Raw genomic sequence first — 56590 nt, 5'->3', positions numbered from 1 at the left:
CGAGGTCCGCGTACGGCCCCTTCCTCTCGCGCACTGTGCGTGCCGTCGTGCGCGGCGGCCACATCTACCTCGTGCCGCGTACGTCCGGGGAGCTGGTGATCGGCGCGACCAGCGAGGAGACGGGATGGGAGACCACCGTCACGGCGGGCGGCGTCTACGAACTGCTGCGTGACGCGCACGAACTGGTACCGGGCCTGACCGAACTGCCGCTGACCGAGACGTGTGCGGGGCTGCGCCCGGCCTCGCCCGACAACGCGCCGCTGCTGGGGCCCACCGCACTGCCGGGACTGCACCTGGCCACCGGTCACCACCGCAACGGCGTGCTGCTCACACCGGTCACCGGCGACGTGATGGGCGAAGTGCTCACGACCGGTGAACTCCCCGAACAGGCCCGCCCCTTCACCCCCTCACGGTTCACCCAGGGGCTTCCGCCGCAGGCGGCCCCCACCGGCAGCGAGCGACAGGAGCAGTCAGCATGATTCTCCCCTCCTCCCCCTCATCTTCCGGCTCCGCCACCGCCACCGTCACCGTCTCGGTGAACGGCGCGTCCCGCGACATCCCCTCCGGCTGCACGCTCGACCGGCTGGTGGCCACGCTCACCACTGCGCCCTCCGGGGTCGCAGCGGCGGTGAACGAGACCGTCGTCCCCCGGAGCGAGTGGACCGGTCAGCGGCTGGCCGAAGGCGACCGCGTCGAAGTCCTGACCGCCGTACAGGGAGGCTGACCCCCATGACCGACACCGCCGCCTTCCCCACCCCCGCTCCGTCCGCCTCCGGCGCCGCGACGGCGGAGGCGGACCCCCTCGTCATAGGCGACCGCACCTTCACCTCCCGCCTGATCATGGGTACGGGCGGAGCGCCCAGCCTCGAGATCATGGAACGCGCGCTGCTGGCGTCCGGCACCGAACTGACCACGGTCGCCATGCGCCGGCTGGACCCGGGCGTGCAGGGTTCGGTGCTCTCCGTGCTGCACAAGCACGGCATCAGCGTGCTGCCGAACACGGCGGGCTGCTACACGGCGGGCGACGCGGTGCTGACCGCCCGGCTGGCCCGCGAGGCGCTCGGCACCGACTGGGTCAAGCTCGAAGTCATCGCGGACGAGCGCACCCTGCTGCCCGACCCGGTCGAACTGCTCGACGCGGCCGAGACGTTGGTCGACGACGGGTTCACCGTGCTGCCGTACACCAACGACGATCCGGTGCTCGCCCGTAAGCTCCAGGACGCCGGCTGCGCCGCGATCATGCCGCTGGGCTCCCCGATCGGCTCCGGGCTCGGCATCCGCAACCCGCACAACTTCCAGCTCATCACCGAGCGCGCGGAGGTTCCCGTCATCCTCGACGCGGGGGCCGGCACGGCCTCGGACGCCGCCTTCGCGATGGAGCTGGGGTGCGCCGCGGTGATGCTGGCGTCGGCCGTCACCAGGGCCCGGGAGCCGGCCTCGATGGCGGAGGCGATGCGGCACGCCGTGACGGCGGGCCGGCTGGCGGGCAGGGCTGGCCGCATCCCGCGCCGCCACTTCGCCGAGGCGTCCTCGCCCACGCAGGGCGTGGCCGCCTTCGATCCCGAGCGCCCGGCGTTCGGCGGGTGACTCGCCGGCGCGGCGCCCCGGCGAGCGGGTGCCCGGGGGTCACGGGCCCCCGGCAGCGCGGATGCCCGCGGTGCGGGTGCCCGACGACGGGGGTGCCGGACGGTGGGGCGGCCGGCGGTGCGCCGCGACTCCAGGCCCGCGGTCCCGCCCACCACCACAGAACGGCGCACAAAACATAAAAGGGGCAATACGGACGAGTCCTGTCACCGTTCGGCTGCATTGCTCGTCCTGACACACACCACGGATTTTCGTACCGGCATCCGCTCGTAGACTCGACGGCGATGAATACGACCCTTCAGGATCCCTCCTCCGGTTCCTCCGGGGAGACACCGCCGGTCGGTCAGGTACTCGACGGCCGCTACCGCGTCGAGGCGCGCATCGCCGTCGGCGGCATGGCCACGGTCTACCGTGCCGTGGACACCCGCCTGGACCGCGAGCTCGCCCTGAAGGTCATGCACCCCTCGCTCGCCGGCGACAGCGCCTTCGTCGCCCGCTTCATCCGCGAGGCCAAGTCCGTCGCCAGCCTCGCGCACCCCAACGTGGTCGGCGTCTACGACCAGGGCACCGACGGCACCTACGTCTACCTGGCCATGGAGTACGTCTCCGGCTGCACTCTCCGCGACATCCTGCGCGACCGCGGTGCCCTGCGGCCCCGCGTCGCGCTGGACATCCTGGAGCCGATGCTGGCCGCCCTGGGCGCCGCCCACCACGCCGGCATGGTGCACCGCGACATGAAGCCGGAGAACGTGCTGATCGGCGACGACGGGCGCGTCAAGGTCGCCGACTTCGGCCTCGTAAGGGCAGTGGACAGCCAGACCTCCGTCGGGGACAGCATCCTGGGCACCGTCTCCTACCTCGCGCCCGAGCAGATCGAGGAGGGCACGGCGGACACCCGCACCGACCTCTACGCGTGCGGCGTGATGCTCTACGAGATGCTCACCGGCGGCAAGCCGCACCCGGGCGGCACCCCCGCCCAGGTGCTCTACCAGCATCTGCACGAGGCGATGCCCGCCCCCTCTGCCTCGGTGCCCGGCCTCGCACCCGGCCTGGACGCGCTGGTCGCGCGGGCCACCGCCCGCGAGCCGGACGGCCGTCCCGGCGACGCGGGCGCGATGCTCACCGAGACCCGGGCCATGCGCTCGGGCCTGAGCGACGCCCAGCTCGACGCCGTACCGCCGCAGGCGAAGGACCCCTCGGGAGGGCTCGCCGGCGTCCATGCGGGCGACGGCGGCGCGGGCCGGTCACCCGCCGCGTTCAGGGAGAGCAGCCCGTTCGCGGACGGCACGGCCGGGGCGGAGGACCGTACGAGCGTGCTCCCCCGCCCCGCGGGCCGGGAGCAGTACGGATACGGCCACGAGGACGAACTGAACCGCACCGCCCGGTATGCCGCACCGCCGCCCGAGCAGCCCCCGGGCCACCGCGGCGGGCACCGCGGCGACGGACGGGGCGGCGGACGCCGCGGCGGCGGCCGGGTCTTCCTGGCGGTGCTGGCCGCCCTGCTGCTGACGCTGGTGGGCACCGGCGTCTGGTACATCAACTCCGGCCAGTTCACCAGGACCCCCGCCGTGCTGGACAAGTCCGAGTCCGAGGCCAGGAAGATCCTGGACGGCTCGGGGCTCGATGTGAAGGTCACCCGCGACTACAGCGAACGCGTCGAGCGCGGCCGCGTGATCGGCACCGATCCCCGCCCCGGCGAGCGCATCCGCAGGACGGGCACGGTCACCCTCAACGTCTCCCGCGGACCGGAGGTCGTGAAGGTCCCGGACCTGGCCGGCACGCCGCTCGCCGAGGCACAGCGGGAGCTGAAGGAGGCGGGGCTGGAGCCCGGGACGGTTGAGCGGGAGTTCAGCGACGATACGGAGCGGGGCTCCGTGATCGGCACCGACCCGGGCAAGGGCGTCGAGCGGCGCCCCGGCTCCCCGGTCGCCCTCGCCGTCTCCAAGGGCGCGCCGATCGACATTCCCGACGTGGTCGGGGAGGACGAGGGCACCGCACAGCAGGAGCTGACCGAGGAAGGGCTGAAGGTCCGCGTGGAGGGCGAGCGGGTCTTCTCGGAGGAGGACGAGGGCAAGGTGGCCCGCCAGTCCCCCGGGGAGGGCACCACGGCCGCCGAGGGCGACACCGTCACGCTCACCATCTCCAAGGGCGAGGATCTGGTGGAGGTGCCGGACGTGGAGGAGCTCGACAGGAAGGAGGCCAGCAAGAAGCTCAAGGACGCGGGCTTCGAGGTCACCGTGCGCCGGCTCTTCCTCGGCGACACGGTCTTCAACCAGTCGCCGGACAGCGGCGAGGAGGCCCCCCGCGGCTCCCGTGTCACGCTCTGGCTGCGCTGAGCGGCACAGGCGGGAGGGCCGCGGCGAGCGGGCGGCGGGCGCCCCGGCGGACGGCGGAACACGCCCCGGGGATGCGCCGGGCGGAGAGCGGACGGGGAAGCGTCCGGCGCCCTGACAAGGCGCGCACATGCCCTCACACGTGGTGAACAAACGCCGTTGCGGTGTGACACCGGACATAGGGCCCATGTCACGTACGAACGCCTCTAGTGCTTCCGCGCACCTCCACCCGGCCCGTGAATCAAGGGAAATCAGCACCGGCCGATCACACTTCGGGCACCGCTCACACGACCGGGGATAGTACGTCACATTATTGACGTTTTCTTTTCCGAACCTCTATCAATTGCCATCGGTCGCACACGCCGGGATTCCGAACTCGGCGTACCCAGCCTTTCCGGCCTCTGCGACGCACGCAATTGAAAGGTTCGCTCGCAATGCCCAGCATTCCCGGCTACGTCCGAAACCCCAGGTTCACGCGTTACTCGGCCGCAGGCATATCGGCCGTGGGCGCGGCCGCACTCGCGCTGACCGTCATCCCCGGCTCGGCCGACGCGGGCGACCGCAGCCACTCCCCCGCCAAGAAGGTCAGCGCCTCCGCCGCCGGCTCCACCGGCAAGTCCCCCAAGGCCGAGCAGACCGCCGCCAAGCAGGGGACCCTGGACCCGGACATCCACCGCACCGACGAGGCGGTCGCCGCCCAGAAGGCCGGCCTGGCCAAGCAGAAGGCGCTCGCGGACGACCGTGCCGCCGCCGTCGCCGACCAGTCCGAGAAGAAGATCGCCGCCGCGAAGAAGGCCGAGAAGGAGCGCAAGGCCGAGGCCAAGGCCAAGGCCGCGCGTGACGCCGAACGCGCCGAGGTCGAGACCTACCCGGACAACCTCGACGGCTGGATCCGCGAGGCCATGAGCATCATGAAGAAGCACAACATCCCGGGCTCCTACGACGGGATCAAGCGCAACATCATCCGTGAGTCCGGCGGCGACCCGAACGCCGTCAACAACTGGGACATCAACGCCCAGAAGGGCACTCCCTCCAAGGGCCTGCTCCAGACCATCAAGCCGACCTTCGACGCGTACCACGTCGAGGGCACATCGACGGACATGACAGACCCGGTCGCGAACATCGTGGCCGCCTGCAACTACGCGGCGGACCGCTACGGTTCGATGGACAACGTCAACTCGGCATACTGATGGTGTGACGACCAAGCGAGACCGCAATCCCATTGGCGGCCACGTCCCCGTAGCAGGGGGACTGGCCGCCACTGGCATTTCCTATGCGGACGACATCGGAGCGGAGGCCGTGCAGGTATTCGTCGCCAATCCACGTGGCTGGGCGACGACTTCCGGTTCTCCGCGGCAGGACGAAGAATTCCGGGCGGCATGTGCGGAGCGCTCACTTCCCGCGTATGTGCACGCCCCCTATCTCATCAATTTCGGTTCCCATACCGCGGCCACGGCCGACAACTCCGTTTCCTCGCTGCGCCATTCACTCCGCCGCGGCCGCGAGATCGGCGCGCGCGGCGTCGTGGTGCACACCGGTTCGGCCACCGGGGGCCGGGAGCGGGAGACCGCTCTCGCACAGACGGGAAGACTGCTGCTGCCGCTGCTGGACGAACTCACCCACGAGGACGACCCGTGGCTGCTGCTGGAGCCCACCGCCGGGCAGGGCTTCTCCCTGTGCTCCCAAGTACGCGACCTGGAGGCGTACTTCGACATCCTCGGCCGCCATCCCCGGCTGGGTGTCTGCCTCGACACCTGTCACGTCTTCGCGGCGGGACACGACCTCGCCGCGCCGGGCGGAGTGAAGCGCACACTGGACGAACTGGAGTGTGTGACGGGCCCCGGACGGCTGAAACTCATCCACGCCAACGATTCCAAGGATGTCGTCGGCGCCCACAAGGACCGGCATGCGAACATCGGCTCCGGCCACATCGGCGCGGACCCGTTCGCCGGCCTGATGACCCATCCGGCCACGGAGGGCGTCCCCCTGGTGATCGAGACACCAGGCCGCAAGGAAGGCCATGCGGCTGACGTGGCGCGGCTGAGGCAACTGAGGGAAGGCGGACGCTGACCGTGCAGCAGCAGGCTCAGGCACCGGTCCCCTGGTCGACGGCCTCCCGTGCGACGCTGCACTGTCTGACCGGCTGCGCCTTCGGAGAGGTGACCGGACTCGCCATCGGCACCGCGCTCGGGTGGCACGACGTCCCGACCATGGCGACGGCCATCGCCCTGGCGTTCTTCTTCGGCTACAGCCTCACGATGTACGCGGTGCTGCGTGCGGGCCTGGGGGTGGGCGCGGCCGTGAAGGTCGCGCTCGCCGCCGACACCGTCTCCATCGTGGTGATGGAGATCACCGACAACGCGATCGTGATCCTGGTGCCCGGCGCTCTCCAGGCCCATCTCTCGGACCTGCTCTTCTGGGGTTCGCTCGCGTTCGCCTTCTTCGTGGCCTTCGTCGTCACGACGCCGGTGAACCGGTGGATGATCGGCCGGGGGAAGGGCCACGCGGTGCTGCACGCCTACCACTGAGGCGGACGCGGCGCCGCGGGGGCGGCCGGCGGTCTGCGCAGGCCGCCGGGCTACAGCTCGGGGCCGTCGCCGGGCTCCTCCTGGTAGGAGTAGCGCTGCTCCTTCCAGGGGTCGCCGAGATTGTGGTAGCCGCGCTCCTCCCAGAAGCCGCGGCGGTCGGCGGTCATGTACTCCACGCCGCGGACCCATTTGGGGCCCTTCCACGCGTAGAGGTGCGGCACGACCAGCCGGAGGGGGAAGCCGTGCTCGGCGGTGAGGAGTTCACCCGCCCGGTGGGTGGCGAAGAGGGAGTTGTCGGCGGCGAAGTCCGTCAGCCGCAGGTTGGAGCTGAAGCCGTACTCCGCCCACACCATCACGTGCGTCACGTCGCGGGAGGGCGGCGCCAGCTCCAGCACCGTACGGGAGGGCACACCGCCCCATTCGGCGCCGAGCATGCTGAATTTCGTCACACAGTGCAGGTCTCCGACGACCGTCTCGTACGGCAGCGCCGAGAACTCCTCGTGGCTCCAGGAGTGCTTGTCGCCGTCGGAGGTCGCACCGAAGACCTGGAAATCCCACCGGTCGGGCTTGAACTTGGGGACCGGCCCGTAGTGGGTGACCGGCCATCCACGCTGGAGTCTCTGCCCCGGCGGAAGCGGTTGCTGCTCCTCCTCGTGACTCTCCGGCCGACCCATCCCCCCATGGTGACAGACCCGTGTGCACCCGCTTACCGGCACCCCGCCGGGGCTGTGCGCTGCGCCGTCGCCCCCGGTACGGGCGATTTCGGTAAGCCTGCGCTTACTGGACCGCTTCGCGACGCGGTGCGAGGATGCGCGAGCGCGCACACCTGGCACTTTGTACGTTCCTGGAAGGAGCCCGCGGCCATGCAGGGCGATCCCGAGGTCATCGAATTTCTCAACGAGCAGCTGACCGCCGAGCTGACTGCCATCAACCAGTACTTCCTGCACGCCAAGATGCAGGAGCACAACGGATGGACGAAGCTCGCGCGCTACACCCGGGCCGAGTCCTTCGACGAGATGAAGCACGCCGAACGGCTCACCGACCGCATCCTCTTCCTGGAGGGCCTGCCCAACTACCAGCGGCTCTTCCATGTCACCGTCGGCCAGACGCTGGTGGAGATGTTCACGGCGGACCGGCAGATCGAGGTCGAGGCCATCGACCGGCTCCGGCGCGGGGTGGAGGTCATGCGCACCAAGGGCGACATCACCTCGGCCAACATCTTCGAGGACATCCTCGCGGACGAGGAGCACCACATCGACTACCTGGACACCCAGCTCGAACTGATCGAGAAGCTGGGCGAGCCGCTCTACATCGCGCAGATCATCGAGCAGGAGACCCCGCCCGAGGGCTGACGCCCGACGTCGGGCACGGAGGCGGCGCCGGCGGTGGGAGCTGCGGGAGCCGGCGAGGCCCGGGAGAACCGTTCCGGCAGGGCGCGGACGGCTCCTGCCGGAGCACGGTCAGGCCGCTTCGGCTACTCCGGCGGTCTCCTCACGCCCGGAGCGCAGCTCCCCGGCCAGAGCCGGTACGGCCACCGGCGCGCCGCGCCCGGCTGCCGCGTCGAGCGGCTGCCGGGTGCAGGCGCCCCGTCCGAGGAGGCCCTGGATGCGGCGGACGCATGAGCCGCAGTCGGTACCGGCCTTGCTGGCCGAGGCGATCTGCCGCGGGGTACAGGCTCCGGCCTCCGCGTGTTCGCGGACCTGCCGCTCCGTGATTCCGAAGCAGGAGCAGATGTACACGCGGCTCTCCTTGGTCCCGGGGTCGGCTCTCGGCAGCTCAACAGACACTTGAAGCTGATGAGGTTAACCTAACCTTACTTGGCGGCCGGTGTCCACCGCGCAGCAGTGGGGCCCGCATCACGGTGATGCGGGCCCCACTCGGTCCTCGGCCGTACCGTCCTCGTGCCCGGACGGTGGGCGTCCGGCCCGTGCCCGGGACCGGGGAGTTCACGCGCCGCGGCGCCTCACTGGTCCCGGTACATCTCCGCGACCAGGAAGGCCAGATCGAGGGACTGGCTGCGGTTCAGCCGGGGGTCGCAGGCCGTCTCGTAGCGCTGGTGCAGGTCGCCGACGAAGATCTCGTCGCCGCCGCCCACGCACTCCGTGACGTCGTCACCTGTCAACTCGACGTGGATACCGCCCGGATGGGTGCCCGATCCCTTGTGCACCTCGAAGAAGCCCTTGACCTCGTCCAGGACGTCGTCGAAGCGGCGGGTCTTGTGCCCGCTGTCCGCCTCGAAGGTGTTGCCGTGCATCGGGTCGCAGACCCAGGCCACCTGAGCACCCGAGGCGGTGACCTTCTCCACCAGGGTGGGCAGCTTCTCCCGCACGGTGTCGGCGCCCATCCGCGTGATGAACGTCAGCCGCCCCGGCTCCCGCTCCGGGTCCAGCCGGTCGATCAGCGTGAGCGCCTCCTCGGGCGTCGTGCCCGGACCGAGCTTGACCCCGACCGGGTTGCGCACGCGCGCGGCGAACTCGATGTGCGCCCCGTCCAGTTGCCGCGTGCGCTCACCGATCCAGACCATGTGCCCCGAGACGTCGTACAGCTCGCCGCTGCGCGAATCCGTACGGGTCATGGCCGACTCGTAGTCCAGCAGCAGCGCCTCGTGCGAGGCGAAGAACTCGACGGTCTTGAGCTCCTCGGGGTCCGTGCCACAGGCGTGCATGAACTTCAGCGCCTGGTCGATCTCGCGCGCCAGCGCCTCGTAGCGCTGCCCGGACGGGGAGCGCTTGACGAAGTCCTGGTTCCAGGCGTGCACCTGCCGCAGGTCGGCGTAGCCGCCGGTGGTGAAGGCACGCACCAGGTTCAGCGTGGAGGCGGACGCGTGGTACATCCGCTTCAGCCGCTCCGGGTCCGGCCTGCGGGCGGCCTCGGTGAACTCGAAGCCGTTGACCGAGTCGCCGCGGTAGGTGGGAAGGGTCACACCGTCCCTGGTCTCCGTCGGCTTGGAGCGGGGCTTGCTGTACTGACCCGCGATACGGCCGACCTTGACGACCGGGACGGACCCGGCGTACGTCAGCACGGCACCCATCTGCAGCAGCGTCTTGAGCTTGTTCCGGATGTGCTCGGCGCTGACCTGGTCGAAGGCCTCGGCGCAGTCACCGCCCTGGAGAAGGAACGCCTCGCCCCGTGCGACCGCACCCAGCCGGTCACGCAGCTGGTCGCACTCGCCGGCGAAGACGAGAGGCGGATAGGACTCGAGCTCGGCGACGGTCTCGTGCAGAGCCTCTCGGTCCGGCCATTCGGGCTGCTGCGCAGCGGGGAGGTCTCGCCAGGTGCGTGCACCGGCGTCGGGGTTGGCGTTCACATTCACGCGCTCCAGGTTACGGGGTCCTCCCGGCGGATTTCGCGGTGACCGAGTGCTGAGACGGCCACAACGCGGACGACCGCACGGCCGGCCGTGTGTAGGCTGACGGCCATGTTCGCGCAGACCAGCCACGGCAACCAGTGGTGGACCGCTCACCCGGCGGCCCCCTGACTGCGCGCACCACGACTCAGCGACAGACGCGAAGGCCGCCCGAGGGGCGGCCTTCGGCACGTTCGCGGCCGTTCCTCCCCCGTGTGACCTCGCGGCACCCAGGAAGGAACCGGCCCGATGCACCAGCCTCAGCCTCATCCTCGGGGCACCGCCCCGCCCCAGCCGTCCGCTTCCGCGCTCGTACGGCGGCTGACGCGTGACGGCGCCCCGCCCTTCGCGCTGCTGCGCAGACGCACCCCCGGCCGCGACGAGGAGACCGTCGAGGTCCTGACCGGCCCCGTCCGCGAGGCCGCGCAGCTCGCACAGATCCCGGACCGCGAGCTGGGGGCGCTCACCCTGGTGCCCTTCCGGCAGATCCGCGAGCGGGGTTTCCGCGTACGCGACGACGGGACACCGCTGTCCGTGCTCGTCCCGCGGGAGGTGCACGAGCTGCCGCTCCAGGAGGTCCTCGCAGCCCTGCCCCGCCACCGCGTACGGGTGGAGGACGGGGCCTTCGACGTCGGCGACGAGGCGTACGCGGAGACCGTGCGCCGTGTCGTCGAGGACGAGATCGGCACCGGCGAGGGCGCCAATTTCGTGGTGCGGCGCACCTTCGAAGGGCGGATTCCCGGATTCTCGCGCCGCGACGCCCTCGCCCTGTTCCGGCGGCTGCTGCTCGGGGAGTCCGGCGCGTACTGGACCTTCGCCGTCCACACCGGCGAGAGGGCGCTGATCGGGGCGAGCCCGGAGGCGCACGTACGGATGGCCGGCGGCACCGTCGTGATGAACCCCATCAGCGGCACCTACCGCTATCCGCCCGGAGGACCGGGCGTCGAGGGCCTGCTGGAGTTCCTCGCCGACCGCAAGGAGAGCGAGGAACTGTCCATGGTCGTCGACGAGGAGCTGAAGATGATGTGCAAGGTCGGCGACATGGGCGGGGTCGTGGTCGGGCCGCGGCTGAGGGAGATGGCGCACCTGGCCCACACCGAGTACGAGCTGCGCGGCCGCAGCACGCTCGACGTGCGCGAGGTCCTGCGGGAGACGATGTTCGCCGCGACGGTGACCGGCTCCCCCGTCGAGAACGCCTGCCGCGTCATCGAACGGCACGAGAGCGGCGGCCGGGGCTACTACGCCGGCGCGCTCGCCCTGACCGGGCGGGACGCCGCAGGGGCGCAGAGGCTGGACTCCCCGATCCTCATCAGGACCGCCGACATCGACGTGGCGAGCGGACGGCTGCGCGTCCCCGTGGGCGCCACTCTGGTACGCGCCTCCGACCCGGCGGGCGAGGTCGCCGAGACCCACGCGAAGGCGGCCGGGGTGCTGACCGCGCTCGGCGTGCTCGAAGCACCACCGCGCGGCGGTCAGACACGTCCCCGGCCGGCCGGGGACGACCGGGTACGGGCAGCGCTGGAGGCGCGGCGCGACGCCCTCGCCCCGTTCTGGCTGCGCATGCAGACCGCCGGGGAACGCGGGCCGCTGCGCGGCAGCGTGCTCGTGGTGGACGGAGAGGACACCTTCACCTCGATGCTCGCCCACCTGCTGCGCGCCACGGGAACACAGGTGCACGTGCGCCGGTTCGACGAGCCGGGGCTGAGCGAGGCGGCGCCGGCGCACCGGGGCCCGGTCGTGCTGGGGCCCGGCCCGGGTGATCCCCGCGAGGCGGCCGATCCGAAGATGCGTGTGCTGCGCGGCCTGGCGGCCGGTCTGCTGCGCGAGCACCGGCACGGGCTGCTGGGGGTGTGCCTGGGGCACGAACTGCTCGCCTTGGAGCTGGGGCTGGAGATCGTCCGCAAGGAGCGGCCGTACCAGGGCGCGCAGGAGCACATCGATCTGTTCGGACGGCCCGAGACCGTCGGCTTCTACAACTCCTACGCCGTGCGAAGCGGCCGCCGGGAGGGCGGGCCGGCCGGACCGGCACCGCACGGGACCGCGGGGATGGAGAGGACCTTCGGGACCGACGGGATGGAGAGGACCGCCGGGATCGAGGTCAGCCGCGACGCCCGGAGCGGCGACGTGCACGCGCTGCGCGGGCCGGGGTTCGCCGGCGTGCAGTTCCATCCGGAGTCGGTGCTGACACTCAACGGCCCGCGGATCGTGACGGAGCTGCTGGCGGCGGTGACGGTCGGCTGACGGGCCGGCGCCGCTGACGTGACGCCCGGCCGGCGGCGGCAGCCGCAGCCCGCGAACCTCCCGCCCTGCCTGACGGCGGGGAGGACGGCGCGCGGGCCGCGGCGCTCTCCGGCCGTGTCAGCCGAAGAAGACCCCCGCTTCCGCGTACAGCTCCGGGTCGACCGTCTTCAGCTTCGCCGTGGCCTCGGAGATGGGAACCCGGACGATGTTCGTACCCTGCAGGGAGACCATCTTGCCCCAGTCCCCGTCGCGCACCGCGTCGATCGCGTGCAGCCCGAAGCGGGTGGCCAGCCAGCGGTCGAAGGGGGTGGGGGTGCCGCCGCGCTGGATGTGCCCGAGCACGGTCGTACGGGCCTCCTTGCCGGTGCGCGCCTCGATCTCCTTGGCCAGCCACTCACCGACACCCGAGAGGCGCACGTGCCCGAAGGAGTCGTGGGAGCTGTCCTTGAGGATCATCTCGCCGTCCTTGGGCATGGCGCCCTCGGCGATGACGACGATCGGCGCGTAGCTGGCCTTGAAGCGGGAGGTGACGTAGCCGCACACCTCGTCGACGTCGAAGCGCTGCTCGGGGATGAGGATGCAGTTGGCGCCGCCGGCCAGGCCCGAGTGCAGGGCGATCCAGCCCGCGTGCCGTCCCATCACCTCCACGACGAGGACGCGCATGTGCGACTCGGCGGTGGTGTGCAGCCGGTCGATGGCCTCCGTGGCGACGTTGACCGCCGTGTCGAAGCCGAAGGTGTAGTCCGTGGCGGACAGGTCGTTGTCGATCGTCTTGGGCACGCCGACGCACTTGACGCCGTACTCGTCGGTGAGCCGCGCGGCGACACCGAGGGTGTCCTCGCCGCCGATCGCGATGAGGGCGTCGACCTCGTACTTGGCCAGGTTCTCCTGGATGCGGCGTACGCCGTTCTCCTCCTTGAAGGGGTTGGTGCGGGAGGAGCCCAGGATCGTGCCGCCGCGGGGCAGCGTGCCGCGCACCGCGGGGATGTCGAGCGGAACGGTGTCCCCTTCCAGCGGGCCGCGCCAGCCGTCCCGGAACCCCAGGAACTCGTAGTTGTACTGCTGTACGCCCTTACGGACGACGGCCCTCATGACGGCATTGAGCCCGGGGCAGTCGCCGCCACCGGTCAGCACTCCGACCCGCATGGGATCTCCCTTCTCACCGTCGCGCGAGGCGCGACTCGCTACGCAACTGCGGCCACGCTAGCGGTGATCCACATCACAGGGGATGGGGTACGGAGCCGTTTTCCGGAGAAGTCCCGGGCGGGACGGTGGCGTCGGGCATGCGGCAGCCCGCCCACCAGGCCGTACGCGGCGGAAGCGGCGATGCCGCACACGCGATCGCGCCGTCGGTCCGGAGCGGGGTGTGCGGCGCCCGCCGGGCCCGGAAGCGCTCAGCAGAGGCTGCGCCCAGGGTGACGTCCCGGCCCCGCTCGACCGGCTCCCCGGGCTCGACCGGATCACCCGGCTCACTCCTCGTCGAGCCCGCGCTGGATCGCGTACCGCACCAGCTCCACCCGGTTGTGGAGCTGCAACTTGCCCAGGGTGTTCTGCACGTGGTTCTGCACTGTGCGGTGCGAGATGACCAGGCGCTCAGCGATCTGCCGGTAGCTCAGGCCCTTCGCCACCAGCCGCAGCACCTCGGTCTCACGCTCCGTCAGCCGGGGCGCGGCCGGCTCCTGCGAGCCCGCCGCGGGTGCCGGATCGGCGGCCAGCCTGCGGTACTCGCCAAGGACGAGCCCGGCCAGCCCGGGGGTGAAGACGGGGTCTCCGACGGCCGTACGACGCACCGCGTCCTGCAGCTCCTCCATGCTCGCCGACTTCACCAGATAGCCGGTCGCCCCCGACTTGACCGCCTCCAGCACGTCCCCGTGCTCGCCGCTGGCGGAGAGCACCAGTACACGCAGCTCGGAGCCGGTGCCGACGAGCTGGCGGCAGACCTCCACCCCGGGCAGGCCCGGCAGGTTCAGGTCCAACACGAGCACGTCGGGCAGCGCGGCACGCGCGCGCCGCACCGCCTGCGGGCCGTCACCCGCGGTCGCCACCACCTCGAATCCGGCCTCGCCCAGATCACGGGCCACGGCGTCCCGCCACATCGGATGGTCGTCGACGACCATCACCCTCACCGGCCGGCCCTGGCCCTCCGGCTCTCCGGAGTGTGCTGCCTTGTCCGTCGTCATGTCCCCCGCCGCCCTCTCCGTCGTGATCCCTTACGGTTCTCCGGCCTTCCTCGGCACCCGCAGCTCCACCTCCGTACCCTGCCCGGGCACGGACACCAGCTCCGCGCCGCCGCCCAGATCGCGCACGCGCCCGCGGATGGAGAGGGCGACGCCCATCCGTCCCTCGGCCTCCGCGGCGTCGAGCCGGCCGGGCTCGACGCCGGGCCCGTCGTCCCGCACGGTCACGAGGACCGCGTCCGGTTCCTCCTCCAGCAGGATCCAGGCGTGCGCATGTCCTCCCGCCGGCCCTGTGGCGTGCTGCCGCACATTGTCCAGGGCGGCGCTGACAGCGGCGGCCAGCTCCCGGGCGGCCGTGGCCCGCAGAAGCACGGGCGCACCGGGCTCGACGAAGGTGACCCGGGCCCCGGCGTACGGCGAGAGCAGCGTGCGCAGATCGCACTCGGCACTCGCGCCGCCGCGCTCCTCGACACCGGGTTGCTCGCCGCCACGCTCCTCGACGCCGCGATTCTCCTCACGACGCCGCCCCGGAAGCCGCGCCACGAGGCCGGCGCGCCGCCCGCGGCGCTCCTCCTCCGCTTCGGCACCGCCGGCGGCGGCCAGGGCCTTCCCGGCCGTCCCGTGCGGTGGTTCCTGGACCGGCACGAGCCCGGTCGATATCAGCGTGCGCAGCGCGATCTCCTGCTCCCCCGCCATCTTCCCCAGCTGGGCGGCCTCACCGCCGATCGCCGTGCCCCGCCGCTGGACCATGGCGAGCACCTGCAGCACGCTGTCGTGGATGTCACGGGCCAGACGCTCACGTTCCCGGGTCGCGGCCTCGATCTGGAGCGCCTGGGCGAGGGTGCGTTCACTGGCCCTGGCCACTTCGATGACGTAGCCGATGCCGATGCTGGCGACGCACACCAGCAGCACGTTGTGCAGGGTGGGCCGGGTGACGGCACCCTGCTCGACGATGTTGGCGATCCCCACCACGACCGCTGCGGACGCTCCCCAGCGCCACCCGCCCTTGAGCGCGAAGGCCAGCACGGGGCCGGCGACCCAGATGGTGGGGATGGTCGGGCCGACGACGCCGCGTGCGTCGACGTACACCGACAGCAGGATGCCCACGACGGCGAAGGTGAGGTCGAGGGCGAGGAAGGTGTTCGTGCACCGCCGGGCCGAGGAGACCTTGGGCAGGGTGAGCGCGGTCCAGACGGTGAGCACGGCCAGGTAGACGGCGCCGGGCAGCGGATGGGCGAAGTGCTCGAAGGCCCAGACGTAGACCGTGACCGCGTAGCCGAGCCCCAGCAGCCGGTACCCGATCAGTGCCCGCCACATCGGCCGCTCGACAGAGACCCTCGTGACCATCTTCGCTGCCCCGCCCCCTGATTGTGCCCGGCTGTGCCCGGCCTCGCCCCGTGCCGCCCGGTGTGCGGCTACGCCGCTCTGTCGCGCCGCCCCCGCCTGCGTCCGGCCGGCTGCGGCGGACGCCCCGGTTCCCCGTCCGTGGTGCCGGCGTTCCTGGCGGCCTCCTGCTCGGCCTCCTTCTTCGCCGCCTTCTCCGCCTCCGCCTGGCGCTTGGCCTCGTCGGCGAGTTGCCGCTTGGCGGCGGTGGCGTACATGTCGACGTACTCCTGCCCGGACAGCTTCATGATCTCGTACATGACCTGGTCGGTCAGGGCACGCTGCACGAAGCGGTCGTGCTCCATGCCCTGGTAGCGGCTGAAGTCCAGCGGCCTGCCGATGCGGATGCCCGGGCGCATCAGTTTGGGCACCGTCTGGCCCGGCGGCTGGATCTTCTCGGTGTCGATCATCGCGACGGGAAGGACGGGGGCTCCCGAGCGCAGCGCGACCCGGGCCAGGCCACCCGGCTTGCCGCGGTAGAGACGGCCGTCGGGGGAGCGTGTGCCCTCCGGGTAGATGCCGAACAGCTCGCCGCGGGCGAGGACTTCGAGCCCGCTGCGGATCGCGGCCTCACCCGCGCCCCGGGCGCCGGAGCGGTCGACCGGCAGCTGCCCGACGCCCTTGAAGAAGGCAGCGGTCAGCTTCCCCTTCACCCCCGGAGAGGTGAAGTACTCGGCCTTGGCGATGAAGGTGACCTTCCGGTCCAGCACGGCGGGGAGGAAGAAGGAGTCCGAGAAGGACAGATGATTGCTGGCGAGAATCGCCGGCCCGCCCTCGGGCACGTGCTCCAGCCCCTCCGCCCAGGGACGGAAGGCAAGCTTGAGCCCGTTGCCGACCGACAGCTTCATCGCTCCGTAGAACAACCGAGGACCTCCTGATTCCGACACGGCGACCCTATCTCGCCATCGGGGAAGCAGCGCTGCTCCGTCAGGCACAGCGGAACTACCCGCTCTCCCTCCGCCACGCGTAGGCTGGAGCACCTGCCCCGACGGGGAGCGGCACGGACAGCGCCGCCCCAGGACGCCGACCGACTTGAGACCCGACCGGCTGGAGGCCGACGTGTCCTTCCTTCCCGGAGCCGAGCCCTTGCGCCATGACGGATCGGAGACCGGGGTCCTGGTGTGCCACGGCTTCACCGGCTCCCCGCAGTCCGTACGCCCGTGGGCCGAGCACCTGGCCGCGCAGGGGCTGACGGTCTCCCTGCCGCTGCTTCCCGGTCACGGCACCCGCTGGGAGGACCTGGCGGTCACGGGCTGGCAGGACTGGTACGCGACGGTGGACCGCGAGTTCCGGCTGCTGAGCGCCGAGTGCGAACAGGTCTTCGTGTGCGGCCTGTCCATGGGCGGCGCCCTGGCGCTGCGCCTGGCGGCCCGGCACGGCTCCGCGGTGAGCGGGGTCGCCCTGGTCAACCCCGCGGTGACCTTTCCCCGGCTCCAGGGTTACGCCCTGCCGCTGGGGCGCTTCGTGCTCCGCTCGGCGAAGGGCATCACCAGCGACATCGCCAAACCCGGTGCGCGGGAGGTGGGTTACGAACGGGTCCCGACCCAGGCCGCCCACTCCGCGCGTGACCTCTTCCGCCGGGTGCGCGGTGAACTGCCGCAGGTCACACAGCCGCTGCTGGTCATGCACAGCAGGACGGACCACGTGGTGCCGCCCTCCGACTCGGCCCTGGTCCTCAGCGAGGTCTCCTCGACCGACGTGACGGAGACCGTCCTCGAGGACAGTTATCACGTGGCCACGCTGGACCACGACGCGGAGCGCGTCTTCGCGGACTCACACGGATTCATCACCCGGCTCGCAGTGAGGAAGACAGCACGCGATGGAGCGTAACCCTGGCGCGGAAGACCACAACTCAGGCGAGGACCCGGACCCCCACCGGGACCAGGACCGGGACCAGGAGGCGGCGCTGCCGCTGGACGAGGAAGCCGCCTGGGCCCAGATCGTCGCCGCCTACGGCGACCGGCCGACGGCCGACGGCATGGCGCCCGCGGCCGAGCCGGACGAGGACGACGCCCGTACCGCCGCCCGCCCCTCCTCGGGCTCGCCCTCCGGACCGGGCTCCGGCTCCGAGGGTGAAGGAGAAGGCGGAGGCGAAGAAGGCGGTACGTCCGTACGCAGCTTCACGGTGTACTCGGCCGGCTCCGGGCCGCGCGACTGGTCGGTGCCCTCCCCGGAGGACAAGGACGGCGGCGAAAGCGACGACGACGAGGGCCACTTCGTGCCGCCCGAGCCGCCGCCGCTGCCCGAGTCGGACACCACCACGAAGTTCGCCTGGCTCGCGGTCCTCGGCGGTCCGCTGCTGCTGATCTTCACCATCCTGCTCCAGCAGGAACTGGTCTGGTGGATCATCACCCTCGGTGTCGGCGGGTTCCTGGGCGGGTTCGCGACGCTGGTGGCCCGGATGCGTGACGGCCGCGACGAGGACGACTGGGACGACCCCGGGCGCGGCGCGGTGGTCTGAAGGACCGGCTCGCACGCGCACTCGCTCGCCGGTGCCGTGGCGCGCCGCTCAGTCGGTGGCCTCTGAGGGCACACGCAGCGCCGCCAGTACGGGCAGATGGTCCGTGGCGGCCCGCAGGTCGGCGCCGGAGACCCCGTCCAGCCCGGCGGGTACGCCGCAGCCGAGCACGTCGATGCCGCCGGAGGCGAGCACCGCGTCGATGCGCTGGTGCGGGTCGTGCGGCGTGGAGGTGTGTTCGCCGCCCCAAGGGCGGACCGCCCAGCCGTCCTGGAGTTCCGCGGCGAGACGGCGGAAGGTGCGGCCCCGCGGACGTTCGTTGAGGTCGCCGGCCGCCACCCGGTGCGTGGTGCCCAGTGCGGCGAGACGCTCGAGAAGCATCCGCCCCTGCGCCTGCCGTTCGTCGGTCTGCAGGCTCAGATGGCAGCTGAGCACGCCGAGCCGCGCGGACGGGCCGAAGCGCAGCACCGCCGTGGCGAAGCCCCGTCTGTGCAGACCGGGTGTGTGCGGCAGCAGTACGTCCTCGGCGTGCTCGACGGTGACCCGCAGCGTGGCCAGGATCATCGGACCGGTGGCCGGGGCGCCGCCCGTCACGTAGACCAGTCCGCACTCACGGGCCAGCCATGACGCGTGCTTGCGCCAGCGGAAGAACCGCGGGGCCTCCTGGACACACACGACATCGGGGGCGCACGCCCGGACGACCCGGGCGAGTGCCCTCCGGTCGTCGCGCATGGAGCGGATGTTGTAGCTGAGCAGACGGACGACGGCGGAGCCGTCCGGGTCCGTCCGCCCGGCGGGCAGGTCCGCGAGCGTCATCGGTGTGGCTCACATCCTCTGTCCTCGGTTCCTCGGGCGGCCCCGCGGTGCGCCGGGCCGGGCCGGCTGGTGTGTCCGGCCCGGCCCGGCGGGTGCGCGTTCTCAGCCCTGACGGGCAAGGTCCGCGACGCCCACCATGCCCGCCTTGCCGCCCAGTTGGGCCGCCAGCACTTCGGCGTGCGGCCGCCAGCGGCTGCCGACCAGCCAGCGGCGGTACGACTTACGGATGGGGTCCAGCACGAGATCGCCCTCGTCCGAGACTCCGCCGCCGACGATGAAGGCCGCCGGATCGAAGAGCGAGGCGAGGTCGGCCAGACCGGCACCCGCCCAACGGGCCAGCTCCCGGAAGGAGTCCACGGCGACCGGGCAGCCCCGCCGGGCGGCCTCGCTGATGTGCTTGCCCTCGACGCCCTCAGGGGTGCCGTCGCCCAGTTCGAACAGGATCGCCGCGTTCTCGGGCGTGGCCGTGGCGCGCTGCTGCGCGTACCGTACGAGCGCGCTGCCGGACGCGTACTGCTCCCAGCAGCCCTGGTTGCCGCAGCCGCACAGCAGGCCGTCGGGCACCATCCGGATGTGGCCGAACTCCGCCGCGACACCGAAGCGTCCACGGTGCAGCCGGCCGCCGATGATCACCCCGCCGCCGAGTCCGGTGCCGATGGTGATGCACACGACGTCCTCGTGGCCGGTGCCGACGCCGAACTTGTACTCGCCCCAGGCCGCCGCGTTCGCGTCGTTCTCGATGACGACCGGGAGGCCGATGCGCTGCTCCACCTTGTCCTTGAGCGCCTCGTGCCGCCAGCTCAGGTTGGGGGTGAAGAGGACCGTGGCCCTCTTGTCGTCGACATAGCCCGGTGCGCCGATGCCGACGGCCTCCACTTCGTGCTCGGCGCTGGCATCCCGTACCGCGTCGGCGATGGCGTCGATCACGCCGTCCGCCGTGGGCGGGGTGGGCACGGTACTGGTTTCCAGAATGGCTCCGTGCTCATCGACAACGCCGGCCGCGATCTTGGTGCCGCCGATGTCGACGCCGATAGTGAGTCCCATGTGTCCCTCGGTTATCCGGTCTTGCCCCGCTGCGGAACACCGTACCGGAGGGGGTGTGCCGCCCGGTCGCCCGCGAAGTCACTCCGCCCGCGAGGCGTCTCACCCACCGTCCGGGCCGGACCCTCCCGGGCGCCTGCCGGAACCGTAGGGATCGTCCGGGTCGCCGGAGGTCCCAGGTCCCGGGGAGCCCCCCGGGCCGTCGCGGTCCGCGGGGTCCTTGTCCAGGTCGATGCGCTCCGGACCGCGCGGGGCGCCGTCCTGCGGGCGTCCGCCGGACGTGCCGGGAGCGGACGGCGGAGCCGACGGCGCGCCGGGTGCCGTGGTCCCGGTGCCGCCGGGCGCACCGGCCGTCCAGCGTCCCTCGGCCTCCTGCACGGCCGCACGGTAGGCCGCCAGCAGCTCCCCGCCGGCCGCGGCGAGATGGTCGAAAACATGCGGATTGCGCTCGACGACCGGCCCGACGGCGGCCTTCGCCTGCGCGATCAGCTGCTGTGCCACGCCCTGCGCGGCCGCGGAGGCGACGGTGGGGCCGAAGGGCCTGCCCAGCTCTGCCACCTTCTCGGACACGGCGTCCGCGAGCCGCCGCAGCTCCTCGGCCGGGTCCGCGTACTGCTGCCCCTGGTCCGCCCGGCGGCGGGCCTTCTCGGCGGACAGGTCTTCCTCGCAGGCCGTCGCCCAGGCGTCGGCGTCGTGCGCGGAGGGCTCTGCGGCATCGCTCATGGCGGCTGCTCCTGTGGCAGGGGGAGGACGAAGGCTCCTCTCCGACGTTACCCGAACGGACGGACGGCGGTAGGGCTCTGAGCCCTCAGCCCCGCCGGCCCTCCGGCGGCCGGCCCGGCGTGCCCTCCGGCCACAGAGCGGGATCGGGCTCACAGCGCACCCGCAGCTCCCCGCCGTCGAGTGCGGCGCCCACGACGCGGCATCTGCGCAGTGCGGAGGGCAGGGCGATCACACGCCGGTACGGGCCGACGCCGAGGATCAGTTCGTCCCCGCGCCGCACCAGCGTCAGCTCGTCCTTGCGCACGGCCGGAAGCGGCATCCGCCACACCAGCAGGCCGTCCTGAGCGAGGCGGTCCTCGATGCGGCCGGGCCCGCGGACAGGGTCGCCGCGCCCCGTGCCGCCGGTACTGCCGGTGCCGCCGGTACTGCCCGTGCCGCCGGTGCCGGGCGGGGCAGCAGCTCCGGCCGCACCGGCGAGGCGGGAGAGGTCCCCGGCACCGCGCGGGTCGTGGCCCAGGTGCGGCAGCTCGCACAGCGGCACGCCATGCGTCCCGCACTCCGCTCGCAGCTCCTCCAGCGCCTGCTGCTGCCTGCCGGACATCGAGGCCAGCCAGGGGTCCGTGCTTCCTTCGGGAAGCACCCTGTTGGCGACGACTGACTCCAGCGGCATCGCGTACAGGCCGAGTCCGGCACGGGCGGAACGCAGCGCCTCGGCGGAGAGCGGGCCGGGCTCCGTCACGACCCGTACGGCCGTGGCGGGCGACTCCAGCACGCCCTGTACGTCCGCGAGTTCCTCCGCCCAGCGGTCGGCCGTCTCATACAGCGCGGCGGCGGGCACCGGTACGCCCACGAGCTGTGCGAGCGCGGGCCGCAGGGCTCGCGCTGCCTGCCGCTCGGGCGGTACCAGCCTGCGCAGGTAGCGCCGCAACTGCCGGGGCAGCGCCAGCATGTGCAGCGCCGCGGTCAGGGGCGGCAGATCGACGACGAGGGTGTCCCACTCCCCCGAGGTGTGCGCGGCGCGCAGCGTGCGCAGCAGCGCGAAGGTCCCGGAGCCGGGAAGTTCGGTCAGCTCGTCGTGGTCCAGCGCCTGCGCTCCGAGCAGTTCCAGGAGCGTACCGGCCCGGTCCTGCAGCGCGGTCACCCCGGCGCGGAAGACCTCTCCCGGGTCGACGCGGACGGCCGAGAGCCGTCCGCCGGCTGCGGGGACCTGCGTCCCGGCGGGGCCCGGCGAACCGTGCGGACCGTGCGGACCGGCCGGTGCGGCGGCGACCGTCGTGCCGAGCACCGCCTCCAGCACCGCGGGCGTCTCACCGCTCAGCAGCAGCGTGCGCCCGCCGTCACGGGCGCGGGCGAGTGCTGTCGCCGCGGCCACGGTCGTACGTCCCGCGCCGCCCGGACCGGTGATCAGCACAGTGCGGGGCGCGGGGCGCGGGGCGCTCCCGTCGTCGCCGCCACCGGCCGCGGCAAAACCGGAGTGCCCGGCGTGGGCCGCGGGCTCCGCGGAACCGGGCGGCGGGGCGGAACCCCCGGCGTCCGCGGGGGTGTTCACGGCGGGTGCGGCATCGTCGCCGCGGTGGTCGTCCGGCTGGGACACTCCCGTCTCAGCCTTTGCCGGCGCTCTCGTCCGCTGAGGCGCCACCACCCGACTCGACCCGCTTCTTCAGCCCCGACAGCGCACGGTCGATGATGACCTTCTCCGCCTTGCGCTTGATCATCCCCAGCATCGGGATCTTGACGTCGACGGTCAACTGGTAGGTCACCTCGGTACGTTCACCGTCGGCCGGTGCCAGCCGGTAGACGCCGTCGAGGGCGCGCAGCATCTGCGACTTCACCAGGGACCATCGCACCTCGTGGTCGCCGATCCACTCGTAGGCGAGGGTGTGCTCGTCCTTGATGGCGCCCGCGTCCAGCAGCAGCCGCACCTGCTCGGCGCGTCCCGCCGCGTCCCGGGAGAGGACCTCGGCCTCCTTCACCTCGTCCGTCCACTCGGGGTAGCGGGCGAAGTCGGAGATCACTTCCATCACGGCGGCGGGCGCCGCATCGATGGTGATGTTCGAACTGGTGTGTTCCGCCATCGCCGTTGATCCTCCATTGCTGCGAGCCGGCCCCCGATTGCCGCTGGAAGGCTACCGTGCGTGCCCGGCGGCGGGCGCAGGGGCCGTCCGTCCCCCGCTGCCGCCCGCGGACGGGAGACGGGAACCGGCAGGCGGGCGGGCAGCCCCGGCCCTCACCACTCCATCACCCACGGCGTGCCCGTCGCGTTGAAATGGCCCACGTTCACGCACTCCGTCGGCCCGATGCGCATCCGCCGCACCAGGGGCTGGTGCACGTGCCCGAAGAGATGGAAGCGCGGGCGTACCGCGCGCACGGCCCTCAGCAGTGCCTCGCTGCCGCGCTCGAAGCGGCGCGCCACCGTGTCGTAGCACAACTCCGGCACGTCGGGCGGGATGTGGGAGCACAGTACGTCGACCTCGCCGAGCGCCTCGATCTTGGCGGCGTAGGTCTCCTCGTCGATCTCGTAGGGCGTACGCATCGGGGTCCTCAGCCCTCCGCCGACGAACCCGAAGCGCAGCCCGCCGATGTCGGCGGTCTCCCCGTCCAGCACCGTGACGCCCTCACCCGCGTACTCCGGCCACAGCGGCGGCATGTCGACATTGCCGTAGGTGGCGTACGTGGGCGTCGGGAAGGCGGCGAAGAGTTCGGCGTACTGCCGGCGGACGGCCGCCTCGACGGCGGCGGCGCGGTCTATGCCCGCCCAGAGTCCGGCGGAGAACTCGCGCGCCTCCGCGAAGCGCCGCTCGGTGCGCAACTGCACGATGCGGTGGGCGTTTTCGACGCCGAACAGTTCGGGGAAGATGCCGCGGGAGTGGTCGGCGTAGTCGAGGAAGAGGATGAGATCCCCCAGGCACACGAGCGCGTCGGCCCCGTCGCCGGCCGTGGCGAGGTCCTGACTGTTGCCGTGTACGTCGCTGACCACGTGGACTCGCATCCGCACACCCTAGATCGGGGCGCGTCCGCGCGGCACCCCCGCTCCGGGCCCCTCCCCACCTGCGGTTACTTCCCCGTCACCGGGTGCGTGGATTATTCTTTCGCCGACCGACCGACACGTGTGACGCATGAGACATCTCTGGCTCACCCCTACCCCGATACCCTACTGATGGGTAACGTCCGGGCCGTCATTCTCCGGAATCCCCCACAGGTTCCGGACTGAGCCAACGGAGGCCGCCCTCGACGGCCACCGGTCCGGCGCCGACGAGGAGCAGCAGTCTTGCGCGAGTTCAGCCTTCCGGCCCTCTACGAGGTCCCAGCCGACGGCAATCTGACGGATCTCATCCGCCGAAACGCGGCTCTGCATCCCGATGTCGCCGTCATCGCACGCAAGCGGGACGGGCAGTGGCTGGACGTCAGCGCAGCCGGCTTCCTCTCCGAGGTGGAGTCCGCGGCCAAGGGCCTGATCGCGGCCGGTGTCCGGCCCGGCGACCGCGTGGCCCTGATGTCCCGTACGCGCTACGAGTGGACGCTGCTGGACTTCGCCGTCTGGAGCGCCGGCGCCGTCACCGTGCCCGTGTACGAGACGAGTTCGCCGGAACAGATCGCGTGGATCCTCGGCGACTCGGGCGCGGTCGCCTGCCTGGTGGAGACGGACGCGCACACCAAGGCGGTGGAGTCCGTGCGCGACCGGCTGCCCGCCCTCGCCCACGTCTGGCAGATCGAGCCGCAGGCAGACGCGGACGGCGAGGGCACCGGCGCGGTGGCCCTCCTGGCGGCGGGCGGCGCGGACGTGGGCGACGACACCGTCGAGGCACGCAGCTCCGCCGCGAAAGCCGACTCCCCCGCCACCATCGTCTACACCTCCGGCACGACCGGCCGCCCCAAGGGCTGCGTGCTCACGCACCGCAGCTTCTTCGCCGAGTGCGGCAACGTCGTCGAGCGGCTGCGCCCGCTCTTCCGTACCGGCGAGTCCTCCGTGCTGCTCTTCCTGCCCATCGCCCACGTCTTCGGACGGCTGGTGCAGGTGGCGGCCGTGATGGCGCCGATCAAGCTCGGCCACGTCTCCGACGTGGCGAAGCTGACCGACGAACTGGCCGCCTTCCGCCCCACCATGGTGCTGGGTGTGCCGCGCGTCTTCGAGAAGGTCTTCAACTCCGCGCGTGCGCAGGCCCAGGCGGGCGGCAAGGACAAGATCTTCGACAGGGCCGCCGAGACCGCCGTCGCCTACAGCCGCGCCCTGGACGACCCCTCGGGCCCCGGGCTGAGGCTGAGGCTCCGTCACAAGGCGTTCGACGTACTGGTCTACGGCAAACTGCGGGCGGTGCTGGGAGGACGCGCCACTCACGCGATCTCCGGCGGCGCCCCGCTCGGCGAACGGCTCGGGCACTTCTACCGCGGCATCGGCTTCACGGTGCTGGAGGGCTACGGCCTCACCGAGTCCTGCGCGGCCACGGCCTTCAACCCCTACGACCGGCAGAAGATCGGCACGGTCGGCCAGCCCCTCCCCGGCTCCGTGGTCCGTATCGCCGACGACAACGAAGTGCTGCTGCACGGCGAGCACCTCTTCACCGGCTACTGGAACAACGAGGAGGCCACACGGGAAGCCCTCGCCGACGGCTGGTTCCACACCGGCGACCTCGGCACGCTGGACGCCGACGGCTATCTCGCCATCACCGGGCGGAAGAAGGAGATCCTGGTGACGGCCGGCGGCAAGAACATCGCCCCCTCCGTCATCGAGGACCACATCCGGGGGCACGCCCTGGTCTCCGAGTGCATGGTGGTCGGCGACGGGCGTCCCTTCGTCGGCGCGCTGCTCACCGTGGACGAGGAGTTCCTGCCGCGCTGGGCGCTGGAGCACGGCAAGTCGGAGCTGACGCACGAGGCGCTGCTGAAGGACCAGGATCTGCTGGCCGAACTGCAGCGTGCGGTGGACGGGGGCAACGCTCTGGTCTCCCGGGCCGAGTCGGTACGCAAGTTCCGGGTGCTGCGCACCCAGTTCACCGAGGAGTCGGGGCACATCACACCGTCTTTGAAGCTGAAGCGCGGCGTGGTGGCGAAGGACTTCGCGGACGAGATCGAAGCGCTGTACGTCTGAACACCCCGGTCCGGCCGCCCGGGCCCGTACCGAAGGCCCGGCTCACCGCCCGGTCAGGGCAGTCGGGCCTCCGCGGCCAGCTCCCCTACGAGGCCCGCCACATGGTCCGCGTACGGACGCACCCGGGGCAGCAGGTCCTCCCAGCGCTCTTCCTCCTGCCCGAGGTAGACGGCACGCGCACGGGAGAGCACCGGCCGGTGCTCTCCCGGCAGCCGCGCCAGCGCCCAGTCGGCCGCTGCGTCCTTGGAGGTGACGCCCCCTGTTGCGAGGGTCGTCCAGATGCGGGCGAGCGTCAGGACGACGTTGCGGGTGTCCGTCTCCGCTTCGGCCAGCAGGTCCGGCACACCGGCCGCCGCTCCCCGGAACAGGTCCTCCCTCGGTACGGGGTCGAACACCTCCTCCGGCGGCGGTCCGAGCAGCGTGGTCCTCCCCCGCAGAACCATCGTGATCAGCGGCGCGAGATCGGGCATCGGCCCGGGCGACGGCGTCGTGCCGCGCTCGTACTCCTCGCGCAGCCACTCGCCGTACTGGAACTCGCACCACGGCGGATAGCGCCAGGGCCGCACGTCGGAGTGGACCGCGGCAGTCAGCTCGACGGGCCGGGCCGGGCCGGGGCGCCGCCACGGCCGCCGGCGGAGCCCGGACCGCCCGGGCCGGAGACCCTCAGCAGCCCGTCCACGAGCGCCCGCCGTTCGCGGGCCGTCGTACGCCGCCGCAGTACGGCGAAGACGTCGATGTCGCTGTGGGGACGCAGCCCGCCGCCGAGCACCGCAGAACCGTGCAGATAGGCCCCCACCAAGTCGGTCCCGAACACCGCCCGCACCAAGGGCGCGACCTCCGTCCGCGCGATGCCGCTCACAGCAGCTCTTCCAACCGCCCGGCCAGCGAGTCCCATCTCCAGCGCTCGCCCACCCACTCCCGCCCCCGCTCGCCCATGCGGACACGCAGCGCGGGGTCCTTGAGCAGGGTGACGAGACGGCCGGCGGCCTCCTGGGGTACGCCGCCCCGTACGACCCATCCCGTCTCTCCCTGAAGCACGGCGTCCGGGGCACCGCCCGAGTCGCCCGCGACGACGGGGAGTCCGGTGGCCGATGCCTCCAGATAGACGATGCCGAGCCCTTCGACGTCCAGGCCGCCCCGGCGGGTGCGGCACGGCATCGCGAAGACGTCTCCGGCGCCGAAGTGTGCGGGCAGTTCCTCCCAGGGGACGGCGCCGGTGAAGCGGACGGCCTCGCCCACACCCGTCGCCCCGGCAAGTTTCTCCAGCCGGCCGCGGTAGGGGCCGCCGCCCACGACGAGCAGCACGGCGTCCGGCACCTCGGCCAGGACGCGCGGCATCGCCCGGATCAGGGTGTCCTGCCCCTTGCGCGGCACGAGGCGGGAGACGCAGACGACGACGGGCCGGTCCGTCAGGCCGAGCCTCGCCCGCAGGGCGTCCCCGCCCGAGTCGGGGTGGAATGCCTTCTCGTCCACGCCGGGCGGCAGTTGAACCATACGGGCGGCCGCCTCGGGCGTCAGGGCACGGGCGATCCGCGACCGGGTGTACTCGCCGAGATACGTCAGCGTGTCCGTCCCCTCACCGATGCGGCGCAGCAGCTGCCGGGACGCGGGCAGCTGCGCCCAGGCGGCCTCGTGCCCGTGCGTGGTGGCGACGAGCCTCCGCGCCCCCGCCGCTCGCAGCGCGGGAGCCATCAGCCCGAGCGGGGCTGCGGCGCCGAACCACACGGAGGTGCACCCGTGTTCACGCAGCAGAGCGGCGGCACGCCGGGTGACCCCCGGCGTCGGCAGCAGCATGGTCGCGGGGTCACGCACGACCTCGAAGGGCTGTTCCGCGTCGAAGCGGGCCGTCTCCTCTGCTCCCTCCCGGCCGCGCCTGGACGTGGACGCGTAGACGACGACCCGGGAGGGGTCCAGACGCAGTGCCATGCTGTGCAGGAACGCCTGGATACCACCCGGCCGGGGCGGGAAGTCATTGGTGACGATCAAGGTCTTTCGCATCGCCGCCGACAGTACCGTCCGGGTGACGCACACCGCCCGGCCACCGGCCCGGTACGGCGACGCGAGGGCCCGCCGTGCATGATGACGCGGTCAGCGGCAGGCACACGCGCGACCGCAGGACCGGTGGACGACCTCACGGGGCGAGAACAGGGTGGGCATGACGGACGGCACGGCTGAGCAGACCCCGCGGACGGACGAGCCGGGGGCCGGCGGCGCCCCGGGCGGACCGCGCGGCCTGCACCGGCGCCCCCGCTCCCGGCCCGTCATGGCCGCGCCGTTCGCGGTCTGGGCCGTGACCCGCGCGCTGCTCCTGCTGTGCGCCTTCAAGGTGCTCACGCTGCCCGGCCCCGACTTCACCAACGACGTCGGCGTCATCTACCGGGGCTGGTTCGAGGTGCTGAAGGCCGGAAGCTTTCCGCAGGACGACGTGACGTGGCAGTACCCGCCCGCCGCCGCCCTGGCGGTGCTCTCCCCCGCGCTGCTGCCCTTCCTCGACTACGCCTCGGCCTTCTACGTACTGGCGTGCGCCGCCGACGCCTTCGTCCTCGTCCTGCTCCACCGTGCGTCCGCGCGCGCGGGCAGCCGCCGCGCGGGCCTGTGGGGCTGGGTCGCCGGGGTCGCGCTGCTGGGACCGACCGCGTACGCGCGCTACGACCTCATGGTCACCGCCGTCGCCGTGGCCGCCCTGCTGGCGGGCGCCGCGCACCCGCGGACCGCCGGAGCCCTGGCGGCGTTCGGGGCGATGCTCAAGGTGTGGCCCGGACTGCTGCTGCTGGGGACGCCGCCGGGGCGGCAGACGCGCAGGGTGTGGACCGCCGCGCTGGTCACCGGTGTCCTCGTCGTGGGCGTCTTCGCGTCGGCGATGCCGGGGGCGTTCGCGTTCCTGGGTTTCCAGCACAGCAGAGGCACCGAGGTGGAGTCGCTGGGGGCACTGGTCTTCCACGTGGCCCGGCACTTCGGCTGGGAGGGCGAGGTCCTGCTCAACTACGGCTCGATGGAGTTCATCGGCCCGCATGTGAACCTCGTCAGCGACGCCGCGCTGGTCCTGACCGTCCTCGCCTTCGGCTGGCTGCTGATGTGGCGGCTGCGGGCCTCGGAATGGACCCCTTCGACCCCTGCGGACGCGGCGTTCACGGCCGTGCTGCTCTTCACGACCACCAGCCGCGTCATCAGCCCGCAGTACATGATCTGGCTCGTGGGGATGTGCGCGGTCTGTCTCACGCTGCGGGCGAGCTGCCAGACGTTGCCGGCGGTGCTCGTGCTGGCGGCGACCGGAGTGACGTTCTGGGAGTTCCCGCTGGGCTTCGCCCACGTCGTCGCCAGCGACTGGCAGGGAGTGCTGATGCTGGTCGTGCGCAACGGACTGCTGGTGGCCGCCTCGCTGCTGGCCTGCGGGCGGCTGTGGCGTACGAGCCGGGCGGCCCGTCCCGCGCCGGCCGTCCCCGTCACGACACCTCGCGGGAGACGTACGAGCGCCAGCGCTCCGTGAACTCGGCCACGGTCAGCCCCAGCTCCTCGCGCATGGCCCGGTCGAGGCCCGCGCCGCCCGTCTTCTCCGCCTCCCCCACACGCAGATAGAAGCTCAGCAGCTTCCCCTCGCCCCACCGCTCGGCGATGAGGCGGCACGCGAGCCAGCCGCTCTCGTAGGCCCGTCCCAGCTTCCCGGGGTCGCCGCCGAAACGGAAGTCGGCGTCGGAGGGCAGTTCACGCGGCGCCCCGCCGGTCTCCACCGCACGGGCGAGCTCCGCGGCGGCGTCCGCCGGCTCACGTCCTGTGACGCTGTAGCCGGCCCAGTCGGCCAGCCCTTCCGACAGCCACATCGGAGTCGCCGGCCCCGTGTGGGTGCGAGTGGCGACATGGACCGTCTCGTGCGTGACGACCACCTGCCGCCCCTCCTGGCTCAGCAGCCCGTACGCCTCGGGGTTGATCACTATCCGGTCGGCGGGTGCCGCGGCGGACCTCTCGGACTGCCCGGTGGTGACCGCGGCGATGCCTTCGTAGGAGGAGGGCGGGGAGTCCAGCAGCTGCGCCATCGCGCGCAGCGACGCGGGCGCCTCCAGCACCACCCTGCGGGGCCATTCGCGCGGCCAGATCCGGCTCACGGCGCGCACCGCGCGGTCGGCCTCCCGTGCGAGCGCGCTCAGCTCCTCCCGGCCGCGGCCGACACCGAGCACCAGGCTGCGCTCGCCCCGTACGGGGGTGAGCCGGCCCTGCTCCCACAGCTGCCGGTCACTGCCCGGCAGTTCGGAGCCGACGTACCAGCGGCCGTCGCGCTGGACGAAAGCGAGCCGTTCGGTGGCGGTGACGGGGGCGCGGTCGTCGCCGCGCAGCCGGTAGTCCAGCCGGGCCACCGCCTCGGTGCGGGAGCCGCCGTCCCGCCCGGTGTGCCGTACCTCCGTGACGCGGTAGGACAACCGGGTCAGCGGCAGCCGGCGCAGATTCCGGAAGACCTCCCGCTGGGCCGTGCGGTAACGGCCGGCCCGAGGGTCGAGCGTCGCCAGGTACTCGCGCTCACTGCCGCTGTGCACGGCTGCCGACTGCCGCTCCAGCACTCGCTGCAGGGCCGCTCGTTCACGCTTGTCCGGGCTCTGCGCACCGCCCGGGCCGCACGCGGTCAGCGTGGGCAGGGAGGCCAGCAGCGTGCCCGCCAGAGCCCCGCGCAGGGCGCGGGGGAGGGCACCGCTGCCCCGCACGCCGCGCCTCTGCCCTGGAGCACCCACACAGGCGATCGTACGGGCGCGGGACGAAGGCCCGGGCGAACGGGCCCGGGCGAACGGGCCCGGCGAGCGGGGACCTCAGGGGCGGGTGACGGCGGAGACCGGCATCATGCCCACCGGGTCGTAGCGCACCGGCGCACCCGGGTGGGGCGCGTGCACCACCTTGCCGTCGCCGACATACATGCCGACGTGGCTCGCGTCGCTGCGGTAGATCACCAGGTCGCCCGGCTGCGCCTGGCTCAGGGAAACCTGCCGTCCGGCGGAGCGCTGCCCCTGCGAGGTGCGGGGGATCGCCGTACCGGCCCGGCCGTACGCCCACTGGGTCAGGCCCGAGCAGTCGAAGGAGGCGGGACCTGCCGCGCCCCACACGTAGGGACGCCCGACAGCCGAACGGGCCGCGGCCACGGCAGCAGCGGCCCGCCCCGAGGCGGCTTTCGCGCCTTCGGCGGAGGGGCCCTGGCGACCTCCGGCCCTGGAGGCCCGCTCACGCGCGGCCCGTTCGGCGGGCGAGAGCCGCTCCAGCAACTGCCGGGCGGCGGCGAGCTTCTTCTGTACGGCCTTCTTGTTCCGTTTCAGCTCCGCGCGGTGCCGCTCCAGTTCGGCGAGCTTCTCACCGGCCTCGGTGCGCTGCTGCTTCAGCGTCCGCTGCGCGCTCTTGAGCCGGTTGAGCTTGTCCTGCTGGCGGCTGCCGATGCGGTCGAGGGTGGACGCCTTGTCGAGGTAGCTGTCGGGGTCCTCGCTGAGGATCAGCGCGAGGGCGGGATCGAGACCGCCCGAGCGGTACTGCGCCCCCGCGAGTGAAGCGAGCCCCTTGCGCAGGCTGTTGACCTTCGCCTGGTCCCGTGCGGCGCGTTCCTGTACGTGCTCGACCTGTCTGCGCAGCTCCCCGGCGCGTTCCGCGGCGGCGTTGTACTTCTCGGTGGCCGACTCGGCCTGTTCGTAGAGCCGGTCGATGCGGGCGTCGGCCGACCGGCTCGAAGCGGACCCCGGGCCGTCACCGGGACGCGCGCCCGCCGGGGCGGCGGGTGTCAGCGCGGCTGCGGCACCCGCGACCGCCGTGACCACGGCGACCCTGGTGGGCCAGCCACGCCCGCGCCGGGCGGGTTTCCTGTGAGACCGGTACGAGACCACTGCGGGCGCGCTCCTTCCGTGCGGGCGTGCCCGTGGGAGTCCGCACAGCCGCCCGGAGGACGGTCGGAGCGGCTCTCAGCACACGCCCTGGGCCGACTGCGCGGCGAATCTAGCCGCACAGCCGGGAAGGATTCACGCACCGCGCGCGGCGCGACAGAGGCACGAAATGCGCCGACCCCGCCGATGACGCAGGTCAAAGGCAGGGTCAGGGGTCATCACGGTGCATCCGCCATCACCCGTACGAACTACCCTGCCGGGGAGCTGTGATGACGTACGCGGCTGTGCCGTCCGTCCCGGCGCGGAGTCGCAGGCGGAGGCGGAGCCCGTCAGCCGATCCGCACGCCGAACTGGAACGGCATGTTGTTGATCGACTCGTAGCGCACGTTGGCGCCCGGCTTCGGCGCGTGCAGGATCTGCCCGTTGCCCGCGTAGAAGCCGACGTGGTGCAGGTCGCCGTAGAAGAAGACCAGGTCGCCGGGGGCGAGTTCGCCCTGGCCCAGCCGGGTTCCGGCGTTGGCCTGGTCCTGGGATATTCGGGGGATGGAGACGCCCGCCTGGTTGTACGCCCAGGAGGTCAGCCCGGAGCAGTCGAAGGAGCTGGGGCCGGTGGCGCCCCACACGTAGGGCGAACCGATCTTTCCCTTGGCCGCGGAGAAGGCGGCGGCCGCACGCTGCGAGGCCGAGGCGTCGCTGCCGAGCTGGACGCGGGAGCTGGCGGCGCGGTCGGCGCGTGCCTGCTCTGCGGCGAGGCGGGCGCGGTCCTTGGCCGTCAGGGAGTTGAGGAGCGAGCGGGCCTCGGAGAGCTTGCCCTGGATCTTCTTCTTCTTGTCGCCGAGTTCCTTGCGGGTGTCGGCGAGGTCGTCGAGCTTGTCCGAGGCTTCCTTGCGCTGCTGTGCGAGATTGCGCTGCTTGCTCTGGATCTTCTTCAGCGCGTCGGCCTGCTTGGTGCTCAACTGGTCGAGCGTGGAGGCCTTGTCGAGGTAGCTGTCCGGGTCCGAGGAGAGGAAGAGCTGCACCGAGGGGTCCACGCCACCCGTGCGGTACTGCGCGGTGGCCATCGAACCGAGGCCGTTGCGCATGTCGTTGAGGTCGTCCTGCCCGCGCGCCACGCTGTCCTGCAGGTTGCCGACCTGCTTCTGCAGCTTCTTCTGCTTCTCCTTGGCGCCGTTGTACTTCTCGGTCGCCGCCTCGGCGTCCTCGTAGAGCTTGTCGACCTTCTCCTTGACCTCCTTCTTGGAGGCCTTCGGCTCGGCCTGGGCACCCTGGGAGGTGAGGGCGACAGCTGCCGCGGCGGTTGCCGTCAGAACGGTCACGCGGCGGGTGCGGCTGGGCTGCTTGGGACGACGGTGGGACGCCACTTGGGCGAGCTCCTTCTTCCTCAGCCGCCTGCCGGACTGACACTCCGGCTCCACTTCGCCTGGGAAGGCATCCGCGGAACGAGGCGGTCCTCCGCTGCCGCCCCGGATGGACGGTCAACCTCGCGGAGGTTCGGGGCCAGACATTAGCCACGCGTAATCGTTCGATCAAATCACTGAGGAAAAAAATATGTCACACAACCGGATTCTTTACTCGGTTCACACAGGGAGCGATGGTCACATCACGCAGGGGTGCGAACGCGGGCCTCAAACCGGAGTGTTGGCCCACGGGGCGGACGAGGGTCCGCGGCCTATGTACGTTCCAGGCGTCGCAGCAGCAGAGTTGACGCCACGGGCCGCGCACCGGCCGACGCACAGCCGTCCGCCACCTCACGGTCGGAGGAGACGACCACCACGGGACGGCCCGCCGGCTCGGCGCGTACGAGCTGCCGGATGAGTTCGTCAGCCGTCTGGCCCGGTTTGCTGAAGAGCACCCGCACCCCGCGCGGCGGTGCGAGCAGCACCGGAGCGGCGAGTTCGGCTCCGTCGAAGACGCAGGTGATCTCAGCACCCGACTGCGCCGCCAGAACCGCCAGGCCTCCCAGCAGCCGCAGGCGCTGCTTCTCCAGCGGCATCGCCGGATATCCCGTCTTGGTGACGTTGTAGCCGTCGACGAGCATGTGCGCCTGCGGGAGCGAGAGAAGCTGGTCGAGAAGCTCGGGGTCGGACTCCGAAAGGGCGCGGGCCGCGATGTCCCGCGGTGTCATGCTTCCCGGCTCGACCGCGTCGACCGTCTCTGCCGGGCGGCTCCTCGTGGGCGGCAGCGCCAGCTCCCGGCGCAGCCCCTGGGCCGCGTCCAGCACGGTGTCCAGCAGCAGCCGCACCCGCATGTCCTCGACGCTGCGTCCCTCACGGGCGGCGCGGCGCCCCGCCTCGAGCGCGGCCTCGGCCTCGGCGAGCCGTGTGCGCAGCCTGCGGCCCTCGCTCTCGGCCGCCGTCTTCTCCGCCGCCGCGGAGGAGCGCAGTGACTCCAGTTCGGCCCGCAGCTTCCGCGCATCGGCCTCGCGGCGCTTCACATCGCTCTGCGCGCTGCGCAACTTCCGCCGGGTGACCTCAAGTTCCCTGCGCGTCGAGTCCAACTCGCCGCGTCCGCGCTCCGCCTCGGACCGCGCGGCGCTCTCGGCCTCCGCCAGCTCGCGGCGCAGCCGGCTCAGCTCCCGCTGCACCTCTTCGCCAGCCTGTTCGGCCTGCGCACGCTGTGCCTCCTCGCCCGCCGCCGCGACGAGCTTGGGCCAGTCGGCGGGGCGCAGCACGTAGGCGACCGCGGCGACGTCGACCGGGTCCGCGGCGGGAGGCGGAGTACCCGAGGAGAGTGCGTCGGTCAGCTCGGGGAGCCGCTCGCGCAACTGCTCGGCGATGCGCTCCCGGAAGACCGCGTCGCTCTCCAGGGACACGGCGATCGCGTTCGCGCCGAACTTGGTGCGGCGCTGAGGGGTGAAGCGGGCGTACTGGCGCAGCGGGGCGGGGAGTTCGCCGACGGTCAGGCCGCCGAGCGCGTCACCCGCGAGGGTGACCACCCGGCGGCGGACCTTCTCGGGCAGTGGCCGGTCCACGTGCTCGGCCCTGCCGGTTCCCGGCCCGTCCGGCTCCGGTCCGGTCTCTTCGCCACCGGACGGGCCGGAGGAATCCGACGGGGCGGCGGGCCCGGAGCCCCCGGACCGGTCCGGAGTCCCGGACGGACGGTCCGGTTCCGCTCCGGGCCCGTCCGGAGAGGCCGCGCGCGACGTCGACGGCTCCCGCTCTGTGCCGTCGCCCGTCTCTCGCGCCACCGCTCACACCCGCCGTTTCTCAGACCTGCGCGCCCGGCCGGTCGACGAGCTCGACCTGGTCGGCGGCATCGCACCACCGGCAGCGCACGGTCTCGATGCTCTCACTGAGCACCTCCTGCTCCTCGACCCTCGGCTCACCGGCCAGGTCCAGATGGACGAACTCCACGACCTTGCTGGAACGCGTCACATCGAAGCGCGTCAGGTTTCCGCAGAGCGTGCAGCGCCACCGGGTCTCGGCTGTGGGCGTGGGGACCGTCATGGTCGACCTCATTCCTTCGAGCGTTCACGGACTCCTGTGCGGTGCAGACGCGGATGCGTGCGGTAACCGGACGGAAGCACGCAGCAGCGTCTGCCGTAACCCTAAGACCTGCCGTGCGCCAGGTGTGTCGAGGAGTCCGCCCCGTGGCCGAGCCGTCATGATCCGCCTCATGCCGAAGCAGCCCGTGGTGACCTGTTCGCTCGCCGTCCTGTGCGCTGCGGTCTTCCTCATCGGCCCGGCCTCCGGCTTCCTGCCCTTCCACGGCACCGGCCCCTCCCTGCACCGCGCACAGGCCGCGTACTTCCAGCGCTGGGGCGTCGTCCCGTACACGATGTGGGACGGTGCCGTCCGTCCGCTCCTGACACCGCTGACCGCGCTCTTCCTGCACGCGAACTGGATGCATCTGCTCGGCAACGTGCTCTTCCTGTGCATCTTCGGGGGCCCCGTCGAGCAGCGCACGGGCCCGGTGCGGTTCGCCCTGTGCTATCTGAGCGTCGGCTACATCGCCATGCTCTGCTACGCGGCCGCGCACCACGACTCGGCCCAGACGCTGGTCGGAGCGTCCGGGGCGGTCTCCGGAGTGCTGGGGGCGTTCCTCTACCTCTACCCCAGGGCGCGCGTCACCAGTGTCTTCCCCTTCCTCTTCTTCCTGCCGCTGCGCTTCCCCGCGTGGCTGGTGCTGCTGTTCTGGCTCACGCTGCAGTGGATCGCCGCACGCGGCGACACCGACGGGCCGGGGGTCGCCTACCTCGCCCACGTGGTCGGCTTCACCCTGGGCTTCCTCTACGCGTGGCTGCGTTTCCGTACGGCTACAGTGGGCACGCCCGCTCCGGCGACCCAGGGAGAGTCCACACCGTGATCACCTCGATCGTGCTCATCAAGACCAGCACCGACCGCATCCCCGAGATCGCCGAGCAGATCGCCGCGCTGGAGAGCGTCAGCGAGGTCTACTCGGTCACCGGTGCGCACGACCTGATCGCGATGGTGCGCGTCACGGACCACGACGACCTCGCGGACGTCATCCCCGGCCGGATCAGCAAGGTGCCCGGGGTGCTGTCCACGGAGACGCACATCGCCTTCCGCACCTACTCCCAGCACGACCTGGAGTCGGCCTTCGCCATCGGCCTGGACGCCTGACCCTCCCCGCCGTGCGCCCGCCGGCGGCGCCCGTCCATGAGTGGCACCCTCAGCGCCGCCCGTCCCTCCCGCCCGTCCCTCCGGTCACTCCGCCCGGACGGCCGTGGCCTGCTCACCCTCCGGTACGCACCGCCCGTCCTGTTCGCGGTAGCGCAGGCGGGCACCGTTGCGCACCAGTTCACGCACGGCCCGCAGGAAACGCTCCACGTGTTCGTCCGGAGTCCCCGCGCCGATGCTGACGCGTACGGCGTTCAGCGGCCTCCCGCCCCGCGCGGCGGCATCTCCCCCTTCACCGGCGGCCCCGCATCCGCCCGGCTCCGCCTCGCCGGCGCCCAGGAGGGTGCGCACCAGCGGGTGCGCGCAGAAGAGCCCGTCGCGTACGCCGATGCCGTACTCGGCGGAGAGCGCGGCGGACAGATGCGAGCTGCTCCAGCCGTCGACGACGAAGGAGAGCACGCCGACACGGTCGGCGTCCGGGCCGAAGAGGGAGAGCACACGCACCTCGGGCAGCTGTGCCAGGCCGGTGAGCAGCCTGCGCGTCAACTCCTCCTCACGGGCGGCCACTCCGGCAAGGCCCGCCTCCGTGAGTGTCCGGCAGGCGGAGGCGAGCGCGTACGCGCCGATCACGTTCGGCGAGCCGGCTTCGTGCCGGGCGGGCCCGCTGTGCCACTCCACCTCCACACCGCCGTCCGCGCTCCTCGCGACCGTCCGGCTGGCGCCGCCGCCCGCGAGGTGGGCGGGGGCCGCGTCCAGCCAGTCGGCCCGGCCCGCCAGCACACCTGCGCCGAACGGCGCGTAGAGCTTGTGCCCGGAGAACGCCACCCAGTCGACGTCCAGTTCGCCGATGTCGACCGGGCGGTGCGGAGCGAGCTGCGCCGCGTCCAGGACGATGCGGGCGCCGTGGCGGTGTGCGGCCGCTGCCAGCTCCCGCACGGGCCAGATCTCGCCCGTGACGTTCGACGCACCCGTCACGCACACCAGCTTCTCCCCCTCGGGGGCGGCGCGCAGGGCCTCCTCGAGGTACGCGACCGCCCGCGCCGGTGAGCGGGGGGCGTCGAGGTAAGTGGTCCGCCTCTCCCCCCACGGCAGCAACGACGCGTGGTGCTCGGTCTCGAAGACGAACACGCGGGTGTCCCCGGGCAGCGCGGAGGCCAGCAGGTTCAGCGAGTCCGTGGTGGAGCGGGTGAAGACGACCTGGTCGCCCTCGCGGCAGCCGAGGAAGCGCGCGACGGTCCGCCTGCTCTCCTCGAAGAGGGCGGTCGAGTGCTGGGAGAGGTAGCCGGCTCCCCGGTGCACGCTGCCGTAGTACGGGGCGTAGGCGCCCACTTCGTCCCACACCCTCTTCAGGACGGGCGCGCTGGCGGCGTGGTCCAGAGCGGCGTAGGCGATGTCGCCGCCGGTCGCGAGCGGGGCGCGTACGTCCAGCCCCAGTACGGGCAGGGGCGCCGCGCCGGCCACGGAGGCGGCGGCCCCCACTGTGGCCCCCGCGGTGACTCCCGCGGTGACGCTCACGGGGCCCGCGGCGGGCGTGGCGGTGCCGGTGGCGGAGGAGCGGAAAGCGGTGGAAGCGACGCGCTGACTCATGGAGTTCTCCCTCGTGGACCAGGGACCCCTGGCCATGGGCCCCCCGCGGCAGAGGCGGGGATCGAGGGATCCGTGCTTGCCGCACGACCCTGCTGTCGTACGGCCCGGTCATCACCCGGGGCACCCCACCACGGAAGGAGGGTTGCCGGACAGCGGGCCGGGGCCTTGATCGCTGTCACTCGTGACCTGGCCGGAAGTATGGCACACCCCCGCAGGGCATCACCCCGCCGTCCGTATCCCGGACAGCCCCTCCGGCACGTACGTGCCGGAGGCCCGCCGTCGCGAACGGCGGGGCGAGCGGCAGCGGTTACAGGTGGCTCGCGGCCACCCAGCGCTCCAGCGCGGCACGGGCGGCGCCGCTGTCGACGGACTCCGCCGCCCTCTCCATGGCCGCGCCGATCTGCCCGGCCAGCGGCCCCTCCCCCGGTTCGAGGGCGACCAGCGCCGCCGCCGAGTTGAGCAGGACGGCGTCGCGCACCGGGCCTCTCTCGCCGTCCAGGAGGCGGCGGGCCACATCGGCGTTGTACGCGGCGTCAGCACCGCGCAGCGCCTCGACCGGCACCAGCTCCAGGCCGACGTCCCGGGGGTCGAAGGCCTCTTCCCGCACCGTGCCTCCGCGTACGACCCACACGGTGGATGTGGCCGTCGTGGTCAGCTCGTCCAGACCGTCGTCCCCGCGGAAGACGAGTGCCGAGGAACCGCGTTCGGCCAGCACTCCCGCGATGATCGGCGCCATGCGGGCGTCCGCGACACCGGTGGCCTGGGCCGCCACACGGGCCGGATTCGTCAGCGGCCCGAGGAAGTTGAAGGGGGTGGGGACGCCCAGCTCGCGGCGTGCGTTGCCGACATGGCGCAGGGCGGGGTGGAACTTCACCGCGAAGCAGAAGGTGATCCCGGCGTCCGAAGCCACCTCGGCGACCCGCTGCGGGGTCATCTCCAGATTGACGCCCAGCTTCTCCAGCACGTCCGACGCGCCGCTGGCGCTGGACGCCGCGCGGTTGCCGTGCTTGACGACCGTCGCACCCGTGCCGGCGACCACGACGGCGGACATGGTGGAGATGTTGACCGTACGGGCGCGGTCGCCGCCCGTGCCGACGATGTCGACCGTCGGGCCGGGGACCTCAATCACATTGGCGTGCTCGTACATCGCGCGTACGAGACCGGAGATCTCACCGACCGTCTCGCCCTTGGCGCGCAGCGCCACCGCGAACCCGGCGATCTGGGCGTCGCTCGCCTCACCCCGCATGATGCGGTCCATCGCCCACGCGGTGGCCTCCGCGTCCAGATCCTCACCGGCCAGCAGTGCGCTCAGCACGTCCGGCCAGGTGCGGGAACCCCCGGCGGGAGAGCCGGCAGACGGAACGGCGCTCATGATCCCTCCTGGGGTCGAGTCGGCGGACACCGGGACCCACGCCCCGCCGTGCGGCGGTACGCACGACGACTGCGGGCACCGGGGCGTCCCGGGCACGGGTGTGGGTGCGGACCCTGAGTTCTCAAGGATCCGCACCCACCTTAGCCGCCGTCCGGACGGGTCAGGGGCCTGCGGCTCCGCATGTGGCCGGCCCGGGCCCGACCGCTGTCCCCAGGCGTTCCTGCGGAAAGATCTCCGCGAGGCGCGCGAATCCCTCGCCCGGTTCTCCAAGGACGCCGGCGGCCTCCACACGCACATCGGTGAACGTCACCTCGACGAGGTCGGAGAAGCGCAGTCCCAGGGTGCAGGGTTCCGCACTGACGGCGACGCCTTCCGCGTGTGCGTCCACGGCCAGCAGCAAGCTCACCTTCCGTCGGTCCTCTTCGTCCGTCACGGACGTACGGCAGGCGACGAGCACCGGATCGGCCTGTGCTCCCCCGGACACGAACAACTCGACGCCGTTGAGCACATAGTGCGTGCCGTCCCCGGAGAGACGTGCTGTGGCGGAGAGTCCGGCGACGTCGGAACCCGCTCGCGGCTCGGTGATCGCGATGGCCGTCATCGGTTCACCTGTGACGAGGTGAACTGCACGAAGGTCGCCGGGAGCGCCAGTTGAGCGCCGGCACCTCCGAAGGTGACACCGGCCCGGCGCATTCCCCAGCCATGACCGCATTGCATTTGAATCCGGTGGAACCAGACCCTCCGAATTCCTTCGGGACACCTTGGCCGAACACGCCGATCTGGCCGATTTTCCGGTACAGGTGCCGCGGGACCGCCCGGCAGCCTCCCACTCGTCGCAGAAAGGCTTCACCTACGCGACGACGGAGTGCCGGAGCACCTTACGAAATTCCTCGTGATCATCTCGAAAAACACTGCGGTGCGCCCAACTCCCCCCGGCAAGAGTGAAACACCTGCCATCTCAACTGCTTCTACACTAAGCACAGTTGAAGTGACCTGTCCAGCGTTACCAGGGGTGCGGCACCAGCGTGCCCGCCCCTATCGCCCACCGGGCCGCCCGAGCACGGCCGCGGAACAGAAATCGCTTGTGGCTCCCGGCCGTCGTGTGCTTATAGTGCCGTCAACCGGGGGGTCCAGCTAGCGGGCTTCCTTCAGGGCTGCCTGCTCGCCGGAGGAAGTGATATGTACGGTACAGAAGACGGGGCTCCGTTCAATGCGCGCGACCCACGGTTACGCGACGTTCCGTACCCGGTCCATGTGCGTCTGCCCGACGTGGATCCGATTCACCGCACTCCTTTCGGACACTGGCTCATTTCCGGGTACCAGGAGGTGGCAGCGCTGCTGCGCGTCCCGCACCTGAACAGTGAATACCCCCGGGATGAGAACTGGGCACAGCAGCGCGGCAGCCCGGACAGTCCGATCGTGGAATCCACGAGACGATGGATGCTCATGCGGGACGGAAAAGCGCACCGGCGGCTGCGCGGGCAGGCCAATCCCCTGTTCACCGCCAGGGCCATCCATGCCCTGGCACCACGGACCACCCGGACCGTGCACCGCATCCTGGATGAGACGGGGAGCGGCCAGGACATCGGCCGCATGCCCTCGGTCGCCACTCAGGTGCCGGTAACCGCCTTCTGCGGGCCGGGGGACTTCCGACGGAGCAACGGGACCTGTGCAGAAAGTGGACCGACGTGCTCGGCGACGTGATCGACCCGTCGCCCGACGACACCACTCGGCGTGCGATGAACAACGCGGCGACGGAGTTCGGTACCTGCATCGCTGAACTCCTCGCGAAACGACGCGTGGCCCCGCGGGCGCGAATGAAGATCTCGTCCCGCGCCCCCAGGTCGACATCCGAGGGATGGCCGAGTTGCGCGTGCACCCCACAACCTGAAGACGTGGTTCCGTTCATTCGCGGAATATTCTCGCCGCCGAGGTCTGCCTCGCACGTCCGCCAGGGCCACGCTTCTTCTCGAAGCGCGGCGCCCATCGGCGTGCCCGCCCTCGGCAGAAATCCGGTACAGCAACGGACCGGCCACCTGATTCACGAGAGGGATGGCAGAATACGTGAACACCCAGAATGCGCCTTCCGGAATCATCGACACCAGCAGCACGAGACAGGCCGTCGATACGGTGCTCGAAGATTTCCTGACGGCGAAGGGAGATGAACTCGAGCAGACAGAGCTGGCCCTTCTTCCGAAGCTCGTCGCGGAGTTCCTCCTGGGGGGCAAGCGAATACGTCCGCTCCTGACCGTCACAGGCTGGCATGCCGCCGGCGGAGAGGGAGCGAGTGAATCCGTCCTCCAGGTAGCCGCGTCATTGGAGCTGTTCCATACCTTCGCCCTCATCCACGACGACATCATGGACGAGAGCCACATCCGGCGCGGCCGTCCGGCGATGCACAGGTTACTTGCCGAAGCTCACCCGGTCCGCGCCGACGAGCAGTTCGGCGCGAGGGCGGCGATACTCGTCGGTGATCTCGTATTCTCCTGGTCCGACGAACTGCTGCACACCTCTGGGCTCACCCACGAACAGCTCGGCGCGGCGTCACACCTGATCAGTCGGATGCGGACCGAGGTGATGCTCGGCCAGTACCTCGACCTGCGGGCCACCGGTGAACTGACGAACGACGTCGACGCCACGCTGAGCGTCAGCCGGCTCAAGACAGCCAAGTACACGGTCGAGCGGCCCTTGCACATCGGGGCGGCGCTGGCAGGGGCGGGCCCGAAGATGTTCGGTGCCTTCACCGCGTACGCCATACCCCTCGGTGAGGCATTCCAGCTCCGCGACGATCTGCTGGGCGTGTACGGAGATGTCGGAGAAACCGGCAAGTCGCGCCTGGACGACCTCCGCGCAGGCAAGAGCACCACGCTCGTCGCCCTGGCGCTTCGCCACGGCGACGCGGTGCAGACCTCCCGGCTCCGCGCGCTGCTCGGAAACCCCCGGCTGGATGAACGTGAACTCGCCGAGATTTTCGCCGTCTTCGCGGCCACCGGCGCCGCGGACGCCGTGGAACGCATGATCGAGGACCGTCACCGGCGGGCCCTGCAGGCCCTGGAACATGCTCCGTTCACCCGGGAGGCGATCGCCGCCCTGCAGCAGTTCGCCGACACTGCCACTTGGAGGAACTCTTGAGTACCGATACCACTCCCGCCGCTGCCCGCACGGCCCCGAACGGTGAACCTGCCTCGGTCCAGCGGTACTGGCAGGAGTGCACCGACCGCTTCGCCGAACTGTTCACCCGCCACGTCGGCCATGAGGCGCGCAAGGCAGAGATGACGGAAGGCGAACTGCGCGAGGTCATCGACGCATGCAACACAGCGATCACGCCGCTCGGCAAGGAGGTATCCGACAAGCGGTGGATCTCCTACATGAATGTCGTCAGGTGGTCGCAAAGCGCCCGCAACATCAGGGACATGGAGGCGTTCAAGGCCGTCTGCGTGCTCAACTGCATCACGTTCGTGTGGGACGACATGGACCCGGGACTGCACGACTTCGACCTCTTCCTGCCCCAGGTTCGCGCGGTGTGCGACCGGTACTACAGCAGGGAGGACGCGGCATTCGCGTTCGAAGGCGCACGCGCGTTCGTCACCAGCGACCACATGTTCCGCGACTCCTCCGTGAAGGAGGTGCTGTGCAGCACCTCACCGGAGCAGTACTTCCGCTTCCGGGTCACTGACGTGGGTGTGGACTTCTGGATGAAGATGTCCTATCCGATCTACCGCCACCCGGAGCTTACCGAACACTCCAAGACAGGCCTGGCCGCCCGCTTGGCCACCCGAGGGCTGGCCGTCGTCAATGACTTCTATTCGTACGACCGGGAGAACGCGCTCGGACAGATCACCAACTGTTTCCGGTTGTGCGACGTGAACGACGAGGACGACTTCCGCCGCTATTTCGGGGCCCGCATTGCCGACATGGACGAGGACATGGAGTGCATCTCCGCGTTCGACGAGGTCACACGGGAGGTTCTCTTCGACCTCATACGTGGCAACTTCCTGTGGACCACCCGCGACCGCCGTTATCGCGCAGCTGTGAATGACGTCAACTCGCGTATCCAGTAGGGAGTTCCGATGCGTTCCGCACCTCTGTCCCCTACCCCGCGAGCATGGCGGACGGGCGCCGCACCCGGCGGTCTTCCGGTACTGGGTCATGTCATCGCGCTGTGGCGCCGGCCGCTGCGGTTCCTGGCTTCGCTTCCGGCCCACGGCGACCTGGTGGAGATCCGGCTCGGACACCGGCGGGCCTATCTCGCCGCCCATCCCGACCTGGTCCGTCACGTGCTTCTCAGCCCACGGGTCTATGACAAGGGCGGAGTCTTCGACAAGGCGCGGCAGTTGCTGGGCAACAGCTTGTCGGTGTCACGCGGAGAGGACCACCGCCTCCAGCGCCGTCTGATCCAGCCGGCCTTCCGCCCGGCCAGAATTGCCTCATACACCGCCGGCGTGGCGACGGACACCCGCTCCGTGATCGACTCCTGGCAGCCTGGGCAGACCTTGGACATCAGCGACGCGATGCACGCACTACTGATGCGTGTCGCTGCACGCACCCTGTTCTCCACGGGCCTCGACGATGTGACGGTCGAGGAGGCCCGGCAGTGCCTGCGGACCGTCTCCCACGGCATCTACAAGCGCACGCTGGCTCCGCTGGGAGTCATGGAGAAGCTGCCCACCCCCGGCAACAGGGCGTACAACCGCGCCAACACGCGACTGCGGCAGATCGTGCGGGAGCTCATCGACCGCCGGCGCGACGCCGACGGAGACGGAGACGGAGACGGAGAGGACATGCTCTCCACACTGCTGCACGCCGAGCATCCGGACGGCGGCGGGAAAATGAGCGCAGAACAGGTGCTGGACCAGGTCGTCACCTTCCTGGTCGCGGGCAGCGAGACCACGGCCTCGACGCTGGCCTTCACCTTCCATCTGCTGGGCACCCGGCCCGACGTCGAGAAGCAGGTGCACGCGGAGATCGACGCGGTTGTCGCAGACCGCGCCCCCGTCCATGAGGATCTGCCCGCCCTGCCGTACACCCGGAGCGTCATCACCGAGGCACTGCGGCTGTATCCACCGTCCTGGATGGCGATGCGGGTCACGTCGGCGGAACACGAACTCGCAGGGCGGCGCCTTCCCGCCGGAACGATGATCTTCTACAGCGCCTACGCGCTGCACCACAGCCCGGAGCTCTTCCCCGACCCCGAGACCTTCGATCCCGGACGATGGCAGGACGAGCGGGCCGAGCAGGTTCCGCGCGGTGCCCTGATGCCGTTCGGGGCGGGCAGCCACAAGTGCATCGGTGACGTGCTGGCCCTCTCCGAGACGGCCGTCATCGTTGCGACGATTGCCGCGCGTTGGCGGCTGCGCCCGCTTCCCGGCACACGCCTGCGACTGGAGCCCAAGGCCACTCTGGAGCCAGGACCGTTGCCGATGGTCTGCGAACAGCGCTGACCGCCCGACCCCATTCCCGCCCAGTCCGGGTGACCGCACCAGAGAAGGACACCGACCTGTTGAAGAACACTTCCGATGCACCCGCACACACCTGGCGGACGGTGAAAGCGCCGCGCGGGCTACCGCTGGCGGGTCATGCCCTGCTCATGGGCCGTCGGCCCCTGGAATTCCTGTCCTCCCTACCGGACCTCGGCGATCTGGTCGTGCTGCGGCTCGGCACCAGGCCGGCTTATCTCCCCTGCCACCCCGAACTGGTGCACCAAGTGCTCCTCAACGCACGGGTGTACGACACCGGCGGACCGGTCAAGGAGAAGGCACGTCCCATCCTCGGCAACGGACTCATCACCTCCGACTGGGCCGATCACCGGCGGCAGAGGCGTATGGTGCAGCCCGCGTTCCAGCAGGCGCGCATAGCCGGTTACGGCCACGTCATGCGCACGGAGTGCGAGGCCCTCGCACTCGCATGGAAGCCGGGACTGACGGTCGACATCAGTGACGCCATGCAGGGACTGACCGCACGGATCACAGCCCGCGCGCTTTTCGCCACCGAGATGGCGCCGCAGTCGGTCGCTGAGATCCAGCACAGCCTGCCCCTCGTCGTGCACGGCGCCTACCGCCAGGCCATGGACCCCACTGGGCTGTTCAAGAAGCTGCCGCTCAGGGCCCACCGGGAGTTCGACGCGGCCCTCGCACGTCTGAACACCCTCATCCAAGGCATCATCGCCGGGCAGCGCCGGGCCGGGGAGGATCTCGACGACGTCCTCTCCGCGCTCCTGTCAGCCCGCGACGAGAACGACGCCGGGCTGTCCGACCAGGAGGTGCACGACCAGGTCATGACACTGCTGCTGGCCGGAGTGGAGACCACCGCCAGCGCGCTCGCCTGGGCCTGGCACCTGCTGGCTGCCAACCCCGCGGTGGAAGAAGCACTGCACGCCGAGGTGGACGAGGTGCTGGCCGGCCGCACGCCGGAATACGCCGACGTACCAGAACTGGCCCTGACCCAGCGGATTCTTACTGAGACACTGCGGCTCTACCCGCCCGCGTGGATGTTCACGCGGATGACCACACAGGAGACCGAACTGGGAGGCACCCGGCTGCCTGCCGGGGCGGATGTCCTGGTCAGTCCGTACGTCATCCACCGCATTCCGGAGCTGTTCCCGGAGCCGGAGACCTTCGACCCGGACCGCTGGCTCCCCGCGAGGGCCGGGGACGTTGCCCGCGGCTCGTACCTGCCGTTCGGCGGGGGAAGCCGCAAATGCATCGGTGATGTCTTCGGAATGACGGAGGCGACTCTCGCTCTCGCCGCTCTCGCCGCCCGGTGGCGCCTGCACCCCGCCGCTCCCGGGACCACAGTACGGCCACGGGCCGCCATGAGCCTGGTCCCCGGCCCCTTGCCGATGGTCGTCGCGCCGCGGTGACCACGGGCAGGCACCGGATCCGCTTCCACTCCCTCAGGCGGCAGTCGTCCCCCTGAGGGGCGGGCGGCGCCCGGCCCTCAGGGGGACGACGCCGCCCGAGGCAGCTCAGTGGTGGCCGTGACCGCTGGTGATCTCCCTGTACTCCTCGGCCGTCGGCTTGGGAATCTGCGCCTGCTCACCGTAGTAGCCCTTGGACATCCGGGCGCGCAGCTTCTCGCCCCGGCCGACCTTGCGCTGGACCCCGTTCTCGTCCGTCTCGGGGCCGATCTCGTACGGCTCGGGCTGCTCGTGCGAGGTGAGCGTGTGCAGCTGCTCCTGCGAGAGCTCCTCGTGCACCTCAATGAACTCGCCGTGCGGGAGGCGCTTGATGATGCCGGACTCGCGTCCGTGCAGCACCTTCTCCCTGTCGCGGCGCTGAAGGCCGAGACAGATCCGCCGCGTCACGATGAAGACCAGCACGGGCACCACGAAGAAGGCGATCCGCACGAACCAGGTGATCGCGTTGATCGACAGATCGAAGTGCGTGGCCACCAGGTCGTTGCCGCCGCCGATCAGCATGACGGTGTACCAGCTGATCCAGGCCGCGCCGAAACCCGTACGTGTCGGGGCGTTGCGAGGGCGCTGAGCGATGTGGTGCTCGCGTTTGTCGCCGGTCACCCACGACTCGATGAACGGATAGACCGCGATCGCCGCCAGCACCAGCGGGAAGACCGCGAAGGGGATGAACACACCCAGCACGAGGGTGTGGTCCCACAAGTGGATCTCCCAGCCGGGCATGACCCGGATCAGACCCTCCGAGAAGCCCATGTACCAGTCGGGCTGCGCGTTGGTGGAGACCTGGTCCGGGCGGTAGGGGCCCAGCAGCCAGATCGGGTTGATGGTGAAGGTCGCCGAGATGACGGAGATGACGCCGAAGACGAGGAAGAAGAAGCCTCCCGCCTTGGCCATGTAGACCGGCAGCAGCGGCATTCCGACCACGTTCTTGTTGCTGCGTCCGGGCCCCGCGAACTGCGTGTGCTTGTGGTAGAAGACCAGGATCAGGTGGGCCACCAGAAGGCCCAGCATGATGCCCGGCAGCAGCAGCACATGCACGGAGAAGAACCGCGCCACGAAGTCGTGCCCGGGGAACTCACCGCCGAAGATGAACATCGCCAGATACGTGCCCACGATCGGCACGGACAGGATCGCGCCCTCGATGAACCGGACGCCCGTGCCGGAGAGCAGGTCGTCCGGCAGGGAGTAGCCGGTGAAGCCGGTGAACATCCCCAGCACGAACAGCAGGAAGCCGAACAGCCAGTTGATCTCACGCGGCTTGCGGAACGCGCCGGTGAAGAAGACGCGCATCATGTGCACGAACATCGCGCCGAGGAAGATCAGCGCCGCCCAGTGGTGGATCTGCCGCATCAGCAGACCGCCGCGGACGTCGAAACTGATGTCCAGGGTGGAGGCGTACGCCTCCGACATCAGCACACCCTGCATCGGCACGTAACTGCCGTGGTACTCCACCTCGTTCATCGACGGGTGGAAGAACAGCGTCAGATAGACACCGGTGAGGATGATGATGATGAAGCTGTACAGCGCGATCTCACCCAGCATGAAGGACCAGTGGTCCGGGAAGATCTTGCGCATGTTGGCCTTGGCGAGGCTGTAGATGCCCAGCCTGCCGTCGGCCCAGTCGGCGACACGCTCACCGGCGGGTGCCTGACGCTTGGATGTGGTGCTCTCGCTTGCAGTGCTCATGCTCGACGCTCCCAGAAGGCCGGGCCCACGGCTTCTTCGAAGTCGCCCTGCGCTTCGAGGAATCCTTCGCTGTTGACGCTGATCTTCAGCTGCGGCAGGGCGTGACCCGCCGGCCCGAAGATCACGCGCGCACCGTCCGCCATGTCGAAGGTCGACTGGTGGCAGGGGCAGAGCACGTGGTGCGTCTGCTGTTCGTAGAGACTGACCGGACAGCCGACGTGCGTGCAGATCTTGGAGTAGGCGACGATCCCCTCGTGGGACCAGTCCAGCTCCCGCTTGTCCTTGATGTCGCTGGGCTCCAGCCGGACGAGCATCAGGGCCGCCTTGGCGATCTCCTTCTGGAAGTCCTCGTCGTGCTGGTCCAGCCCCTCGGGCATGGCGAAGGTCAGCGAGCCGACGCTGATGTCCTCGGGACGCAGCGGCTCCATCGTGTTCTCGTTGATGAGGAGCTTGCCCTTGGCCCACAGCGTGTGCTGCAGCTTGTCCTTGGGCAGCGGCCCCAGGTCACGCAGCAGCACGACACCGGAGAGCGGCACCAGGGCCAGCGCGCCGAACATGGTCCTGCGGATGAGCGGACGGCGGCCGAGCCCGGACTCCGCGGCACCCTGCCGGAAGTCCTCCATGACCTTCGAGCGCGTCTCCGTGTCGGCCGAGACCGCATGCCGCTCGTCGGTCAGTTCGTGGTCCGACATCAGGGTGCGCGCCCAGTGGACCGCGCCCGCGCCGATGCAGAAGAGGGCCACACCGAGCGTCGTCCCCAGTGCGAAGTTCAGCGCGCTGATGTTCCCGAGGGGCCAGATGCGGACGAACTTGTCGACGGGCAGCATCACGAAGCTGACGATGAAGCCCAGCGTGGCCAGCATGGAGACCGTGAAGAACATCGCGACCACACGCTCGGAGCGCTTGGCGGCCCGATCGTCGACGTCCTGGATGCGTGGCTCGTGCGGCGGCAGTCCGGGGTCGGCGAACGGGTCGTCCTTGGTGGCTACGGCACCGTGACCGTTCTCCTGCGCGCTCGGCAGTTTCTCGTCTGACACGTTCTCGTGTGATCCAGTCTCGCTCATGACTTCTTGGCCTTTGCGGTCCGAGCTGCGACCCAGACAGCGACGACGATGAGCGCGCCGAGCCCGAAGATCCAGGCGAACAGGCCCTCGACGACGGGACCCAGACCGCCCAGCTTGAAGCCTCCGGGCCGCTCGGTGTCCTTGCTGTTCACCGTCTTCAGGTAGGCGGCGATGTCCCTCTTGTCCTGCTCAGGCATCACCGTGTCGGGAAAGGTCGGCATGTTCTGGGGGCCGGTCTGCATGGCCTCGTAGACGTACTTCGGATCGACGTCGGTGAGGCCCGGGGCGTACTTGCCGTGCGTCAGCGCCCCGCCTTCACCGGTGAAGTTGTGGCACTGCGCGCAGTTCGTGCGGAAGAGCTCGCCTCCATTGGCGAGGTCCGCGCCGCTCGGGTCGTACTGGCTCTTGGTGGGCGTGCTCGGGCCCGAGCCCAGCGAGGCGACGTACGCCGAGAGCTGGTTGATCTCGTCCTGGCTGTAGACCTTCTTCTTCTTGGGCACCTGCGCGCCCGGCTGCTGCGCGGGCATCCGGCCGGTGCCGACCTGGAAGTCCACGGCGGCGGAGCCGACGCCCACCAGGCTCGGGCCGTCGCTGCTGCCCTGGCCACCGGTTCCGTGGCAGCTGGAACAGCCCACGTCGTAGAGCTTCTTGCCCTCCTCGATGGCGAGGGACTGGCTCGACGCCCGGTCGGCCTTCGCTTCACCGGCGGGAGCGAACGCGGCGTACAGCCCCCCGGTGGCCGCCAGCGCGAAGATGAGAACGACGAGCGCCGCCAGCGGATGGCGCCGTCGTGCGGAGAGCTTTTTCACGGATTACCCCGGTGTCAGGATCTTCTGCGTCGGTGCTTCTGGTTGTCTCTGGTCACTCTGTCCGGTGTGTGCCGGAGCGCCGCCCGGCCGGCTACTTGATCAGATAGATCGTGGCGAAGAGGCCGATCCAGACGACATCGACGAAGTGCCAGTAGTAGGACACGACGATGGCCGCAGTGGCCTGCTGATGGGTGAAGCGCTTGGCCGCGTACGTCCTGCCCAGCACGAGCAGGAACGCGATCAGCCCTCCCGTCACGTGGAGCCCGTGGAAGCCGGTGGTCATGTAGAACACCGACCCGTAGGGGTCCGAGGAGAGCGTGATGCCGTACCGCTCCACCAGCTCCGTGTACTCGAAGACCTGACCGCCGATGAAGACCGCGCCCATCACGAAGGTGACGATGAACCAGCCCCGCAGCCTCTTCACATCACCGCGCTCGGCGGCGAAGACGCCGAGCTGACAGGTGAGCGAGGAGAGCACCAGGATCGTGGTGTTCGTCGCCGAGAAGGGGATGTTGAGCGCCTCGGCGTGCTCCTTCCAGTAGTCCGCACCCGTCACGGACCGCAGAGTGAAGTACATCGCGAAGAGGGCCGCGAAGAACATCAGCTCGGAACTCAGCCAGATGATGGTTCCGACGCTGGTGAGGTTCGGCCGGTTGACCGACGGGTGCGCGTGCCCGGTTTCTACTGCTGTTGCTGTCGCCACGACCGACATTATGTCGGTCGCTCATCCGGCGCTTACTCCCGGGGTGCCGTTCGGTGTGTCCGCGGGGTGTCTCCAGCTCAAACAAGCCGCCGCAGGGCCACGGGCGCCGGTGTTGACGCGACCGGTGAAGGAGTAACATCCGCGCAGCGGCCCTCGTCGCGGACACGTCGCGAAGAGGGCCGGCAGGCCCCCGGGCCCGGCCCCCGCCGGCGCCCTGAGTGAACACGTGCGAGCCTTCAGCGGAGGAACGATGCAGCCGACCGCCACGGTGCTGGTCTACAGCGACAACGCCAACACCCGCGAGCAGATCCGGCTCGCCGCCGGCCGCCGGCCCGCCTCCGACGTGCCCGCCGTCGAGTACGTGGAGTGCGCGACTCTCCCCGCGGTCCTGAGCACACTGGAGAACCAGCACATCGACGTCTGCGTCCTCGACGGCGAGACCGCGCCCGCCGGCGGCATGGGCGTCTGCCGGCAGATCAAGGACGAGATCTTCGACTGCCCCCCGGTGCTGCTGCTCATCGGCCGCCCGCAGGACGCCTGGCTCGCCTCCTGGAGCCGCGCGGAGGCGGCCGTCTCGCACCCGGTCGACCCCGTCGCCTTCGCGGGCGCCCTGGCGGGGCTGCTCCGCGACAGCAACGGGGCCTCGGCTCAGGTCCAGCCTCTCTGATCGGTCCCCGGGCGTCCCCGTGGACCGTCCGAGGGGCCCGCCCCCGGTGGCTCAGACCTGGGGGCGGAGCCGGGCGGTCTCGGCGGAACCTCCGCCGCCGTCCTGGGCGCCGGGACGCAGGGCACTTCCCTCCTTCCATTTCTTCCAGGACAGGTTCCAGTCCCCGAACCCGTTGCCGAAGGGGGCCATGTCCTCCCCTTCGGAGTTCACGTGCGTGACCGGGACACCGGGGCGCACGTTGTCGAAGAACCACTTGGCGTTGCCGGTGCTCATGCCCGTACAGCCGTGGCTGGAGTTGGAGACGCCGTGCGAGCCGGAGGACCAGGGGGCGGCGTGCACGTACTCCCCGCTCCAGGTGAGCCGGGTGGCCCAGTGGACGCCCAGGTCGTAGGACTCCCCTCCCCCGATGCCGACGCTGCCGCTGCGCATCCGGACGTAGGACTCACGGCCCAGGATCACCTTGACGCCGTTGCGGGTCTCGAAGCCCGACTTGCCGGTGGTGATCGGGATGTCCTTGACGACCTTGCCGTTCTTGCGGACCTTCATTCCCAGGCCCGACGCGTCGGCGAGAGCCTCCACCCGGTCGCCCGTCTTCAGCTTCAGCGGCTTGGCGGTGTCTCCGTAGAGGCCGTCGCGCACCTTGAGGCCCTTCAGGCGTGACTCGACACCGATGGTGGCGTGGGCCGGCCAGTACTCCTTCGGGCGGTAGTGCAGCTCCTTGCTGTCCACCCAGTGCCAGGAGCCCTCGACCCTGGGGCTGGACCTGACGATCAGGGCACGCTCGACGAGCCGCCGCTCCTTGGCGCTCTTGACCTTGTGGCTCAGCTCGGCGGTGACGGGCTGAGCCACCCCGTACGTTCCGGCGTCCGGGCCGAAGGTGACGCCGAGACGCTTGGCGTGGGCGGGCTTGGTCTGGAAGTTCAGCGTCCGCCTCCCCTGTTCCCCGTCGCCGTTCTCCGTGCTGATGCGGACGGTGTAGCGCACGCCCGCCGCCAGGGGTGTGGTGCTCTGCCACTGGCTTCCGTCCTTGGAAAGCTTTCCGCTCAGGAAGCGGCCGGCGGTGTCGACGGCGGTGACGTCGGCTATTCGTCCCTCACCGGAGGTCGCCGTCACTTTCAGGGGGCGGGAGGAGTCGATGATGCTCCCCTCCTCGCCCGCGCTCACGGATATCTGGTTGCTCGCGTCGTACGGGGCTCCCGCCAGGGGGTTGCCGCCGCTGCCCGCACACGAGGTGAGTCCGACAGCGAGGGGCGCGAGTGTCAGGGCACAGCCGGCCGAGAACCGGCGCTTCGAATTCGAGGAGTGATTCATAGGCCCAAGGTAGGAAAGGGCACAATTCAGGGCCTGTTGGACGCATGCAAACGTGTCGGCCCCCGTGATTTTCCGGGGGCCGACACGATTGCGGTATGAAGTTGGGCGACTACGTTACGTCACTGGGTGCGGTTCTCGCCGTGGTAGTACTCGAAGACCCAGCCGAAGAGACCGACGAGGAGCAGCGGCGCGGAGACGAAGACCAGCCACCAGCCGAAGGCGACACCCAGGAAGGCGAAGGCGGAGCCCAGGCCCAGGGCGAGCGGCTGCCAGCTGTGCGGGCTGAAGAAGCCGAGCTCTCCGGCGTCGTCCGCGACGTCCGCTTCCTTGTTGTCCTGCGCACCGGCGTCCACGCGGCGGGCGGTGAAGGCCAGGTAGTAACCGATCATCACGGCCAGGCCGAAGGCCAGGAACAGGCCCGTCGTACCGACCGGCTCCTTGGACCACCAGCCGTAGATGATCGCAGCCGCCAGCAGGAAGACGGCCAGGCCGAGGAACATCTTGCCCTGGATCTTCACTTTGCGTCCTCCTTGCCGCCGACGAGCGTGCGGTCACCGGCGGCCTCGTGCTCCCCGAGCTGGTCGAGGGCCGCGATCTCGGGGTGGTGGAGGTCGAAGGCCGGCGACTCGGAGCGGATGCGCGGCAGCGACAGGAAGTTGTGCCGCGGAGGCGGGCAGCTCGTCGCCCATTCGAGCGACCGGCCGTAGCCCCAGGGGTCGTCGGTCTCGACCTTCTTGCCGTGCTTGGCCGTCTTCCAGACGTTGTAGAGGAACGGCAGGACCGACAGGCCCAGCAGGAAGGAGCTGATCGTGGAGATCGTGTTCAGGGCGGTGAATCCGTCCGCGGCCAGATAGTCGGCGTAGCGCCGCGGCATGCCCTCCGCACCCAGCCAGTGCTGGACGAGGAAGGTGCCGTGGAAGCCGATGAACAGCGTCCAGAAGGTGATCTTGCCCAGGGTCTCGTCGAGGATCTTCCCGGTGAACTTCGGCCACCAGAAGTGGAATCCCGCGAACATCGCGAAGACGACGGTGCCGAAGACGACGTAGTGGAAGTGCGCCACGACGAAGTAGGAGTCGGAGACGTGGAAGTCCATCGGCGGCGAGGCCAGGATGACGCCCGTCAGACCGCCGAAGAGGAAGGTGATCAGGAAGCCGATCGACCACAGCATCGGCGTCTCGAAGGACAGTGAGCCCTTCCACATCGTGCCGATCCAGTTGAAGAACTTCACGCCCGTCGGCACCGCGATCAGGAACGTCATGAAGGCGAAGAACGGCAGCAGCACGCCCCCCGTGACGTACATGTGGTGCGCCCAGACCGTCACCGACAGACCGGCGATCGCGATGGTGGCGCCGATGAGGCTGATGTAGCCGAACATCGGCTTGCGGCTGAAGACCGGGACGATCTCGGAGATGATGCCGAAGAACGGCAGCGCGATGATGTAGACCTCGGGATGCCCGAAGAACCAGAACAGGTGCTGCCACAGCAACGCCCCGCCGTTGGCGGAGTCGAAGATGTTCGCCCCGAACTTGCGGTCCGCCTCCAGCGCGAAGAGCGCGGCGGCCAGCACCGGGAAGGCCAGCAGCACCAGGACACCGGTGAGCAGCACGTTCCAGGTGAAGATCGGCATGCGGAACATCGTCATGCCGGGTGCGCGCATGCAGATGATCGTGGTGATGAAGTTGACGGAGCCGAGGATGGTGCCGAAACCGGAGAGCGCCAGACCCATGATCCACAGGTCGGCGCCGATGCCGGGCGAGCGGACGGCGTCCGAGAGCGGGGAGTAGGCGAACCAGCCGAAGTTCGCGGCGCCCTGCGGAGTGAGGAAGCCGCCGACCGCGATGGTCGAACCGAAGAGGTACAGCCAGTACGCCAGCATGTTCAGCCGCGGGAAGGCCACATCGGGTGAACCGATCTGCAGCGGCATGATCCAGTTGGCGAAGCCGGCGAAGAGCGGAGTGGCGAACATCAGCAGCATGATCGTGCCGTGCATGGTGAACGCCTGGTTGAACTGCTCGTTCGACATCACCTGCAGGCCCGGCCGGGCGAGTTCGGCGCGCATGAACAGCGCCATGACGCCGCCGATGCAGAAGAAGGCGAACGATGTGACGAAGTACAGCGTCCCGATCTTCTTGTGGTCCGTGGTGGTCATCCAGTCCACCACCACGGCACCGGGCGTCTTCTGTCGTACGGGCGGTGCTGCCTCGGCCTTCTCGGCGGCGGCACCCTTGGATTCGTTGAGGATGCTCACGGGTTATTCGTCTCCGCATTCTTGGCGCCGCCCGTGGTGGGGGTACCCGACGGGATGTAGCCGGTCTGGCCCTTCTCGGCCAGGTCCTCCAGGTGCTTCTGGTAACGCTCCGGGGAGACGACCTTGACGTTGAAGAGCATCCGCGAGTGGTCGACGCCGCAGAGTTCGGCGCACTTGCCCACGAAGGTGCCCTCCTTGCTGGGGGTCACCTCGAAGCGGTTGACATGGCCGGGGATGACGTCCTGCTTCATCAGGAACGGCACCACCCAGAAGGAGTGGATGACGTCGCGGGAGGTCAGGATGAACTGGACCTTCTCGCCCTTGGGCAGCCACAGCGTCGGGCCCGGGTTGCCGGTCTGGGGGTTCCGCTCGGCGGGCGTGCCCACCGAGTAGACACCCTCTGCACCCTTGGGGAAGCCCTTGGCCATCCGGTCCGGGATGGCGTCCAGTTCCTTGCTGCCGGTGTTGGAGGTGCGGGCGTTGCCGTCCACGTCCTCGATGTAGTTGAAGCCCCAGCTCCACTGGAAGCCGACGACGTTGACGACGTGGTCGGGCTTCTCGGACGTCGCGAGGAGCTTGGTCTCGTCGCGCGCGGTGAAGTAGAAGAGCACCGCCACGATGATGATGGGGACCACCGTGTACAGGGCCTCGATCGGCATGTTGTACCGGGTCTGCGGGGGGACCTCGACCTTGGTCCGGGAGCGCCGGTGGAAGACGACGCTCCACACGATCAGGCCCCAGACCAGTACGCCCACGGCGAGTGCTGCCGCCCAGGAGCCCTGCCACAGGGAGAGGATTCGCGGGGCCTCGTCCGTGACGGGGGTGGGCATGCCGAGGCGGGGGAAGTCCTTCGAGGTGCAACCGGTGGCGGTCACCAGGACCAGGCCCGCGGCGAGCGCCTGCTGCAGCTTCCGCCGCATCGGGCGCCGCGACATGGGGGTACCGCCCACGCCCTTGGGGCGGTGGGGGAGGTCGGAGCCGTTGGGACTCACGTAGCGCCTTCCCGAGAGTCTCGCCCGGCCGTCCGGGCTCGGCCGTCTTGCAGGTCGGGCGCGGGCCCTGGCGCGGGCAGGGGTTTGGATGTTTATGCGGGGCAAACCTTACTGGACCGTTCCTGAGCTCCTGCGGGGAGGGTCCCCAACGCGCCGCGCGACGCGGCACGGAGGCGCGGGACCGCCTGCGACGCAGTTCCCGGGCGCGGGGGAAGCGCCCCCGGCCCGCCCCGCCTGACGCCCCGTCGCGTGCCGGAGTCCTGCGATCCGTCCGGGTGCCGGTCCCGTCCGGGGTACCGGTCCGTCCGTGCGGAGCCGCGGCCGGACGGAGCGCGTTAGCGTTCCCGTGTGCCCTACTTCGACGCCGCGTCCTCCGTACCCCTGCACCCTGTCGCCCGGCAGGCACTGCTCGCCTCGCTGGACGAGGGGTGGGCGGACCCCGCCCGCCTGCACCGGGAGGGACGGCGGGCGCGGATGCTGCTGGACGCGGCGCGCGAGACCGCGGCGCAGGAGGTCGGATGCCGCCCGGACGAACTGGTTTTCACCCCATCGGGTACCGACGCGCTGCACACCGGCATCGCGGGCGCCCTCGCCGGCCGCCGCCGCGCGGGCCGGCGGCTGGCCGTCTCCGCCGTGGAGCACTCCGCCGTCCTGCACGCGGCGGCGGCGCACCAGGAGGCGGGCGGGGAGGTGGTACAGGTCCCGGCCGACCGTACGGGCCGTGTCCGCGCGGAGGCGTGGCGGTCGGCACTGACCGACGGGACCGCGCTGGCCTGTCTGCAGTCGGCCAATCACGAGGTGGGCACCGAGCAGCCGGTCGGCGAGGTGGCCGAGGTGTGTACGCGCGCCGGTGTCCCCCTGCTGGTGGATGCGGCGCAGTCCCTGGCGTGGGGCCGGGTGGCGGACGGCTGGTCGCTGCTGACGGGCAGCGCGCACAAGTGGGGCGGTCCGCCCGGGGTGGGGCTGCTGGCCGTGCGCAAGGGCGTGCGCTACTCCCCGCCTCCCCCGGCCGGCGAGCGCGAGCGGGGGCGTGCGCCGGGCTTCGAGAACATTCCCGCCGTCGTCGCCGCGGCCGCGTCGCTGCGAGCCGTACGGGCGG

Annotated in this window: 55 protein-coding genes and 1 riboswitch (2 of these 56 only partly in view); of the genes, 22 read left to right on the top strand and 33 right to left on the bottom strand. The window is 70.8% G+C overall.

Features of this window, described 5'->3' with window-relative positions; translation table 11 throughout:
* The 7 genes from thiO to H343_RS0111285 form a co-directional block, all read left to right on the top strand.
* On the top strand, window positions 1-479 hold the end of the coding sequence (thiO, locus tag H343_RS30160) for a glycine oxidase ThiO (RefSeq protein ID WP_078505434.1). It extends 781 nt beyond the left edge of the window; only the last 479 of its 1260 coding nucleotides appear in the window; its start codon lies off the left edge, out of view; it ends in the stop codon at window positions 477-479.
* Window positions 476-724, top strand: coding sequence for a sulfur carrier protein ThiS (gene thiS, locus H343_RS0111310; RefSeq protein ID WP_051265013.1), 249 nt, complete (start codon window positions 476-478; stop codon window positions 722-724). The genes thiO and thiS overlap by 4 nt, the downstream gene beginning before the upstream one ends.
* A gap of 5 nt (window positions 725-729) precedes the next feature.
* Window positions 730-1587, top strand: coding sequence for a thiazole synthase (locus H343_RS0111305; protein ID WP_028431229.1), 858 nt, complete (start codon window positions 730-732; stop codon window positions 1585-1587).
* Between the two features lie 281 nt (window positions 1588-1868).
* On the top strand, window positions 1869-3920 hold the full coding sequence (gene pknB / locus H343_RS0111300; protein WP_028431228.1) for a Stk1 family PASTA domain-containing Ser/Thr kinase: 2052 nt from the start codon (window positions 1869-1871) through the stop codon (window positions 3918-3920).
* 431 nt (window positions 3921-4351) lie between these two features.
* Window positions 4352-5107 (top strand): transglycosylase SLT domain-containing protein, encoded by a 756-nt coding sequence (locus tag H343_RS0111295; protein ID WP_028431227.1) that lies wholly within the window; start codon window positions 4352-4354, stop codon window positions 5105-5107.
* 4 nt (window positions 5108-5111) lie between these two features.
* A complete protein-coding gene (locus H343_RS0111290; RefSeq protein WP_028431226.1) occupies window positions 5112-5987 on the top strand; it encodes a deoxyribonuclease IV in 876 nt (291 codons plus the stop codon).
* On the top strand, window positions 5984-6445 hold the full coding sequence (locus H343_RS0111285) for a DUF4396 domain-containing protein (protein ID WP_051265010.1): 462 nt from the start codon (window positions 5984-5986) through the stop codon (window positions 6443-6445). Before H343_RS0111290 ends, H343_RS0111285 begins: the two co-directional genes overlap by 4 nt.
* 50 nt (window positions 6446-6495) lie before the next feature.
* On the opposite strand, the gene H343_RS0111280 is transcribed toward H343_RS0111285, so the two are convergent.
* A complete protein-coding gene (locus H343_RS0111280; RefSeq protein WP_028431224.1) occupies window positions 6496-7119 on the bottom strand; it encodes a sulfite oxidase-like oxidoreductase in 624 nt (207 codons plus the stop codon).
* Between the two features lie 189 nt (window positions 7120-7308).
* Between H343_RS0111280 and bfr the strand changes: the two genes are divergently transcribed.
* A complete protein-coding gene (bfr, locus tag H343_RS0111275) occupies window positions 7309-7797 on the top strand; it encodes a bacterioferritin (protein ID WP_028431223.1) in 489 nt (162 codons plus the stop codon).
* A gap of 108 nt (window positions 7798-7905) precedes the next feature.
* Here bfr and H343_RS30155 read toward each other — a convergent pair whose 3' ends face one another.
* Window positions 7906-8184 carry a (2Fe-2S)-binding protein gene (locus H343_RS30155; protein ID WP_037903440.1) on the bottom strand — a complete coding sequence of 93 codons (279 nt, stop codon included), beginning with the start codon at window positions 8182-8184 and terminating at the stop codon, window positions 7906-7908.
* 224 nt (window positions 8185-8408) lie between these two features.
* The gene (locus H343_RS0111265) at window positions 8409-9758 is read right to left on the bottom strand and encodes a class II 3-deoxy-7-phosphoheptulonate synthase (RefSeq protein WP_037903438.1); all 1350 of its coding nucleotides are present in this window, start codon (window positions 9756-9758) and stop codon (window positions 8409-8411) included.
* Between the two features lie 282 nt (window positions 9759-10040).
* Between H343_RS0111265 and H343_RS0111260 the strand changes: the two genes are divergently transcribed.
* Window positions 10041-12032, top strand: coding sequence for an anthranilate synthase family protein (locus tag H343_RS0111260; RefSeq protein ID WP_078505432.1), 1992 nt, complete (start codon window positions 10041-10043; stop codon window positions 12030-12032).
* 117 nt (window positions 12033-12149) lie between these two features.
* Here the strand turns inward: H343_RS0111260 and H343_RS0111255 are convergent, their stop codons facing one another.
* From H343_RS0111255 to H343_RS30150, 4 genes are all read right to left on the bottom strand, one after another.
* On the bottom strand, window positions 12150-13178 hold the full coding sequence (locus H343_RS0111255) for a 6-phosphofructokinase (protein ID WP_028431220.1): 1029 nt from the start codon (window positions 13176-13178) through the stop codon (window positions 12150-12152).
* A gap of 323 nt (window positions 13179-13501) precedes the next feature.
* Entirely contained in the window at window positions 13502-14212 is a 711-nt protein-coding gene (locus H343_RS0111250; protein ID WP_051265008.1) for a response regulator transcription factor, read from the bottom strand.
* 30 nt (window positions 14213-14242) lie between these two features.
* A complete protein-coding gene (gene macS / locus H343_RS0111245; RefSeq protein ID WP_037903436.1) occupies window positions 14243-15556 on the bottom strand; it encodes a MacS family sensor histidine kinase in 1314 nt (437 codons plus the stop codon).
* A 68-nt stretch (window positions 15557-15624) separates the two neighbouring features.
* The gene (locus H343_RS30150; RefSeq protein WP_037903434.1) at window positions 15625-16455 is read right to left on the bottom strand and encodes a lysophospholipid acyltransferase family protein; all 831 of its coding nucleotides are present in this window, start codon (window positions 16453-16455) and stop codon (window positions 15625-15627) included.
* A gap of 196 nt (window positions 16456-16651) precedes the next feature.
* Between H343_RS30150 and H343_RS0111235 the strand changes: the two genes are divergently transcribed.
* Together H343_RS0111235 and H343_RS0111230 are read left to right on the top strand one after the other, a co-directional pair.
* Window positions 16652-17422 carry an alpha/beta fold hydrolase gene (locus tag H343_RS0111235; protein WP_037903498.1) on the top strand — a complete coding sequence of 257 codons (771 nt, stop codon included), beginning with the start codon at window positions 16652-16654 and terminating at the stop codon, window positions 17420-17422.
* Complete coding sequence (locus H343_RS0111230; protein WP_028431216.1) at window positions 17412-18053, top strand: hypothetical protein; 642 nt, start codon at window positions 17412-17414, stop codon at window positions 18051-18053. Before H343_RS0111235 ends, H343_RS0111230 begins: the two co-directional genes overlap by 11 nt.
* A 48-nt stretch (window positions 18054-18101) precedes the next feature.
* Here the strand turns inward: H343_RS0111230 and H343_RS0111225 are convergent, their stop codons facing one another.
* From H343_RS0111225 to H343_RS0111200, 6 genes are all read right to left on the bottom strand, one after another.
* Window positions 18102-18866 carry an endonuclease/exonuclease/phosphatase family protein gene (locus tag H343_RS0111225; protein ID WP_028431215.1) on the bottom strand — a complete coding sequence of 255 codons (765 nt, stop codon included), beginning with the start codon at window positions 18864-18866 and terminating at the stop codon, window positions 18102-18104.
* A 102-nt stretch (window positions 18867-18968) separates the two neighbouring features.
* Window positions 18969-19910, bottom strand: coding sequence for an ROK family glucokinase (locus H343_RS0111220; RefSeq protein WP_028431214.1), 942 nt, complete (start codon window positions 19908-19910; stop codon window positions 18969-18971).
* A 99-nt stretch (window positions 19911-20009) separates the two neighbouring features.
* Window positions 20010-20630, bottom strand: coding sequence for a DUF5304 family protein (locus H343_RS30145; protein ID WP_158679550.1), 621 nt, complete (start codon window positions 20628-20630; stop codon window positions 20010-20012).
* Window positions 20631-20715: 85 nt separating this feature from the next.
* A complete protein-coding gene (locus H343_RS30140; protein WP_486586869.1) occupies window positions 20716-22224 on the bottom strand; it encodes an ArsA family ATPase in 1509 nt (502 codons plus the stop codon).
* Window positions 22225-22231: 7 nt separating this feature from the next.
* Entirely contained in the window at window positions 22232-22705 is a 474-nt protein-coding gene (locus tag H343_RS0111205) for an SRPBCC family protein (RefSeq protein WP_028431213.1), read from the bottom strand.
* 152 nt (window positions 22706-22857) lie between these two features.
* A complete protein-coding gene (locus H343_RS0111200; RefSeq protein WP_028431212.1) occupies window positions 22858-23619 on the bottom strand; it encodes a metallophosphoesterase in 762 nt (253 codons plus the stop codon).
* A gap of 279 nt (window positions 23620-23898) precedes the next feature.
* Between H343_RS0111200 and H343_RS0111195 the strand changes: the two genes are divergently transcribed.
* Window positions 23899-25716 carry an AMP-dependent synthetase/ligase gene (locus H343_RS0111195; protein ID WP_028431211.1) on the top strand — a complete coding sequence of 606 codons (1818 nt, stop codon included), beginning with the start codon at window positions 23899-23901 and terminating at the stop codon, window positions 25714-25716.
* A 53-nt stretch (window positions 25717-25769) separates the two neighbouring features.
* On the opposite strand, the gene H343_RS35885 is transcribed toward H343_RS0111195, so the two are convergent.
* From H343_RS35885 to H343_RS0111185, 3 genes are read right to left on the bottom strand one after another with little or no spacing between them, the layout of a single operon-like run.
* On the bottom strand, window positions 25770-26282 hold the full coding sequence (locus H343_RS35885; protein WP_486586868.1) for an aminoglycoside adenylyltransferase domain-containing protein: 513 nt from the start codon (window positions 26280-26282) through the stop codon (window positions 25770-25772).
* Between the two features lie 20 nt (window positions 26283-26302).
* Window positions 26303-26575 (bottom strand): hypothetical protein, encoded by a 273-nt coding sequence (locus H343_RS35880; protein ID WP_486586867.1) that lies wholly within the window; start codon window positions 26573-26575, stop codon window positions 26303-26305.
* A complete protein-coding gene (locus H343_RS0111185) occupies window positions 26572-27714 on the bottom strand; it encodes a glycosyltransferase family 4 protein (RefSeq protein WP_028431210.1) in 1143 nt (380 codons plus the stop codon). Before H343_RS0111185 ends, H343_RS35880 begins: the two co-directional genes overlap by 4 nt.
* A gap of 265 nt (window positions 27715-27979) precedes the next feature.
* On the opposite strand from H343_RS0111185, the gene H343_RS0111180 reads away from it, so the two are divergent.
* Window positions 27980-29203, top strand: coding sequence for a glycosyltransferase family 87 protein (locus tag H343_RS0111180; protein WP_028431209.1), 1224 nt, complete (start codon window positions 27980-27982; stop codon window positions 29201-29203).
* Here H343_RS0111180 and H343_RS0111175 read toward each other — a convergent pair.
* From H343_RS0111175 to H343_RS0111155, 5 genes are all read right to left on the bottom strand, one after another.
* Window positions 29160-30434: a hypothetical protein gene (locus H343_RS0111175; protein WP_486586866.1), complete on the bottom strand. Its 1275-nt coding sequence runs from the start codon at window positions 30432-30434 to the stop codon at window positions 29160-29162. The genes H343_RS0111180 and H343_RS0111175 overlap by 44 nt on opposite strands.
* A gap of 75 nt (window positions 30435-30509) precedes the next feature.
* Entirely contained in the window at window positions 30510-31496 is a 987-nt protein-coding gene (locus tag H343_RS0111170) for a C40 family peptidase (protein WP_051265076.1), read from the bottom strand.
* Window positions 31497-31888: 392 nt separating this feature from the next.
* Window positions 31889-32920, bottom strand: a complete 1032-nt coding sequence (locus H343_RS0111165; RefSeq protein ID WP_028431206.1) for an NlpC/P60 family protein — start codon at window positions 32918-32920, stop codon at window positions 31889-31891.
* A gap of 308 nt (window positions 32921-33228) precedes the next feature.
* Complete coding sequence (locus H343_RS0111160; protein WP_028431205.1) at window positions 33229-34530, bottom strand: NYN domain-containing protein; 1302 nt, start codon at window positions 34528-34530, stop codon at window positions 33229-33231.
* Between the two features lie 235 nt (window positions 34531-34765).
* A complete protein-coding gene (locus H343_RS0111155) occupies window positions 34766-35005 on the bottom strand; it encodes a hypothetical protein (protein ID WP_028431204.1) in 240 nt (79 codons plus the stop codon).
* Between the two features lie 169 nt (window positions 35006-35174).
* Between H343_RS0111155 and H343_RS0111150 the strand changes: the two genes are divergently transcribed.
* Window positions 35175-35864 (top strand): rhomboid family intramembrane serine protease, encoded by a 690-nt coding sequence (locus H343_RS0111150; protein ID WP_486586865.1) that lies wholly within the window; start codon window positions 35175-35177, stop codon window positions 35862-35864.
* The gene (locus tag H343_RS0111145; protein ID WP_028431202.1) at window positions 35861-36142 is read left to right on the top strand and encodes an Lrp/AsnC ligand binding domain-containing protein; all 282 of its coding nucleotides are present in this window, start codon (window positions 35861-35863) and stop codon (window positions 36140-36142) included. The genes H343_RS0111150 and H343_RS0111145 overlap by 4 nt, the downstream gene beginning before the upstream one ends.
* Window positions 36143-36226: 84 nt before the next feature.
* Here H343_RS0111145 and H343_RS0111140 read toward each other — a convergent pair whose 3' ends face one another.
* The 4 genes from H343_RS0111140 to H343_RS34175 all read right to left on the bottom strand — a co-directional run bounded on the left by H343_RS0111140 (window position 36227) and on the right by H343_RS34175 (window position 39871).
* The gene (locus H343_RS0111140; RefSeq protein ID WP_078505426.1) at window positions 36227-37726 is read right to left on the bottom strand and encodes an aminotransferase class V-fold PLP-dependent enzyme; all 1500 of its coding nucleotides are present in this window, start codon (window positions 37724-37726) and stop codon (window positions 36227-36229) included.
* 67 nt (window positions 37727-37793) lie between these two features.
* A riboswitch (SAM riboswitch) is annotated at window positions 37794-37913 on the bottom strand.
* Between the two features lie 120 nt (window positions 37914-38033).
* Window positions 38034-39098 (bottom strand): anthranilate phosphoribosyltransferase, encoded by a 1065-nt coding sequence (trpD, locus tag H343_RS0111135; protein ID WP_028431200.1) that lies wholly within the window; start codon window positions 39096-39098, stop codon window positions 38034-38036.
* Window positions 39099-39258: 160 nt separating this feature from the next.
* Window positions 39259-39699: an acyl-CoA dehydrogenase family protein gene (locus tag H343_RS33575; protein ID WP_051265006.1), complete on the bottom strand. Its 441-nt coding sequence runs from the start codon at window positions 39697-39699 to the stop codon at window positions 39259-39261.
* Window positions 39700-39703: 4 nt separating this feature from the next.
* A complete protein-coding gene (locus tag H343_RS34175; protein WP_486586864.1) occupies window positions 39704-39871 on the bottom strand; it encodes a hypothetical protein in 168 nt (55 codons plus the stop codon).
* Window positions 39872-40277: 406 nt separating this feature from the next.
* Here H343_RS34175 and H343_RS35265 point away from each other — a divergent pair, with 406 nt between their 5' ends.
* The 5 genes from H343_RS35265 to H343_RS0111105 all read left to right on the top strand — a co-directional run bounded on the left by H343_RS35265 (window position 40278) and on the right by H343_RS0111105 (window position 45957).
* Window positions 40278-40802, top strand: coding sequence for a cytochrome P450 family protein (locus H343_RS35265; protein ID WP_158679548.1), 525 nt, complete (start codon window positions 40278-40280; stop codon window positions 40800-40802).
* A 360-nt stretch (window positions 40803-41162) separates the two neighbouring features.
* A complete protein-coding gene (locus tag H343_RS0111120) occupies window positions 41163-42230 on the top strand; it encodes a polyprenyl synthetase family protein (RefSeq protein WP_028431198.1) in 1068 nt (355 codons plus the stop codon).
* On the top strand, window positions 42227-43159 hold the full coding sequence (locus H343_RS30125) for a terpene synthase family protein (RefSeq protein ID WP_051265004.1): 933 nt from the start codon (window positions 42227-42229) through the stop codon (window positions 43157-43159). The genes H343_RS0111120 and H343_RS30125 overlap by 4 nt, the downstream gene beginning before the upstream one ends.
* Window positions 43160-43168: 9 nt before the next feature.
* A complete protein-coding gene (locus H343_RS0111110; protein WP_028431197.1) occupies window positions 43169-44539 on the top strand; it encodes a cytochrome P450 in 1371 nt (456 codons plus the stop codon).
* 29 nt (window positions 44540-44568) lie between these two features.
* Complete coding sequence (locus H343_RS0111105) at window positions 44569-45957, top strand: cytochrome P450 (RefSeq protein ID WP_486586863.1); 1389 nt, start codon at window positions 44569-44571, stop codon at window positions 45955-45957.
* Between the two features lie 105 nt (window positions 45958-46062).
* Here the strand turns inward: H343_RS0111105 and qcrB are convergent, their stop codons facing one another.
* The 4 genes from qcrB to ctaE all read right to left on the bottom strand — a co-directional run bounded on the left by qcrB (window position 46063) and on the right by ctaE (window position 50282).
* Window positions 46063-47697, bottom strand: coding sequence for a cytochrome bc1 complex cytochrome b subunit (gene qcrB / locus H343_RS0111100; RefSeq protein WP_028431195.1), 1635 nt, complete (start codon window positions 47695-47697; stop codon window positions 46063-46065).
* Complete coding sequence (gene qcrA / locus H343_RS0111095) at window positions 47694-48761, bottom strand: cytochrome bc1 complex Rieske iron-sulfur subunit (RefSeq protein ID WP_037903426.1); 1068 nt, start codon at window positions 48759-48761, stop codon at window positions 47694-47696. The genes qcrB and qcrA overlap by 4 nt, the downstream gene beginning before the upstream one ends.
* On the bottom strand, window positions 48758-49570 hold the full coding sequence (gene qcrC, locus H343_RS0111090) for a cytochrome bc1 complex diheme cytochrome c subunit (protein WP_028431193.1): 813 nt from the start codon (window positions 49568-49570) through the stop codon (window positions 48758-48760). The genes qcrA and qcrC overlap by 4 nt, the downstream gene beginning before the upstream one ends.
* 91 nt (window positions 49571-49661) lie before the next feature.
* Complete coding sequence (gene ctaE / locus H343_RS0111085; RefSeq protein ID WP_028431192.1) at window positions 49662-50282, bottom strand: aa3-type cytochrome oxidase subunit III; 621 nt, start codon at window positions 50280-50282, stop codon at window positions 49662-49664.
* Between the two features lie 241 nt (window positions 50283-50523).
* Here ctaE and H343_RS0111080 point away from each other — a divergent pair, with 241 nt between their 5' ends.
* A complete protein-coding gene (locus tag H343_RS0111080) occupies window positions 50524-50940 on the top strand; it encodes a hypothetical protein (RefSeq protein WP_028431191.1) in 417 nt (138 codons plus the stop codon).
* 51 nt (window positions 50941-50991) lie between these two features.
* Here the strand turns inward: H343_RS0111080 and H343_RS0111075 are convergent, their stop codons facing one another.
* From H343_RS0111075 to ctaC, 4 genes are all read right to left on the bottom strand, one after another.
* Window positions 50992-52251, bottom strand: coding sequence for an Ig-like domain-containing protein (locus H343_RS0111075; RefSeq protein ID WP_028431190.1), 1260 nt, complete (start codon window positions 52249-52251; stop codon window positions 50992-50994).
* Between the two features lie 119 nt (window positions 52252-52370).
* Window positions 52371-52769 carry a cytochrome c oxidase subunit 4 gene (locus tag H343_RS0111070; protein WP_028431189.1) on the bottom strand — a complete coding sequence of 133 codons (399 nt, stop codon included), beginning with the start codon at window positions 52767-52769 and terminating at the stop codon, window positions 52371-52373.
* Window positions 52766-54499, bottom strand: coding sequence for an aa3-type cytochrome oxidase subunit I (gene ctaD / locus H343_RS0111065; protein ID WP_028431188.1), 1734 nt, complete (start codon window positions 54497-54499; stop codon window positions 52766-52768). Before ctaD ends, H343_RS0111070 begins: the two co-directional genes overlap by 4 nt.
* Window positions 54496-55491: an aa3-type cytochrome oxidase subunit II gene (ctaC, locus tag H343_RS0111060; RefSeq protein WP_486586862.1), complete on the bottom strand. Its 996-nt coding sequence runs from the start codon at window positions 55489-55491 to the stop codon at window positions 54496-54498. Before ctaC ends, ctaD begins: the two co-directional genes overlap by 4 nt.
* A gap of 348 nt (window positions 55492-55839) precedes the next feature.
* Here ctaC and H343_RS0111055 point away from each other — a divergent pair, with 348 nt between their 5' ends.
* Window positions 55840-56590 carry the 5' portion of a cysteine desulfurase/sulfurtransferase TusA family protein gene (locus tag H343_RS0111055; protein ID WP_028431186.1) on the top strand. 713 nt of this gene lie beyond the right edge of the window, so the window shows 751 of its 1464 coding nt (coding positions 1-751); it begins with the start codon at window positions 55840-55842; its stop codon lies off the right edge, out of view.

The organism is Streptomyces sp. TAA204, from assembly GCF_000424965.1.
Note: the sequence above shows the minus strand (reverse complement) of the source record. Positions and strands in the feature narration are given on the sequence as shown.

Excerpts from the sequence above, each read along its gene's own strand:
- thiS (WP_051265013.1), top strand. The coding sequence starts at position 476 with ATGATTCTCCCCTCCTCCCCCTCATCTTCCGGCTCCGCCACCGCCACC.
- H343_RS0111305 (WP_028431229.1), top strand. The coding sequence starts at position 730 with ATGACCGACACCGCCGCCTTCCCCACCCCCGCTCCGTCCGCCTCCGGC.
- pknB (WP_028431228.1), top strand. The coding sequence starts at position 1,869 with ATGAATACGACCCTTCAGGATCCCTCCTCCGGTTCCTCCGGGGAGACA.
- H343_RS0111295 (WP_028431227.1), top strand. The coding sequence starts at position 4,352 with ATGCCCAGCATTCCCGGCTACGTCCGAAACCCCAGGTTCACGCGTTAC.
- H343_RS0111280 (WP_028431224.1), bottom strand. The coding sequence starts at position 7,119 with ATGGGTCGGCCGGAGAGTCACGAGGAGGAGCAGCAACCGCTTCCGCCG.
- bfr (WP_028431223.1), top strand. The coding sequence starts at position 7,309 with ATGCAGGGCGATCCCGAGGTCATCGAATTTCTCAACGAGCAGCTGACC.
- H343_RS0111260 (WP_078505432.1), top strand. The coding sequence starts at position 10,041 with ATGCACCAGCCTCAGCCTCATCCTCGGGGCACCGCCCCGCCCCAGCCG.
- H343_RS0111255 (WP_028431220.1), bottom strand. The coding sequence starts at position 13,178 with ATGCGGGTCGGAGTGCTGACCGGTGGCGGCGACTGCCCCGGGCTCAAT.
- H343_RS0111250 (WP_051265008.1), bottom strand. The coding sequence starts at position 14,212 with ATGACGACGGACAAGGCAGCACACTCCGGAGAGCCGGAGGGCCAGGGC.
- macS (WP_037903436.1), bottom strand. The coding sequence starts at position 15,556 with ATGGTCACGAGGGTCTCTGTCGAGCGGCCGATGTGGCGGGCACTGATC.
- H343_RS0111230 (WP_028431216.1), top strand. The coding sequence starts at position 17,412 with ATGGAGCGTAACCCTGGCGCGGAAGACCACAACTCAGGCGAGGACCCG.
- H343_RS0111225 (WP_028431215.1), bottom strand. The coding sequence starts at position 18,866 with ATGACGCTCGCGGACCTGCCCGCCGGGCGGACGGACCCGGACGGCTCC.
- H343_RS0111220 (WP_028431214.1), bottom strand. The coding sequence starts at position 19,910 with ATGGGACTCACTATCGGCGTCGACATCGGCGGCACCAAGATCGCGGCC.
- H343_RS30145 (WP_158679550.1), bottom strand. The coding sequence starts at position 20,630 with ATGAGCGATGCCGCAGAGCCCTCCGCGCACGACGCCGACGCCTGGGCG.
- H343_RS0111205 (WP_028431213.1), bottom strand. The coding sequence starts at position 22,705 with ATGGCGGAACACACCAGTTCGAACATCACCATCGATGCGGCGCCCGCC.
- H343_RS0111200 (WP_028431212.1), bottom strand. The coding sequence starts at position 23,619 with ATGCGAGTCCACGTGGTCAGCGACGTACACGGCAACAGTCAGGACCTC.
- H343_RS0111185 (WP_028431210.1), bottom strand. The coding sequence starts at position 27,714 with ATGCGAAAGACCTTGATCGTCACCAATGACTTCCCGCCCCGGCCGGGT.
- H343_RS0111180 (WP_028431209.1), top strand. The coding sequence starts at position 27,980 with ATGGCCGCGCCGTTCGCGGTCTGGGCCGTGACCCGCGCGCTGCTCCTG.
- H343_RS0111155 (WP_028431204.1), bottom strand. The coding sequence starts at position 35,005 with ATGACGGTCCCCACGCCCACAGCCGAGACCCGGTGGCGCTGCACGCTC.
- H343_RS0111150 (WP_486586865.1), top strand. The coding sequence starts at position 35,175 with ATGCCGAAGCAGCCCGTGGTGACCTGTTCGCTCGCCGTCCTGTGCGCT.
- H343_RS0111140 (WP_078505426.1), bottom strand. The coding sequence starts at position 37,726 with ATGAGTCAGCGCGTCGCTTCCACCGCTTTCCGCTCCTCCGCCACCGGC.
- trpD (WP_028431200.1), bottom strand. The coding sequence starts at position 39,098 with ATGAGCGCCGTTCCGTCTGCCGGCTCTCCCGCCGGGGGTTCCCGCACC.
- H343_RS33575 (WP_051265006.1), bottom strand. The coding sequence starts at position 39,699 with ATGACGGCCATCGCGATCACCGAGCCGCGAGCGGGTTCCGACGTCGCC.
- H343_RS35265 (WP_158679548.1), top strand. The coding sequence starts at position 40,278 with ATGTACGGTACAGAAGACGGGGCTCCGTTCAATGCGCGCGACCCACGG.
- H343_RS0111110 (WP_028431197.1), top strand. The coding sequence starts at position 43,169 with ATGCGTTCCGCACCTCTGTCCCCTACCCCGCGAGCATGGCGGACGGGC.
- qcrB (WP_028431195.1), bottom strand. The coding sequence starts at position 47,697 with ATGAGCACTGCAAGCGAGAGCACCACATCCAAGCGTCAGGCACCCGCC.
- qcrA (WP_037903426.1), bottom strand. The coding sequence starts at position 48,761 with ATGAGCGAGACTGGATCACACGAGAACGTGTCAGACGAGAAACTGCCG.
- ctaE (WP_028431192.1), bottom strand. The coding sequence starts at position 50,282 with ATGTCGGTCGTGGCGACAGCAACAGCAGTAGAAACCGGGCACGCGCAC.
- H343_RS0111080 (WP_028431191.1), top strand. The coding sequence starts at position 50,524 with ATGCAGCCGACCGCCACGGTGCTGGTCTACAGCGACAACGCCAACACC.
- H343_RS0111075 (WP_028431190.1), bottom strand. The coding sequence starts at position 52,251 with ATGAATCACTCCTCGAATTCGAAGCGCCGGTTCTCGGCCGGCTGTGCC.